The sequence below is a fragment of the Nostoc sp. ChiSLP03a genome (assembly GCF_034531215.2).
Taxonomy (GTDB): Bacteria; Cyanobacteriota; Cyanobacteriia; order Cyanobacteriales; family Nostocaceae; genus Nostoc.
The window spans coordinates 1-51,629 of record NZ_JAVRBQ020000016.1 but is presented as its reverse complement, the minus strand read 5'-3'; the positions used below and the strand labels follow the sequence as shown (position 1 = coordinate 51,629).

45 protein-coding genes and 1 pseudogene are annotated in these 51,629 nt (G+C 40.1%); 22 read left to right on the top strand and 24 right to left on the bottom strand.

Annotation, left to right across the window (positions count from 1 at the left end; all coding sequences use genetic code 11):
* Positions 1-444 precede the first annotated feature (444 nt).
* The 3 genes from RMY32_RS02370 to RMY32_RS02360 all read left to right on the top strand — a co-directional run bounded on the left by RMY32_RS02370 (position 445) and on the right by RMY32_RS02360 (position 2,614).
* A complete protein-coding gene (locus RMY32_RS02370; RefSeq protein ID WP_322670819.1) occupies positions 445-822 on the top strand; it encodes a hypothetical protein in 378 nt (125 codons plus the stop codon).
* 296 nt (positions 823-1,118) lie between these two features.
* Positions 1,119-1,628: a hypothetical protein gene (locus RMY32_RS02365; protein WP_322713843.1), complete on the top strand. Its 510-nt coding sequence runs from the start codon at positions 1,119-1,121 to the stop codon at positions 1,626-1,628.
* Positions 1,629-1,834: 206 nt separating this feature from the next.
* Positions 1,835-2,614: a photosystem II S4 domain protein gene (locus RMY32_RS02360; RefSeq protein WP_322692679.1), complete on the top strand. Its 780-nt coding sequence runs from the start codon at positions 1,835-1,837 to the stop codon at positions 2,612-2,614.
* 157 nt (positions 2,615-2,771) lie between these two features.
* On the opposite strand, the gene RMY32_RS02355 is transcribed toward RMY32_RS02360, so the two are convergent.
* The 8 genes from RMY32_RS02355 to RMY32_RS02320 form a co-directional block, all read right to left on the bottom strand.
* Positions 2,772-3,548 carry an SDR family oxidoreductase gene (locus RMY32_RS02355; protein ID WP_322713842.1) on the bottom strand — a complete coding sequence of 259 codons (777 nt, stop codon included), beginning with the start codon at positions 3,546-3,548 and terminating at the stop codon, positions 2,772-2,774.
* Positions 3,549-3,667: 119 nt separating this feature from the next.
* Positions 3,668-4,576, bottom strand: a complete 909-nt coding sequence (locus RMY32_RS02350) for a hypothetical protein (protein ID WP_322713841.1) — start codon at positions 4,574-4,576, stop codon at positions 3,668-3,670.
* A gap of 304 nt (positions 4,577-4,880) precedes the next feature.
* Positions 4,881-5,438, bottom strand: coding sequence for a hypothetical protein (locus RMY32_RS02345; RefSeq protein ID WP_322713840.1), 558 nt, complete (start codon positions 5,436-5,438; stop codon positions 4,881-4,883).
* Between the two features lie 488 nt (positions 5,439-5,926).
* Entirely contained in the window at positions 5,927-6,532 is a 606-nt protein-coding gene (locus tag RMY32_RS02340) for an exopolysaccharide biosynthesis protein (RefSeq protein ID WP_322713839.1), read from the bottom strand.
* Positions 6,533-6,656: 124 nt separating this feature from the next.
* On the bottom strand, positions 6,657-7,541 hold the full coding sequence (locus RMY32_RS02335) for a lipid kinase (protein ID WP_322713838.1): 885 nt from the start codon (positions 7,539-7,541) through the stop codon (positions 6,657-6,659).
* A gap of 792 nt (positions 7,542-8,333) precedes the next feature.
* Entirely contained in the window at positions 8,334-8,510 is a 177-nt protein-coding gene (locus tag RMY32_RS02330; RefSeq protein WP_322683420.1) for a hypothetical protein, read from the bottom strand.
* A gap of 49 nt (positions 8,511-8,559) precedes the next feature.
* Positions 8,560-8,976, bottom strand: coding sequence for an alternative ribosome rescue aminoacyl-tRNA hydrolase ArfB (gene arfB / locus RMY32_RS02325; protein ID WP_289797303.1), 417 nt, complete (start codon positions 8,974-8,976; stop codon positions 8,560-8,562).
* Positions 8,977-9,023: 47 nt separating this feature from the next.
* Positions 9,024-9,278, bottom strand: a complete 255-nt coding sequence (locus RMY32_RS02320) for an RNA-binding S4 domain-containing protein (RefSeq protein ID WP_322692671.1) — start codon at positions 9,276-9,278, stop codon at positions 9,024-9,026.
* A 559-nt stretch (positions 9,279-9,837) separates the two neighbouring features.
* Between RMY32_RS02320 and dpdE the strand changes: the two genes are divergently transcribed.
* On the top strand, positions 9,838-13,146 hold the full coding sequence (dpdE, locus tag RMY32_RS02315; RefSeq protein ID WP_322713837.1) for a protein DpdE: 3,309 nt from the start codon (positions 9,838-9,840) through the stop codon (positions 13,144-13,146).
* 270 nt (positions 13,147-13,416) lie between these two features.
* Positions 13,417-14,220 carry an SDR family NAD(P)-dependent oxidoreductase gene (locus RMY32_RS02310; protein WP_322713836.1) on the top strand — a complete coding sequence of 268 codons (804 nt, stop codon included), beginning with the start codon at positions 13,417-13,419 and terminating at the stop codon, positions 14,218-14,220.
* 28 nt (positions 14,221-14,248) lie between these two features.
* Here the strand turns inward: RMY32_RS02310 and RMY32_RS02305 are convergent, their stop codons facing one another.
* On the bottom strand, positions 14,249-15,268 hold the full coding sequence (locus tag RMY32_RS02305; RefSeq protein WP_322713835.1) for a tRNA-dihydrouridine synthase family protein: 1,020 nt from the start codon (positions 15,266-15,268) through the stop codon (positions 14,249-14,251).
* A gap of 174 nt (positions 15,269-15,442) precedes the next feature.
* Positions 15,443-16,795 (bottom strand): serine/threonine-protein kinase, encoded by a 1,353-nt coding sequence (locus tag RMY32_RS02300; protein ID WP_322713834.1) that lies wholly within the window; start codon positions 16,793-16,795, stop codon positions 15,443-15,445.
* A gap of 355 nt (positions 16,796-17,150) precedes the next feature.
* On the opposite strand from RMY32_RS02300, the gene RMY32_RS02295 reads away from it, so the two are divergent.
* Positions 17,151-17,648 carry a GNAT family N-acetyltransferase gene (locus tag RMY32_RS02295; protein ID WP_322713833.1) on the top strand — a complete coding sequence of 166 codons (498 nt, stop codon included), beginning with the start codon at positions 17,151-17,153 and terminating at the stop codon, positions 17,646-17,648.
* A 257-nt stretch (positions 17,649-17,905) separates the two neighbouring features.
* On the opposite strand, the gene RMY32_RS02290 is transcribed toward RMY32_RS02295, so the two are convergent.
* The 3 genes from RMY32_RS02290 to RMY32_RS02280 all read right to left on the bottom strand — a co-directional run bounded on the left by RMY32_RS02290 (position 17,906) and on the right by RMY32_RS02280 (position 22,565).
* Positions 17,906-18,460, bottom strand: coding sequence for a hypothetical protein (locus RMY32_RS02290; protein WP_322670833.1), 555 nt, complete (start codon positions 18,458-18,460; stop codon positions 17,906-17,908).
* 792 nt (positions 18,461-19,252) lie between these two features.
* Positions 19,253-20,602, bottom strand: coding sequence for a cytochrome P450 (locus RMY32_RS02285; protein ID WP_322713832.1), 1,350 nt, complete (start codon positions 20,600-20,602; stop codon positions 19,253-19,255).
* A 70-nt stretch (positions 20,603-20,672) separates the two neighbouring features.
* On the bottom strand, positions 20,673-22,565 hold the full coding sequence (locus tag RMY32_RS02280) for a lipoxygenase family protein (protein ID WP_322713831.1): 1,893 nt from the start codon (positions 22,563-22,565) through the stop codon (positions 20,673-20,675).
* A gap of 492 nt (positions 22,566-23,057) precedes the next feature.
* Here RMY32_RS02280 and RMY32_RS02275 point away from each other — a divergent pair, with 492 nt between their 5' ends.
* The 5 genes from RMY32_RS02275 (at position 23,058) to recR (ending at position 27,746) form a co-directional block, all read left to right on the top strand.
* On the top strand, positions 23,058-24,095 hold the full coding sequence (locus RMY32_RS02275) for an aldo/keto reductase (protein ID WP_322713830.1): 1,038 nt from the start codon (positions 23,058-23,060) through the stop codon (positions 24,093-24,095).
* A gap of 397 nt (positions 24,096-24,492) precedes the next feature.
* Complete coding sequence (locus RMY32_RS02270; RefSeq protein ID WP_322713829.1) at positions 24,493-24,882, top strand: type II toxin-antitoxin system RelE/ParE family toxin; 390 nt, start codon at positions 24,493-24,495, stop codon at positions 24,880-24,882.
* Positions 24,872-25,396 carry a helix-turn-helix domain-containing protein gene (locus RMY32_RS02265; protein ID WP_322713827.1) on the top strand — a complete coding sequence of 175 codons (525 nt, stop codon included), beginning with the start codon at positions 24,872-24,874 and terminating at the stop codon, positions 25,394-25,396. The genes RMY32_RS02270 and RMY32_RS02265 overlap by 11 nt, the downstream gene beginning before the upstream one ends.
* Positions 25,393-27,084, top strand: a complete 1,692-nt coding sequence (locus tag RMY32_RS02260) for a KGGVGR-motif variant AAA ATPase (RefSeq protein WP_322713826.1) — start codon at positions 25,393-25,395, stop codon at positions 27,082-27,084. The genes RMY32_RS02265 and RMY32_RS02260 overlap by 4 nt, the downstream gene beginning before the upstream one ends.
* A gap of 104 nt (positions 27,085-27,188) precedes the next feature.
* Positions 27,189-27,746: a recombination mediator RecR gene (gene recR, locus RMY32_RS02255; protein WP_322692659.1), complete on the top strand. Its 558-nt coding sequence runs from the start codon at positions 27,189-27,191 to the stop codon at positions 27,744-27,746.
* Between the two features lie 100 nt (positions 27,747-27,846).
* On the opposite strand, the gene RMY32_RS02250 is transcribed toward recR, so the two are convergent.
* Both RMY32_RS02250 and ada read right to left on the bottom strand, forming a co-directional pair.
* Positions 27,847-28,524, bottom strand: a complete 678-nt coding sequence (locus RMY32_RS02250) for a DNA-3-methyladenine glycosylase 2 family protein (RefSeq protein ID WP_322713824.1) — start codon at positions 28,522-28,524, stop codon at positions 27,847-27,849.
* Positions 28,525-28,576: 52 nt separating this feature from the next.
* Entirely contained in the window at positions 28,577-29,662 is a 1,086-nt protein-coding gene (gene ada / locus RMY32_RS02245) for a bifunctional DNA-binding transcriptional regulator/O6-methylguanine-DNA methyltransferase Ada (RefSeq protein WP_322713823.1), read from the bottom strand.
* A 129-nt stretch (positions 29,663-29,791) separates the two neighbouring features.
* On the opposite strand from ada, the gene RMY32_RS02240 reads away from it, so the two are divergent.
* From RMY32_RS02240 to RMY32_RS02230, 3 genes are all read left to right on the top strand, one after another.
* Positions 29,792-29,920 (top strand): hypothetical protein, encoded by a 129-nt coding sequence (locus RMY32_RS02240; protein WP_322706555.1) that lies wholly within the window; start codon positions 29,792-29,794, stop codon positions 29,918-29,920.
* A 31-nt stretch (positions 29,921-29,951) separates the two neighbouring features.
* Complete coding sequence (locus RMY32_RS02235) at positions 29,952-32,597, top strand: PAS domain S-box protein (protein WP_322713822.1); 2,646 nt, start codon at positions 29,952-29,954, stop codon at positions 32,595-32,597.
* 190 nt (positions 32,598-32,787) lie between these two features.
* On the top strand, positions 32,788-34,575 hold the full coding sequence (locus tag RMY32_RS02230) for an ATP-binding protein (RefSeq protein WP_322713821.1): 1,788 nt from the start codon (positions 32,788-32,790) through the stop codon (positions 34,573-34,575).
* A gap of 38 nt (positions 34,576-34,613) precedes the next feature.
* On the opposite strand, the gene RMY32_RS02225 is transcribed toward RMY32_RS02230, so the two are convergent.
* The gene (locus tag RMY32_RS02225; RefSeq protein WP_322713820.1) at positions 34,614-35,183 is read right to left on the bottom strand and encodes a Uma2 family endonuclease; all 570 of its coding nucleotides are present in this window, start codon (positions 35,181-35,183) and stop codon (positions 34,614-34,616) included.
* A gap of 116 nt (positions 35,184-35,299) precedes the next feature.
* Here RMY32_RS02225 and ureE point away from each other — a divergent pair, with 116 nt between their 5' ends.
* From ureE to ureG, 3 genes are all read left to right on the top strand, one after another.
* Positions 35,300-35,746 carry an urease accessory protein UreE gene (gene ureE, locus RMY32_RS02220; protein WP_322713819.1) on the top strand — a complete coding sequence of 149 codons (447 nt, stop codon included), beginning with the start codon at positions 35,300-35,302 and terminating at the stop codon, positions 35,744-35,746.
* Positions 35,721-36,413 (top strand): urease accessory protein UreF, encoded by a 693-nt coding sequence (locus RMY32_RS02215; RefSeq protein ID WP_322713818.1) that lies wholly within the window; start codon positions 35,721-35,723, stop codon positions 36,411-36,413. The genes ureE and RMY32_RS02215 overlap by 26 nt, the downstream gene beginning before the upstream one ends.
* 100 nt (positions 36,414-36,513) lie before the next feature.
* On the top strand, positions 36,514-37,110 hold the full coding sequence (gene ureG, locus RMY32_RS02210) for an urease accessory protein UreG (protein ID WP_322713846.1): 597 nt from the start codon (positions 36,514-36,516) through the stop codon (positions 37,108-37,110).
* 638 nt (positions 37,111-37,748) lie between these two features.
* On the opposite strand, the gene RMY32_RS02205 is transcribed toward ureG, so the two are convergent.
* Positions 37,749-39,635 (bottom strand): ABC transporter ATP-binding protein, encoded by a 1,887-nt coding sequence (locus RMY32_RS02205; RefSeq protein ID WP_322713817.1) that lies wholly within the window; start codon positions 39,633-39,635, stop codon positions 37,749-37,751.
* 522 nt (positions 39,636-40,157) lie between these two features.
* On the bottom strand, positions 40,158-40,385 hold the full coding sequence (locus RMY32_RS02200; protein WP_322713816.1) for a hypothetical protein: 228 nt from the start codon (positions 40,383-40,385) through the stop codon (positions 40,158-40,160).
* 142 nt (positions 40,386-40,527) lie between these two features.
* Here RMY32_RS02200 and RMY32_RS02195 point away from each other — a divergent pair, with 142 nt between their 5' ends.
* The 4 genes from RMY32_RS02195 to RMY32_RS02180 all read left to right on the top strand — a co-directional run bounded on the left by RMY32_RS02195 (position 40,528) and on the right by RMY32_RS02180 (position 44,354).
* The gene (locus RMY32_RS02195; protein WP_409882173.1) at positions 40,528-41,451 is read left to right on the top strand and encodes an NACHT domain-containing protein; all 924 of its coding nucleotides are present in this window, start codon (positions 40,528-40,530) and stop codon (positions 41,449-41,451) included.
* A complete protein-coding gene (locus RMY32_RS02190; protein ID WP_322713814.1) occupies positions 41,426-43,474 on the top strand; it encodes an NACHT C-terminal helical domain 2-containing protein in 2,049 nt (682 codons plus the stop codon). Before RMY32_RS02195 ends, RMY32_RS02190 begins: the two co-directional genes overlap by 26 nt.
* 387 nt (positions 43,475-43,861) lie before the next feature.
* The gene (locus tag RMY32_RS02185) at positions 43,862-44,092 is read left to right on the top strand and encodes a hypothetical protein (RefSeq protein WP_322713813.1); all 231 of its coding nucleotides are present in this window, start codon (positions 43,862-43,864) and stop codon (positions 44,090-44,092) included.
* Positions 44,073-44,354, top strand: coding sequence for a type II toxin-antitoxin system YafQ family toxin (locus tag RMY32_RS02180; protein WP_322713845.1), 282 nt, complete (start codon positions 44,073-44,075; stop codon positions 44,352-44,354). Before RMY32_RS02185 ends, RMY32_RS02180 begins: the two co-directional genes overlap by 20 nt.
* A 35-nt stretch (positions 44,355-44,389) precedes the next feature.
* Here the strand turns inward: RMY32_RS02180 and RMY32_RS02175 are convergent.
* The 5 genes and pseudogenes from RMY32_RS02175 to RMY32_RS02155 form a co-directional block, all read right to left on the bottom strand.
* Positions 44,390-44,746 (bottom strand): annotated as a pseudogene (locus RMY32_RS02175) (transposase); the annotation flags it as partial.
* Between the two features lie 10 nt (positions 44,747-44,756).
* A complete protein-coding gene (locus RMY32_RS02170; protein WP_322713812.1) occupies positions 44,757-44,942 on the bottom strand; it encodes a hypothetical protein in 186 nt (61 codons plus the stop codon).
* Between the two features lie 11 nt (positions 44,943-44,953).
* Entirely contained in the window at positions 44,954-45,442 is a 489-nt protein-coding gene (locus RMY32_RS02165; RefSeq protein ID WP_322713811.1) for a helix-turn-helix domain-containing protein, read from the bottom strand.
* Between the two features lie 252 nt (positions 45,443-45,694).
* Positions 45,695-46,264: a single-stranded DNA-binding protein gene (locus RMY32_RS02160; protein WP_322713810.1), complete on the bottom strand. Its 570-nt coding sequence runs from the start codon at positions 46,262-46,264 to the stop codon at positions 45,695-45,697.
* Between the two features lie 275 nt (positions 46,265-46,539).
* Positions 46,540-47,796, bottom strand: coding sequence for an FAD-dependent oxidoreductase (locus RMY32_RS02155; protein ID WP_322713809.1), 1,257 nt, complete (start codon positions 47,794-47,796; stop codon positions 46,540-46,542).
* 196 nt (positions 47,797-47,992) lie between these two features.
* Here RMY32_RS02155 and RMY32_RS02150 point away from each other — a divergent pair, with 196 nt between their 5' ends.
* On the top strand, positions 47,993-49,357 hold the full coding sequence (locus RMY32_RS02150) for an ABC transporter ATP-binding protein (protein ID WP_322713807.1): 1,365 nt from the start codon (positions 47,993-47,995) through the stop codon (positions 49,355-49,357).
* A gap of 146 nt (positions 49,358-49,503) precedes the next feature.
* Here RMY32_RS02150 and RMY32_RS02145 read toward each other — a convergent pair whose 3' ends face one another.
* On the bottom strand, positions 49,504-51,327 hold the full coding sequence (locus RMY32_RS02145) for a reverse transcriptase domain-containing protein (RefSeq protein WP_322713806.1): 1,824 nt from the start codon (positions 51,325-51,327) through the stop codon (positions 49,504-49,506).
* Between the last annotated feature and the right edge of the window lie 302 nt (positions 51,328-51,629).

Genomic DNA, 51,629 nt, shown 5'->3' with positions numbered 1-51,629 from the left:
TTACACTTGCACATACCCAAACGTTATATTTTTCTCCAAAATACTCGCAGTATTCTGATAAAGTTGCGTCTGGATGGCTTTTAACCATTTCGGCTAATTCGCTACCGTACTCATCCAATTTACCCTTTATTGTCCCACCTTACTTTTTAGGTTCTAGATGACCTTCGGTTTTCTGTAACTGGAGGAGCTTTTGTACATAGCTTTTTGCTACACCAAATTGAACAGCAACTTTTCTGATTGACGTGCCACCTCCTTCGTATGCATTTACTATTTTCTTTCGTAGGTCAACTGAGTAAGGTTTCATTGTAATTCTTGATGCACTAATATTTAGTGTGCCTCATTAACCTCAAATCTGCTGTATGTATTGGACTTAACAGATAAGCGCTATAGTCAAATTTGGACTAACATAACTGAGTGTTCGCTCGCTTGCCTTGTCAAAGACTCATGACTAAAGTAACATCTCAAGAAATTGCACAGTTTCGCTCTCAATTGGCAGACGATCCTAGCGATATGGAAGCGCTGGATTTAATTGAAGACTGTGATGGAGATTTGGAAGATGCAGCGATGACGCTAGCTATCCGAGCAGGACAACAACCAGAAAGAGCAAATTCCGAGTGGTTAGATGCCTTGGCTAGAAAATGGCGTGTGGTCGTTTGCGAACCAGAATATCGAGAAGATTTGCTTAATACTTCTCTTGTGAAGATGATGGAACATCTAAAAACAACGCCAACATTTCCTAAGATTTTGGCAACGCCAGTTTTGCTATATGTCCTCAAGCAAGGCGTAAACAATTTTTGTGAGCCACTAGATTTGCTAAAATAATCGTCCCATATTTTAATCGTGAGATTAAAATCGCGGCTACGCAAACATAGATGCAAAGCGGCTTCAAAGCCCTTAATCTAACCTTAGTCCGTGCAGACAGACTAGCCTGTAGGAAGACTTTCACTGCATTTGTGTAGTCCTTCTAGTGCTTTGGTGCAAGATGTGAGCCTCCTAACTTCTGATGTAAGTCTTAGAGTAATTCAGGTGTATGACTTCTAGTCATGCGAGGTTCAATCCACCAGGACTGATACGCTGTTAATTAAGGCAAAACTTCTATTAGACAAATTGTAAAATCAATGAATTATCTTGTTGCCGTATTACCAGACCGCATTCAAGCCGAAGCTGCTTACTTAGCTTTAGAAAAAGAAGGCATTAATAGCACTATTTTGGGAAGGGGGTATAAAACGGCTGACGAGTTTGGCTTAATTGACCCCCAAGATCAAGCTAAAAAGCAAGCAAAACAGATGGCAACCTGGCTGATACCATTTGGCTTTTTTGCAGGTTTTACATTCAGCCTGATTACTGGTTTAGATACATTTGCTTGGGCGGGTGAAGTTGGCAATCACATTGTTGGCGGACTGCTGGGTGCTGCTAGTGGTGCAATGGGTGGTGTCTTTGTCGGTGGCGGAGTCGGTTTACTTGTAGGTGGTGGTGATGCTTTACCTTATCGCAACCGCTTAGATGCAGGTAAATATTTAGTCGTCGTTCAAGGTTCTGAAACTCTGACTCGCCAAGCAACCAAAATATTACGTCAATTCGATCCAGAAAATATGCAAGGTTATGCCGATACAAATACTGTGTATTGAATAAATCATAGTTTACAGATCGCGGCACAGCGGCTTGAGTTAGTTTCCTGTTCTTTGGAGATAGCGTCAGCCGCTGCGATCGCCAACAAATCTCAAGTAGAAAGGCTAACCTAATCTGGACAGAAACTGTAGAAATGGGAATTAAAGCTAGAATCAAGATAGTTATAGCAAATTAATTCTCAATTAATAACTGATAATTTTTAAGAATGTTGCCACGAGAAGAACTTTTAAAAGGTGTTGAAAATCGAGATAGTGTAGCTCGTGCAATCGATCAAGCAGAGCAAGCGATCAAAACTTGGGAAGTGGTTTTGACAGATTTTCTATCTCCCCCAGAATTGGCAGAAATTCAAAGGGTGTTTAACCGATTAACAGAAGTGCAATTGGTGGCGTGGGGCGGATATCCGCAAGCTGAACGCCAAAGAATAGCGATCGCTCGTTCGGAACTTCCCTTAGATCGATCTCAAGTCAGCCTTGTAGCTGTAGAAATTGCCGGAAATTTCCTATTTGATACCGCCTCTCACCGCGACTTTTTAGGCGCAATGTTAGGGACGGGAATTGTTCGTGAAAAGACGGGAGATGTGATTGTCTTAGGAGAACGAGGGGCGCAGGCAATTGTTACACCAGAGTTGGTAGAATTTTTGTCAATGAGCCTGAAACAGGTGCGATCGGTTCCTGTGAAAACTCAGCAGATTGAGCTAACAGAATTAAAGGTTCGGGAACCCAAGAAAAAAGAATTAACTACTGTGGAGGCTTCTTTAAGATTAGATGCGATCGCATCTGCTGGTTTTGGTATGTCCCGCAGCAAAATGGTTGATTTCATTGATGCTGGTGATGTCCGCGTCAATTGGAAGGAAGTTACTCAAGCTAGTTCTCAAGTCAAATCAGGCGACTTAATCGCCATTCGCTCTAAAGGGCGTTTAGAGGTTGGAGAAATAGCCGTTACCAAAAAAGAGCGTTACCGAGTTCAATTAACAAGATATATGTAATAAGTTAGGAGTGAAAAGTTAGGAGTGAGGAGTTTTAAATACATCAGTTTATTTAACTTCAAACTCTTGTACAGACGCGATTCATCGCGTCTCTGAACTTCAAACTCTTGTACAGACGCGATTCATTAAGTATCTACTCCTAATAGATACTTAATACTTAGGCTTTAAAGCGTTTCGCTAACATATTCAGTAGAAGTTTGCGCGGTACAAGCCGAGATAATTTGCTTCTAATTTGAGTAGTACTATCAGAGCTAATAACAGTTGGATAGCCTTTTTCTAAAGCCTCTAAAGATTCCCAAACCACTTTTTCGCAAGAATAAACTTTATCTGTACTGCCAGCCAGCGCTGGAGGAAAATTAGCTTCTGCAAAAAAGTTTGTTTCTATTGGCCCTGGACAAGTGACTAAAATACGCACACCATACTGATAATTTTCTGCCCATAATGCTTCACTAAAGCTGAGAATAAAAGCTTTACTAGCAGCATAAACAGAAAGGTATGGTATTGGTTGAAATGCGGTAATCGAAGATACGTTAATAATACTTCCAGAACGACGTTGCCGCATCAAGGGTAAAAATTTGTGGGTTAAATCTACCAATGCCAAAATGTTTAATTGTACGATTTTGACTTGTTTTTCTCCATCTCCTTCAGCAAAATCGCCATAGTAACCAAAACCAGCATTGTTGATTAATAAGTCAATGGTTAATCCCTTTGATTTGGTGGCATCAAATACACTAGCTGCTGCATTAGGTTCTGTGAGGTCTTTTACTATAACATCTATTTGAACGTTGTGTTGTTCTTGTAGTTGTTTAGCTAATTGGTTTAGTTTCTCTTCAGAACGAGCAACGAGTACAAGATTTGTCTTGCGTGCAGCTAGTTCTTGAGCAAAGGCTTTACCAATACCACTAGAAGCACCAGTAATTAAAGCAGTTGACATTCTACATATTCAGATAGTTTTTAAGCACTTATAAATCTTAGCTATGTTGACTATAAGTTTTAACTACCCAAAGTGATATATCCAAAAGGGTAAAAGCAACACTTAGTGACTTTTAGAAACTAAATTAATTCTCCAAATATACCGAGATGGGAGATTCTTAAATCTTCTTCATCTGTATATTGAATAGAGGAGTCGATTTTTTCTGGTAATTCTGCGTTCTGGCGCGACCATTCAAATACAAATTTAGAGTCCAAATGCTTAAGATTAGAAAATATCTGCTTCCATTGGCTTCGTCGAATTCGATTTCCCCACCTTGATTGTAATTCTCTCGAATAGGCTTCCTGTTGATAAATCAAGAACTCAAATGGTCTTTGTTTTCTATCTCTGTGATCTATTAAATCAATGAGATGAAACATAAATCCATCGTTTGATAGGCTACTTACAACATTTTCTAAAAGCGGCACAACATCATCAATTGGGACATGTTCTAACACAGACTTGGAGAAGATAAAATCTATTTTTTCTTGAATCGGCACTTTTTCAGATAAATTAATTGGAGCAATGTATTCTATGCCCAAGTCTTGTAAGGCTTCTACAGATATTTTTTTTAATGAAAGCAGTTTTTTTAAACGTAAGTCGATAATATCCCGATCATCAAATGTAGATAGACTATCTAAGATACTCCAATCTACAGAATTACATATGGCTTTGAAAATATTGTCCGGTTGTAATAACGGGCAAACATCTGTTGCATAAACCTTTTTTGCTCCAATCAGGTAAAATACTAACGAATGAGTAAGTAACCATCCACTTCCAATTTCAAGACAAACTTTATCACGTAATACATATTTTCCTTTACCAGACTGAAGCAGATAGATAGCAACTTCATTAGCACAAATATCAAGCCTTTTGCCTGTAAGAGCTAGCTTACTGGAATGCGTTCTATTATATATACCTTGATACAGTTCGGACGATCTAACCATCGATTTGATTCGTTCATCAAGGATATTTCTGAGTAGATTTTTCATTTGGCACACCTCTATTACTGAATTTAGTGCGAATAGAATATAACATTATTAACTGTACCAGTAAGATAAATTTTTGTATGAAACATAAGTATTTTTTATCAGACTCTTACATAAAGGCAAAATTTGCCTGCGGTATCTTGCTACATCCCCTAACCCCTTTTCTGAATTTTGGGTAGATCCTCACCCAAGATTGGGATACTCCCTTTAGTATGAGGGCTTTTGATTTATGTAAGAAGTTTATTAAGTACGATGTCATAAATAATCATTTTTATTATGGCGATTCAAATTAAAAATTAATTGTCAATTACCATTTTTCAGACCAATAGATAATTTCTGAAGTGGAACTATTAATAGCAACGCCGTAGCTGTCTCCATGATTCCACTTAAAGCCAGGTCTACCTTTGTCATCTGTATTTAATACTAATATTTCATAAGTAGCTGGAAAAGATTCTGTAGGAGAATCACTAGTATAGAAGAAAGTTGTCGGCACACCGTTAGGTTGGTTTATGTGGTCGTTTGTATCACCACCTATATATTTGTGCTTGGCACTATTTCTATATTGTGAAAGTAATTTTTCTATCTTCTTTGGTGGCTCTTTTAACCTAATTTGAAAAAAACTACTTCCTTGTAAAACTTTGGGAGAGTAAGCAATACGAACGTCTTTAGCATCAAGAGGAATCTCATTAGGAAAATGTTTTACTTGGTCATTTTCAGACGATAGTTGATTACGGATTTCTTTGTAGCGTGATGCATCAGTTATGATTTTAGGCTCGCTAGTACTGCTAAAAGTTGTTCTCAGAAAAAAGCTTCCCCCGACAATACTAAGACTAGCAAGGGCTAATAGAAATTGCGATCGCTTCATCAAGTTGGGTGTATCTAACTTTCATAGTCATATACCCAACTAATAAACTAAATTCGTACTATTGCGGATATCGAATCAGAGATATTAACAGAAACTTTGTGTATTTAGAGGAAAATTGCGATAATTGTAAAATTAATGTGAAGTTAGTCAATGATTACCTAGTCAAATACCGTAGGTAATCCTCATTGAGGCCAGTACTACCGTTTTAGCTAACGAAATCAATTCCACGGCCATCCATTTTTTTTCAATTCTTCCTGATGCACCAATAACTAAAGCGGATATATAAATAGTAGATGCACCTTAATTAAATCACAGCCTTCAGCTTTTAGTTGAGGGCTTTTTTTTATGGCTGATATTTTTTATTCTGAAAACAATAAATTCACTCAAAAGTCTAATTTTCCCGGATATGGCAATAAATAAAGCGGATTAATGAATGGTAGATGCACCCTAAGAATTTACAGCCCTCAGCCAAAAGCTGGAGGCTTTTATTATTTCAATATTGATGGCAGCAAACTGGGAGCTAACCACACTGCATAACCAATAAATCCAAACAGTAAGGTAATTAGGGCAGTAATACCGTAACTGATGCAAATTAATAAACCATCAGATTCGATGGTGGCAACAGTTAAAAGTAAAATACCGATAGTCGGGATAGGATTTGTAAGCGGAATTGGTAATATTAGTAATACTGTTAATAAAGAGATACAAAACCCATTAATTCTCCAAATTAAAGGATTATGAGCTATTTTTGCTAATCGAGGACGAGCGATTTTCTGGAAAACTTTGGTAAGCCGTCCCAAGTTTTGCAAAAGTAACTGGGCGAAGGAACGAGGAAATTTATAGTTAGCGATTCTTTTCGGTAGCCAAGGCGATCGCCTTCCTAAAACCATTTGCACTGACAACAGTAGACAAGCACCACCAAATGGGCCAGTTAATCCCGGTGGCATAGGAAGCAAAAAAGGCAAAACTAATAATGTAATTACCAGACTAAAGCCCCGTTCTGAGGTTTCTGTCAGAATATCGCCTAGAGTCAGCGGTTGTTCAGCTAGGCGTTGCAACAGGGATTTTATATCTTGAGAAAATCTCAGATGCATTTGGCGTGAGTTGATGCGAGTTCCCACTTTGTAGTAGAGGAAGATGAGAGAGAATAACTTCTAAACTTTGCTAATTTTAGATTTTGAATTTAAGGAAAATCTAAAATCTAAAATTGAATGACTCCTAACTCTTGCTTTCTGGGGGTACAAAAACAGCTATAGCTTTAGGTATAACCCGAAAATGAGCAGGTGTGTAGGTAGTAATTTCACCATCTGTATTGATAGGGCGAGGTTTGCGAGTATGTATCTCTATTTCTTGACCTTGATGGGAGCGTACACTTTGCCAATGTATATGTCGCCCTCCTCGCATTGCGGGTAGTAATAATATAACTTGCCACCAGTGTTCAATCTCCAAACTATAAAGGTCTAGCCTTTGATCGTCTATTGTGGCATCGTCAGCTACTGCCATACCACCACCGTAATAGCGGCCGTTACCGACTGCAATTTGAACTGTTTTGACGCGAACCAATTCACCGTTGATTGCAATCTCTGCTGTAAAAGGTCTAGCTTCCAAAAGCACTTGCAATGCAGTGGCAGCATAAGCAAATACTCCCCAGCGGCGCTTAACTTCTTTGGTAAGTCGTTGGGTAATTTTTACACTCAATCCCATACTGGCAACGTTAAAAAAGTGCTTGCCATTCACACAACCCAAGTCGATACGCTGTAAATGTCCATCTCCAATAATTTTGCAAGCTTCGTTGAGGGTATTTGGGATTCCCAAAGTTCTCGCTAGATCGTTGGCAGTTCCCAGAGGCAAGATTCCCAAAGGTAACTGAGTTTCAATTAAAGCATCTACGGCAGCATTTAGAGTACCATCTCCTCCGCCAATAATTACCAAGTCAACTCGATCCTTATGGCGAAGTATAACTTCAGCAAGATGTTTGGAATCTTCTGTAGACTCCTCAATTAAATCAAAGCCTAATGTTTTCAGACTTTGAATCGCTTCCGATAGACCCTTTTGCCCTTGGCGAGCATGACGATTTACTAACAGCAGTGCGCGGGAACTCATGGGTAGTACCTTTTGTTGTTGATATGTCCAATTATCCGCATGTATGTATTCTGTTTGATGTTGACTTTAAAAAAGTGTTTAGGCTGTGATGAAAGTTATTAAAAATTCATTTTCATAACATTTATTATATTGTGACTATTAATTTTTAATTTTTCTTTTTCTTTAGTTTAGCTCTACTAGCCCTCAGTATGTCTATCTTCAGCAAATATAATTATTACTCCTCAGTTAAATGAATTTTAGGTGTTTTTATTTATCAAATAGCGAGTTGTTCAAATATTATTATGCCAAACGCAAGAGATATTTTTAATTAAAATAGATACATTTACAGCAGATTGCAACTTTGTGAGGTACAGATTATTTTAGGACTTACGCAAGTGTCACAAAAAAATCGGATTTGTAGTTTGTAGTAAGGGTTTTAGCCCTTATTTTTAGGACTAAAGTCCTCTCTGTGAGACGCTACGCGTAGCTTGCTTCCCCGGAGAGGTACACTACGAACTGAAAATAATATGCCAGTTGCGTAAGTCCTGTATTTGTAAGGGCACAACAATGTTCATAGGTGTCAACTTAAGCTAAAAGCTTTGTCAAACTCTTGTTTCTAGCCTCTTGGCTGGAAATGCACTTCAATTGGGCTGCTGGCGCGAGTTCGGGAGGCGGAGCCTCTAGAACAGCATTTCCAGTCTGAGACTGGGAACGAGACGAACGCTGTTTATAGCGCTTCTGTGTTGAATCCAATACGGCGCTAGTTGGTTGCTTAACGGCGATAAATCCCTATCTTGATTTGGAATTTTGGTTTTATGACTTTTTCGGGTCGGTGTTGCGACCAATAATTGCTTGAAACACGTCCCCTAGTAAAAAGAAAAATGCCGCAACTAACACTACAAGCATTAAACCTGTAAGGGCCGCAAAGGGAGAGATGATAAACAAGATTAAAAGCGCAAACATCAAAATCTTTAGTAATGTCTTATTCATCTTTTTTCATATTGAATAATATGTGTGTTCTCTACAAATAATCAATGAATTAACAATCTGTCACCTGTCTTCTGTTAGATTTAATCTGTGCGCGCTTACTTTTGTGGTCAAGGCGTTTTCTTTGAGAACTGCGAGTTGGTTTAGTGGGTTTGCGTTTGATTGTCACGACAACTGCGCTTTGAATGAGTTCTTGAAGTCGTTTCAAGGCTGACTCGCGATTGTTCTCTTGGCTTCGATGTTCCTGGGCTTTTATTACAACTACTCCTTCTTGGTTAATGCGGCGATCGTTGAGCTTTAAAAGCTGTTGTTTATAATAATCTGGTAATGATGAAGCCGCAATATCGAAGCGCAAGTGGATCGCGGTGGAAACTTTATTTACATTTTGTCCTCCTGCTCCTTGAGAGCGAATCGCAGTAATTTCAATCTCAGTCTGTGGGATAATAACATTATTGGAAATTTGCAGCATTACTCACAAGGCAAAAGAGAAACTTGTAACTTTGAGATAAACTTTCTTTACTCGGTTTGCTTGGCTAAATCTATCATTAAATCTGGGTCTTCATTGTTGTTCAAATTCACTTCTAAAGTCTGTCCTTGGATTGTCACTTTATCGCCCGGTACTAGTCGCCGTCCTCGTCGAGTTTCCAGCATCCCGTTTACTTGGACATCACCACCTTGAATCATCAACTTGGCTTGGCCTCCAGTTGGCACTATACCCATCAACTTTAAAAATTGATTTAACTTAATTGTGTTGTCTCTAATTTTCTTCATAGTAAATAAATCTACACGATCTTAATTGTACCGTTACCTTATCAAGCTAAAGCGTAAATCTGTTACACCAGATAATCAGCTAAGTACAGTATTTCATTAATTCGTAGCAAATTTAATTTGGCAATACCCTGCAATATCAATGCGTTGGCGAACAATGCCGTTGTGTCGCCCTGCGTTTAACAACGTGATGCTTTTAAGCAAAACTTTGCTGAGAAATGTGAATTTACAGCAGTTTTCATTTAATTGAACTGTATATGTTGTAGAAGCACAACAATGCTGTACCTCTACTGTGTGGTGTATTTACCTGAAAATTGCTAATTTTATTAATTGGCTGTGATGAAGCGACGCCGATAGCAAAGCGTTAGCGAGTCTACGTACCCCTATGGGGAAGCAAGCTACGCGTAGCGTCTCGTAGAGAGCGTCATTGCCCGTCGTAGATATCGCTCTAACAAAAACTGTAATACCAGTTATTATCTATAATGTTGATCGACAAAACTGCCAGATATGGGCTAAAAACTACTCTGGAAGGTTCTTTTAGTGTGTTCAGGGGACTGGATCTATGATTAAGCTTGGTTTATTGGTACAGTCCCAGAATAACTCTTTGGGTATTGGAAAAGTTACGGAAATATCTGATACTAATGCAAACGTTGAGTATTTCTGCTCTATAGGGCAACGTCTCCAAAAAACTTTACCTTTAAGTTCGCTCTCTCAAGTGAAGCTGGAACCCCAGGCTCGATGCTATATTAAGTCCCAAACTCAGGATAAATGGATAGTAGGCAGAGTTTTTATTTGGGATGATGATACAGAAATGTATCAAATTGATTTACCAGATAAGAAAACTGCGATCGCATCTGTTGAAGACATTTACGTTCGTTGTAATCTACCAAATACAGACCCCATCCAAACTCTAGCGATGAAGGGTCACGAAACGCCTTACTTCCACGACAAAAGATTGGCTTTCGTGAAATCCTTGACTCAGCAACGCGCTGTGAGTCGCGGGATGACGGGACTGATTTCGGCAAATATTAATCTTTATCCTCACCAAGTTGAAGTAGTCAGGCGGGTACTAGAAGACCCAATTCAACGCTACTTGTTAGCAGATGAGGTGGGACTGGGAAAAACCATCGAAGCGGGTGCGATTCTGCGTCAATTCCTTCTTGATGAACCGAAAAAAAATGCGGTGGTATTAGTTCCGCAATATTTGCTCAAACAATGGCGGACTGAGTTAGAAAACAAGTTTTACATCTCCCATTTTGGCAAACGGGTAGCGGTGCTGGCGGTTGAAGATATTCATAAAATCAACCTGAAAGCGAAGATAGGCTGCTTAATTTTAGATGAAGCTCATCATATTGCAGCAATGGCAACCTCTAAGGATGCAACAGTGCGCCAGCGTTTTCAGACTTGCAAAGAACTGGCTCATAAAAGCGATCGCTTACTTTTATTATCTGCCACTCCGGTTCTCAATCACGAGCAGGATTTTCTGGCTATGTTGCACTTGCTCGACCCGACAACCTATAAAATTGGCGATCTAGAAGGTTTTCGCGCCAAAGTTGAAAGCCGTCAACAAATTGGTAAACTTCTGCTTTCTTTTAAAGAAGGTGCAGAACCAAAGGTTCTCAAAAGCAACTTGCAGCAATTGCGAAAGCTCTTGGCTGAGGATAAGTATTTTCTGAAGCTGGCGGATGATTTGGAAAATTTACCAGTAAATTCTCCTGAACAAGAGCAAATTGTGCAAGCGATTCGCGTCCACGTTAGCGATATTTATCGACTACATCGGCGAATGCTTCGCAACCGTCGCGCTGCGGTGGAAGATGTGATATTTGACCGCAACTTTACGCCCAAAGAAGAGTATGATTTAGACGAGCGATCGCTTGATATCCACGAACTGCTCAATCAATGGCAAAGTGTTGCTCCTGATGAAAAGCAATATCAGCGAATTTTTCTGCTGTTATTTCTCGCTGCTGGTACTTGGTTAGGCATTTTAGAGCAGGTAATTACGGCGCGTTTAACTGCGAAACCTCATGCTAAACTCATCCAGGAGTTTAAAGAAGATGATGTTCGCCTGTTAACTACAACCCCCAAATTCTCAGGGGAAGAAGAGATTCTCCAATCCTTACTAAAAATTATTCGTCAACCTCAAGAGGACGGACAGCGGACGGAAAATTTGAAAACAGTGCTGCTGAATCAGCTAGGTACATATTTCAAAATTCCCGCAAACGTTCGGAAGAATCAAAAGGAATTCATTACCAGGATACAGCAGAGAATTAAAAGACCAATTACTGGCGATATTCTGCCCAAATTTGTTGTATTTACCAGTTTTGTGCAAACTTGTGGCGAAATTGTCCGGTATTTATCTGATACCTTTGGTGCAGAGACAATAGCCAGCCATCAATTTGGAGAATCACCAGACAAAGTTGAAGAAGGCTTAAATCGGTTCAAGAATAACCCCAACTGCTTTATTTTAGTATGCGATCGCTCTGGAGAAGAAGGGCGTAACCTCCAGTTTGCCGATTGGTTAATTCATTTTGACCTGCCTTGGTCGCCTAATCAATTAGAGCAGAGAATTGGCAGACTTGACCGCATTGGCAGCAAAATTGGCATCCAATCTAGTGCCTTGATTGGCCCCTATTTGGAAGATAGCCCTCACAATGCTTGGTATAAAGTATTAAAAGATGGGTTTGGCATTTTCCAACAATCAATTGCCAGTCTCCAGTTTTATGTTGATGAGAAACTTGCAGAATTAGAAACAGTTTTGTTTCAATCAGGTGCGGCTGGATTGTTAGAGATGGTTTCACCAATTCAAGAGCAAATTGAAGCAGAAATCGCCAAAATTAGCGAACAAAATGCTCTAGATGAAATTGATGCCAACGATGAAATTGCTACCGAGTATTTTCAAGAGCTAGATAATTACGATGCTCGTCATCTAGAAATGAAACGAGCAATTGAAGGCTGGATTTGCGACGCGCTGGGATTCAGAGGACTGAATAATCCCGATTCATCAGAGATGCGACGTTATCAACCAACAACGCGGACATTAGTGCCGATAAATGAGTTAAAAGACCGTTTTGCTGAGAGTTATCTAGACCAATTTGGTACTTATAATCGCAGAGTGGCAAACCAGAATCCTGGTGTTAAACTCTTTCGAGTTGGCGAAGGATTTATCGAAGCACTCTTGAATTATATCAACTGGGATGACCGAGGTGAAGCCTTTGCTCTGTGGCGCACTGATGCATCTTGGGATGCTAAAGAAGGGAAGGAGTGGTTCGGTTTCCAATGCAATTATGTAGTCGAGGCAAATTTAAAAATTGCCAAACAAGTTTTACTAGATAACAAACTAGATAATTCTCAATTCAAAAACTTGCAGCGCCGCGTTGATGCTCTATTTCCACCAATTATAGAAACTATCTATGTTGATGGTCGAAAGCAGCCAATCCGGGTTGTTGAAGATAAAGCACTCTTAAGTATTCTGCAACGTCCATATAAAGATAAAAACAATAATCAAGGACGAGATTACAATTTAGCAAAAGAGCGCTTAGGAATTATTGACGATTTTGTTGACCCTAGTAAATGGCAAAATTTTTGCTATCAAGTGCGTAACGCTTCTGCGGAATTACTTGCCAATCGTCCCGATTTTATTGATTTATGTCAAAGTTGTGCTAAAGTCGCCGAAAAAAAATTAGCCAATAGAGTAGAACAATTGCGACTACGTTTAAATCAGCAAAGTTGGGATAACGCATTAGCTGAAGAATTGAAGATAGAAACTGCTTTAAATGCAGCCATTCTAGAGGGAATTCGCCAGCCGCTTCTGAGAATTGATTCTGTGGGTTTTATTGTGGTATCGGGGCGATCGCTTGTGCAATTTGAGTGATATGGTGTGTGATTAAATAGCTTTGTAATCCTAATTGAGAGCTTGAGATCCCCGACTTTTTCAAGAAGTCGGGGATATTTTTGTTCTGGTGTTACTGATGAAATTGCTATAAAAACATATACAGCAGCTCTCAAGTAGATGAGGTACAAAGTATAGGACTGCTAAAATTATGTTTTTATTGAGAATGAATAAGATTTAGAAAAAACGTGACTATTAGTCAGGGTGTCATCCATCGCAGTACCAAAGAATTCACAAACAAAAGGAGAACCGATGACTGATAAAAAGGTTGTGTTAGTAACAGGAGCATCATCTGGATTTGAGCTGTTAACTGCTCAAAAGCTTGCTCAAGAAGGTTACTGGGTCTTCGGTACTAGTCGCAAGGAACATCCAACTGTACAAGATGTGGAAATGTTGACACTCAATGTTACCTCTGAGTCTTCAGTCCAATCATGTATCAAACAGTTGCTTGCACGGACTAATCGCATTGATTTACTGATTAACAATGCTGGACAAATTCATGCCAGTATGATTGAAGAAACTTCTTTAGAACAAGCCAAGGAGGTTTTTGAAACCAATTTTTGGGGTATTGTCCGAGTTAGCAATGCTGTTTTGCCAGTTATGAGACAGCAGCGTAGTGGGCATATTATTAATATCAGTTCAGTGGCGGGATTGATTGGCGCACCAGGCCAAGGTTTTTACAGTGCAAGTAAGTTTGCACTCGAAGGTTATAGCGAAGCATTGAGCGTGGAACTAGACCCTTTCAATATTAAAATATCTTTAATTGAGCCTGGTTACTTTAAGACCAACTTCAACCACGCCATGTTGTCATCCACATTGAATTACGCTGATTACGACAATGTACGCGATGTGATTCGCTCAACTGTTAGTCAAGCAATTGCACAAGGCGACGATCCTGAAAAAGTCGCACAGACGATTCTATTTGCTGCTCGTAGTCGGTCGCCACGATTACGCTATCGTGTTGGCAATGAGGCACAATGGTTGCCTCGCTTAAAAGCAATATTGCCAGATAACTTATTTCGATTTGGTGCGCGCAAGCGGTTGAATTTACCATAAATCACAACCAAATCGACAACGCCCGATATCACACGCTCAAAGAAGGTACTAAGGCTAAAGTTTTTGTCAGATCGGTAAGGAGAACGCGATCGCACAGGTTAAACAGTTCTGCCTCAGTAGAAGTATGTCGCATCAACCGTAAAAAATCACCTTCAGTGTCAACACTCAGGGCAATGTAGTTGAGAAACATTTTTAGATAGCCGACGCGCGATCGCTCTGGCATATTTGCTGCTGTGGGGGTTTGCCATAAACGATCGATATAGTTGCGTACCTCCGCCAAAGGAACGGGCGCGATCGACTCGCAGCGCAAAGCTTGCCGAATTTGATTAAAAATCCAAGGATTCCCGATCGCCCAGCGTCCCACCATCACACCCGCCGCGCCCGTTTGAGAAAGCACTTCAACAGCAGTTGTCGCCGAGTTGATATTGCCATTAGCAAGCACTGGACAATCGACTCGTCTAACTGCTTCAGCGATCAAATCATATTTTACTGCCCCGTGGTACATATCTTTGACGGTGCGACCATGTAAAGAGAGCAAATCAATGTTGTGGCGATTGATTATATCTAGAATTTTGTAAAAATTATCTGTATTTTCAAAGCCTACGCGCATCTTGACGGTCAAAGGGCGATCGCTAACTGCTTGCCGTAATTCTCCCAAAATCCGATCCACTTTTTCCGGTAAGAGCAGCAATCCACCTCCAACATTTTTGCGATAAATTCTAGGTGCTGGACAGCCCATGTTCAAGTCAACTCCAGCGATATTATAGTTGCAGAGTTCCTTTGCTGTTCTGACTAAATCTGGAATGCTTTCGCCAATCATTTGCGCAAAAACGGGACGACCTGTGTCGTTTTCGGTGATTGCTGCTAAAATGCCACGATTAAGCCGTGAAGTATCATTAACGCGGAAATATTCGGTGAAAAAGTAGTCAGGACTGCCATACTGGGCAATCACCTTCATAAACCAGAGGTTTGTCACATCCTGCATGGGCGCAAGAGCGGTGAGTGGTAGGTGTGGATAGAACGATTGGGGGAGCGATACCTGGGGCATAAAGACGAAGAGCGATCGACAAAGCTCACTGTTAAATTATAAGTAGCTAGACGTAAATCAATTAAAGTTTGTAGAGAGGACTTTAGTCCTAATTATCGTTGCTTTGAGCGATGAATCGCTCACTACAAACTAGGAGTTTATTAGTAATCTTATTCAACAATTTTTTTATCAAAACTAACTAATACCACAAGCTGCTAATTTTACAGTTAAAGCATTGGGGTAGCGCCACAGTTGAGAACCACCAATCCAAAGACGTGAGGGTAAATGACCGATTGGTGCTTTGAGACTAAAATTGAATTCCGAATTGGCAGAACTATAATTGTATATATGCCAACCAACTTGATTGCAAAAAATTCCATAGTCGCCATTGACGTTTTTGTAAATAAGTGTCTGTATGCTAAAACCAAAGCGTTTCTGACTGTAACTCACCCATAAAAGGTCAATAATTTGTAAATCTTGACAGGCGAGTTTCTCAAGATCGCTACTAAATATATAGCTACCTCTAGGTTTTGCTAGCGCTTGACATATAAGTTCCCAAGTTTCTCGATCTGCTGATTCCCATTTTCCCTTTGCTAATAAATCACGCAAATGTGTATAATCAATAGTATTTACTGTACGATAATTAGAAATATTTAGCAATTTCTTTGGTTGTTGTTCCAGTATGTGTAAAACTTCTGTTGCCGATTGGAAGCGTTGCGAAACGGCATTTTGCAAAAGTTTATCTAAGATTTCACAGAGGTGAACGCTAACAGTATTATTTGCTGGTAAATGTTCTTGCCATACCCAGCGATCGCTAGCAATATCGAACAAATCAAAGGGAGAAACATTGGTAAGTAAGTAAATACATGTTACACCCAAGCTGTAAAGGTCACTGGCTGGCAATGTTTTTCCTCGCATTTGTTCGGGAGCGATATATTCTGGGCTACCTACTATCGTACCTGTACGAAGCTGCTTCATATTATTGGCGAATTTGGCAACTCCGAAATCGATTAAAACCAGGTCTCCTCGACTTGAACGGCGCATAATATTTTCCGGTTTTATATCTCGGTGGATTACTTGTCGGGAATGGATAAATTGCAATGTGAGCAATAAACTTTTTAATATCTCCCAAATTTGCGGTTCTTGAAAAACGCCCTGTTTTTGTAATTCCTGGGCGAGTGTTTGTCCATCTACTAATTCTTCAACGATATAAAATTTTTGATTTTGTTCAAAGTGCGCTAGTAATTTGGGTATTTGAGGGTGTTCTAGTTCATTGAGACTAAGGGCTTCTTGATGAAATAAATTGACAGCCTTGTGCCAAATCTCAGTATTTTCCTTTTGAAAACATAGTTGTTTGATTGCACATTTGGGTCGATCTGGAAGATGTTCATCAATAGCTAAAAACGTTCTCCCAAAGCCACCGCTTCCAATGACCGCGAGTGGACGATATCGCTGTTTAAGTAATAATTCCTGACCACAACTATTGCAAAAACGAGAACTGTCAGAATTTTGTGGACGTAGGCAATCAATATTAGTACAGTAGCTCATACTACAGGAGTTCTATTTGTTGGAATTACTATATATAAAGTATTCCCATTAGAAAAGCACTCTTACTAGTAGAAAAAACAGCGATGCTTAGGTTGGGCTACGCCTACGCACTTTAGAAGTTTTAGCATAGTAGCAGTGTAGTGCCTGTTGCAAGCGATCGCTACTTTGGTGCAACTTTGACTCTTTGAATTTTTGTCAGATACAAGAGTGCTACAAACTAATAAAAGTATCAAAAGCTACTTCACCTAACGTTTAGTTGCCTCTGCAATGCGTTCCCCAAAGCGTTATTCTCTGTTATTCTTCTAAAAGAAAATTCTTTTGCTCCAAGTCTTTCTCCTATTTATATTAACCAGGTATGTGTCTCAATGATGTAGCGATCGACCGTGCCAGCCCCAGTGATGTTAGTGGAATCGTCAAGTTGGCCCAAGCCAATGACGCAGAACATGGTGGTATGTTGTTAGGTCATCTTGAGCCAGAGGCTGTGATCATGACTATCTCTCAAATGCCAAGCGTTGTAGCCCGAAAAAATGGTCAAGTTGTAGGATTCTTACTCAGTTGGTCAAAGACAACTGCTAATCTACCAATTATAAAGGTGATGTTACAAACCTATCCTGGTACAAAAGATGCTTACTTGTATGGCCCTATTTGTGTTGATGAAACTATGCGTGGGCAAGGTATTGCTGCGGAAATGTTTGCTAAGTTGAAAGATTTGCTACCAAAGCGGGAAGGAATACTGTTCATCAAGGCAAACAACAAAGCATCACTTCAAGCACATCAAAAGATGGGTATGTGCAAAATAGCAGAGTTCATCTATGAAGGCACTGAGTTTTTGATATTCGCGTATAATAGCTAATACCATTTTAGATTTTGGATTTGAGATTTTGGATTGGGAATTGCCTTGGTGCGTCTGGCTTGGTGTGAATCCATGTGTCGCAATCATTTTTCAAAATGGTATAACTAATTGATAGGTTCTCTTTGAAATTAAATTGAGTAGCTAATCTGGATCGTTTAGTTATTTACTACTTGCTTAATCTGGAACGTGACAAAAGTTAGTGATGGGAGAGCGACAAGGCTCTAAGCCTTAGCTGACTAACATGAGTCGGCTCAATTTTAGTGGCGTTCAATAACTAAACATTCATTTTGGACTCTGGTAAGCATATCGTTAAAAGCAGGAGTATAACAACCATCTTTATCAACAACCTTACGAAGAGTATACTCACCAGCCCGAGAAAGTCCGCCGAACCAAACATTCTTTCTGTGCCAAATATCTCCATTGAGAGAATTTTTGTCTTGGGACATAGTGAAACTCACAATCGATTTTGGAACTGATATTCCTAGAAAAATAGGTGTGACTTGAGCTTGTTGCAAAGTTTCATCTTCAAACTGAATTTTGTAACTTACTTTAAACCATTGAATTGAACGTAGTAATATCCAGCCAGCAATCGAGTCATGAAAAGTCCACTGTAGCGGGGCAAATATCGGTAAAAGCAAAGTCATCTTCTGTATATCCCATTCTAAATTGTACATAGTAATGCAAGTATCTGGCAGTGGATTGCCATCCATAAAAAACACACCTTTAAGGATAGATGGTAAGTTTGTTTCTTTGATTGGAATCATCCAGGTTGCAATATTATTAAGTTGCTTTTTTTCAATTAATTCAGCCATATAATTTGTAATTACTTCCTTTCGGCTAAAAGAATACCTAAATTTTTAACAAACCGAGTCAGAGAAAAGATGAGTAATCTGGCGCTAGAAAAAGAGTAAAATCAACTCAAAAATCCAGAACAATTACCAAATTATAATTCCGCATGAGAAGTAGGGTTTCACTAGATGTGCATTGGTGTCAACTTAACGTGAAAGCCAGCCTAAAACAAGCTTCTAGATATTGTCTCGTTGTCTCGTTCCCAGTCTGAGACTGGGAATGCCGTCCTAGAGGCTCCGCCTCCCTTGCTGGCGGCAGCAGCCCCATTGAAGTGCATTTCCAGCCCAGAGGCTGGAAACGAGATTTGAAAAGGTTTTCAGCTTAAGTTGACACTAATGACATCTGTGTGTCCCTACTGTAAGAGGATGTTTGAAAAGTTTTCTTCTCGGTAACAAAACGTTCTAGATCCCCCTAAATCCCCCTTAAAAAGGGGGACTTTGATTCCGGTTGCCCCCTTTTTAAGGCAACAGGGCTGTTTCATTCGATCTCTTAAAGATTTTGTCAAGAGTATGAGTCAGAAATTTGCTTGAGTGGGAAAAACAAAAACTACCAATTCAATCGGGAAATTTAAGTGCTAACACCATTTTATTGGACAATCAGATTTTTTATTCACCTGATTTTTTTACTTGAAACGCTTGTAACTCAACGCTTTTTCGGGAACGAAACAGTCCTGCTTTTTAAGGGGGGCTAGGGGGGATCGGTTAGTGCCTAAAATCACAGCCAACCACTTTTCAAACAACCTCTAAGTCTCTTACTCACAGTCGTTGAGCAAAACCTTGTAGTACTAAATTATTAGGAGTAACGGCAGTCACTTTTTCAAAATCCCATTTGACTTCTGTAATTGAGTCCCATTGATAGTTGTGAAACAGATGTAAACAGAAAATTTTGATAAAGCCAATTGATAAAGATTTACCAGGACAGGCTCGTTCATGCTCTTCGCCATTCCAAGATAAGATATCTGAAAAATTCCGTGTTAGGTCAAAATTATCTGGATTTTGGTATCTATTGGCATCCCGATTAGCTGTAAGAATAGAGCCAAGCAAGCGAGTACCTTTTTGGAATGGACATTTTTGTTTTCCAATATCAACTTCACCGGCTTCAGTGGTGAGTTGGCTAACAAATCGCACAGGTGGATAGAGACGAGCCGTTTCTAAAATCACTTGATTGAGAAGTGTTGATTTTTCTAGAGCGTCTGAGTCTAAAGTTTTCTTGCCATTCCAGACTGCATTCACCTCTGACACTACATCATTTCTGAGAGTATTATCTAAGCAAAGAACACCAATCACAGATCCTAAAAGCGCACTCGTGCCGGCAGTTCCGGCGATATGAATCATATCGAAAAGTGTATTAGCAATTTGGTGTTCGTTCAACTGATACTGAGCGCCTGTTTCAAAGTAAGATGCCCATTTAGGTGATTGTTTATATCGGTTAATTAAATATTGACGATGCCGAATTCTTGGCGCTGTTAATATTGCCAGCAGATACTTGCTGATAAAATTAGGCAAGGATGCAAGAGCCAAATTTTTAATGTAACTATCGGATGCTGTGATTTCTTCCTCAGATAAAGATATCTGAAAAACTAGTTGATGCAAACTCGACAGCATGATCTTTGGCAAATCATTGCCGATGTGTAATTTGCCTTGTTTAGCAGCCTCTAACAGGCTTTGCTCAACTAAATCCCCTAAAAAGTCTATCTGCCCTGACGGTTCCGGTAAAGCTTGTAAGATTACAGTACGTAGTCCTGTGTGTTCGTTACCGTTTGTTCCCAAGCTCAGAGGATTATCCAGCAAGTAGCTTGGAGCTAATATTCTGATGATACCTAAATCATTTCCTCGTAGTTGTGGTTGGGTTTGCATTAGTTCTCTCACCTGCGAGTGAGAGGAATGCATAATTGCTTGATCGACTGCAAAATACTTGTCTCCAATATTATCCTTACGGATGTAAAGAAAGTCTCGCCATGCATTGAGCATGATTGACGCATCCATGTAATAAAAAATCAAGCGGAGAAACTTACCGATCGCAGTATCGTAACCTACTTTAGCTAGTATAGGTGCAAGCCAAAGCTGGCGATCGTGATTTTTGAGGACTTTATCTTTAAGTGTCATAGTATTTATTTTGAGTCATTGGTCATTGGTCATTGGTTATTGGTCATTTGTACCTAATTCAGATTCAGATTCAGATATTGATGCTTTGAGGAATTTTAGAAGGAAGTAGATACTCATAGGGTGGACGGTGTAAATTACGTTGCTTGATGGTATCTTCTACCTGCTGAAGATTGCTCTGGAATGCTTGTAGCAATGGTTTTACTTTTTGGTCTGTAAAGTATCCTTGCTGATAATCGCCCAGCTTGTTATAGTACACAGACCCTAACAAGCTGAGTAGGTTGTATTGCCGTTGCGCCTGATCTAAGGGTGGGAGCAAATTAAGGTAGTCTTGCTCAGTAACTTCTCTTTTGAGAGTTGAGGCTGGTAAATAACCTGCCAATGGTATGGCTGCGGCGTAGCCCATAAAATCTTTTTGCGGAAAGTTAACCGCAGCGTGTTGGGCGCTGGCAGTGAAAATAATCAGCGTAGTGGCATCAATCAGGTAATTGAGCGTTTTGATGCCTCCATCTTCGCCAAAATCGGGGATGCGACCACCATCGTAAGCTGGGATTTCGGCTGCCCACGCTTGCAATTCTTTATCTTTTTGAATGTCTTCATCCGTGGTGTAGTAAAGGTTCAGGTAGTCTGCAACCCATTGATGAATCGCATTCCAGACTAGTAGGGCATCATCTCGGTAAGGATAAACGGGCAAGAGGTTGGGATCGTCTACACCACGCTGTTGGAATTGCTTAGGTAAGATGGCGCTGTTAAAACCATAGCTTTGCAAGGCTAGTACTGCTAAAACGCGAGAGTTATCGATTGATGATGAGAGTAATCTATCGACACCACCGCCTGGAGCTATGAGAATACGTTGAGCGGCATCGTTAATTGCCAAAGTGCTGTCAAAATGCGGGCGCAACAAAATTCTTAAGGGATGGGTAAGTGGCAGTTGTCGAGCGGTGGCGATCGCAAAAGCACCAATTAACAAGTGAGTTCTTGCTAGATGAGTAACAGCTTCGTGGTAGTTGGCATCTGCTATTTGGACTATTGTTTTGGCAAAAAGCCAAGCGTATCTACCGGAGTTAGGGGTAACAATTGGATAATCTGGGCCTGGGGTTTGACCGCATTGAATGGCTATCGGCCGCAATAAACGAGTGGGGTCTGAGCCTTTGGGTAAGGCAAACAGTGCTAAAGGAGCATAGAGATATTTTTGCTCGTGTGGGAATGTACCGTTGACCGCACCATCTAAAATTTTATAGTCAGCTAAGTAGAGTCTGCCTTCAAGTCCGGCTGCTGTTAATGAATCGTCAGTTCCCATCACTGCTTGGTAATGTTCGTCTGTGACTGGGAAGCGATCGCCTGGAGTCGTGACTCGCGCGATCGTAACGGGATTGTAGCCAGCCACTCGCATATAGGCAAATACTTCATCTGATTGGTAGGTTTTAGCGATCGCTGGCACACCAATCACTTGAAACAAATTTTCGTAGTCCTTGAGACTGGTTGCATGTCCTGTCGGCTGTCCTTCGTATAGAAGGTTAATTATCCTATTTAGAGCATCTCTGAGGATCACAAGTCCGTTTTCTTTCAGAATAGAATAAAAAAGATCGTCGAGTTCTCTAACATCCTTAGATATACCTTTGAGTAAAAACTGAGGGATAATTTGCAGAATTCTTGCCAGAATACTGATTTTTACTGGTACTGCTCCCTTGAGCAAGGCTTCTAAAATAAATTTTTCGACATCATCACGAATCGATTTAGAACCTTGATTGCCTCTGTTGACAATTAAGGTATTGATAAACACAACTCGTAACTGCTGGGCTAATAAAAAATACCAGTTAGTGGTGAACTCTTCGGCAATAGAAAGCCGATCTAGCATTGCAATTGATGGAATATGGATGTAGTTATATTGATACTCTTGCCTAGCTATGTCTAAAGTATGAGTACTTGATGAACTGATTAAATTTTCTGGTGATGAAGCAGTCATTGACTCTACTCATGTTTAGTACGGGGAACTTTAATAGTTTAAGATAAACAGGTTTGATTTACCTAAACGTATTATCGCAATCAAGTTTAAAATTACGATTTTTCTCAAGTAATTTTCTCGATTTTATCAATTTTGAACCACGCACTAACTGTTGAAAAATCTTGCAAGAAATATTTAGCAATACAAATAATATTTGCCAAGATTTAGAAACAATTCTCAAAGAAAACTTTCGGACTAAAGTATTGTGTTGGAGTTGACATTTGAACTACTGAAACAAGATCTGGAATATAAATATCAGATTCTTCCTCTGCTGCCGATGTCTCCAATGCTTCCTCTACTTACACAAGATAAAATATTTTTCTATTACCTTCCCTCTATCAAAAATCTATCTCTACCTCACTGCCTTTATCCTTCAACAGTTAGAAGCAACGAATTTTGCTCCATGCAAAGCTATGAAGGCAAGTTCTCATACTGTGGCAAAAGGATAAATTTGTGGATATTAGCAGACGAAATTTACTGAAGGTAGTTTCTGCTTCTGGTTTAGGTGGAGCTGGGGTATTTGCTTTACAAGGTTTAACCAAACAGGTTTTAGCGCAAAATCAGTCTACCCCACTCCAGAGTAAAAAAGGGGAAATGCTCTACAGGCAACTAGGACGCACCAAAGAACAAATATCTGTAATTGGTCTAGGTGGTCATCATATTGGTAGACCAAAAGATGAACAAGAGGGTATTAATCTAGTCCGTACTGCTCTCGATCGCGGAATTAATTTTATGGACAATAGCTGGGACTACCATAATGGAGGTAGCGAAATTCGCATGGGTAAAGCCCTGCAAAATGGCTATCGTCAAAAAGCTTTTCTGATGACTAAAATCGACGGGCGCACAAAAGCAGCGGCGGCCAAACAAATTGATGAATCTTTAAAACGTTTGCAAACAGACCACATTGATTTGTTGCAACATCATGAAGTTATTCGTATGGAAGACCCAGACCGGATTTTTGCCCCTGGTGGTGCGATGGAAGCAGTTGTGGAAGCACAAAAAGCTGGTAAGATTCGCTACATAGGCTTTACTGGACACAAAGATCCTTTAGTACACCTGAGAATGTTGGAAGTTGCCAATCAAAACAACTTCCGTTTTGATGCAGTGCAAATGCCATTAAATGTTATGGATGCCCATTTCCGCAGTTTTGAGAGGCAAGTTTTACCCAGACTGGTTGAAGACGGAATTGCTGTACTGGGGATGAAATCAATGGGCGACCAAAATATCCTCAAAAGCAATGTGGTCAAACCGATCGAATGTCTGCATTACGCGATGAATTTACCAACTTCAACGGTGATTACAGGTATTGAAAGTATGCCCATCTTAAACCAGGCTTTCGAGGCAGTACGTACTTTTAAACCGATGAGTCAGGAGCAAGTTAGAGCATTACTGAATCGGACTCGCCAAGCTGCTCTCAAAGGTCAGTATGAATTGTTTAAAACCACTAATCAATTTGATAGTACAGCCAAAAATCCTGAGTGGTTAGGATAAGTTTTAGCTAGGGCGTGTTTAAAAACTAAAGTTCACAGCAAACAAGCGTATATCCTGCTGTGGACACAAAACTGGTAGAGCGGCTGCAAAGTCCAGAACTAAGTGCAGTTTTGCGTAAAAGCGTAGCGTTTTTAATGCAGGGGGATAAATTATAATACCCGGAAAGTGACAGAAGAAGGATATCTCAAAGAGGCGATGCTGGCGGCGGGCTGCGCTTACGCTCCTCACAGTTCACCTCGCCAACCCAATAGGCTTAAAACTACACCACTCATAACCTAACTGTATAACGACTGAACTCACCGATAATCAAGCCAACCGAATTTTTAAGTTGATAATATTGTAATATCGATTAATATTCCAAATATGGCATATTAATTCAGGGTGCGAGGAGCCTGTGGTGAGTGAAGAATGGCAGATTATTTACTACCAGGAGGTAGACGGGACTAAACCAGTTGAGGAGTTCTTCAATGATCCTTCGCTCACTCAGGGCGAATTAAAGCAGTTTAAACTGCGCCTGTACTATTTAAAGAACAAAGGATTAGCCTTACAGCGCGAACGCTCGGACATCTTAAACAAAATAAAGATAGAAGATAATCTTTATGAATTACGTTTGGATAACACTCCTAACAATATCCGTATCTTTCTCTGTGCTCTAACAGGTAAGCGTTTAATTTTGCTGCACGCTTTTAAGAAGAAAGGGCGTAAAACTCCACCAAATGAAATTAACATTGCAGCTCAAAGGCGAGATTTGGTAGTAGCGAAGGAGGATAAAACTGATGAGCAATAATCCCCATTTAGGCGGCGATGCTTTGGATTCCTTAAATGAAATTGTCCAAGACACACCAGAGAATCGTCTCGTCGAACGTCAGGAGATTTTTCGGCTTGCCTTAACTCAAGCGATGCGAAATGTGCGTAAGCGGCTTGGACTTACTCAACAAGAAATGGGTGAACGGTTTGGTGTAGGACAAAGTTGGGTATCCAAGCTGGAAGACATCAATAACGATCACACCTTTAACTCCGTACTGAAATACTTAAATGCTTTAGGGGCAGATTTTGAGGCAGCTATTATTATAGAAAAGCAGCGGGTTGAAATAATTGCAGCAAACCTGACTGTGGATAAGATAGACGTAGAGGCAGCCATCAACGCAATATTTGAAGATGCTGACGACACAGAGCCAGTGAACAAAGTACCAACTCCAGATTTTAACTTAATCTCACCCAAAGAGAGAGAGACATATTCTGAGGCACAAAATGTTAGGCATCGACAAGGAGGTTCTTGGGGGAGGGATAGTGTTGCATGAAGACAATTACTTTTTATTCGTACAAGGGTGGTGTTGGTAGAACACTTGCCGCCGCAAATTTTGCACTTTATCTAGCTAAACTGGGTCGAAAAACTGTTTTAGTAGATTTTGACCTTGAAGCACCAGGTTTAGACGCCAAGTTTGCCCAATTTTCTGGATTTGAATTACCAGTTGCTCAAAAAGGACTTCTTGACTACATCCTAAATTATCAGCAACAAAATACTGATCCAGGAAGCATTGAGCAAATAAGCCTTCAAGTACCAATTCCTTCAAAAACAACTTCACCCTTGTGGCTCATTCCAGCAGGGCAGTATCTCTCCGATAAATATTACAGAAACCTAAGTAAGCTTGACTGGAATCTTTTGTTCTCTAAAGAACGCGATGGAGTTGCGTTTTTTCAACAGTTTCTTGCCAGGATTGAAAAAGAATTACAGGCAGAATTTGTAATTATAGACTCCCGCACAGGTATAACTGAAATAGCAGGTCTTTGTACACAGCAGCTACCTGATGAAGTTGTGATGCTATCTTCTTTGAGTTCAGAGAGTATTAAAGTAAGTAAGCATATTAAGCAGCTGATTGAGCAGAGTGCAGTAGCTAAAGCATTGGGAAAGTCAATCGATGTTAAAGTTGTGGTATCACGCGTACCAACACCTGAAGATTTAGACAGTTTTAAGCAAAAATGTTGTAATATTTTTGAGATAGATGAGACTAAACTGTTCTTTTTGTTTTCCTGTTCTAATCTGGAAGAAGAAGAATTCTTAGCAATTGCTTTTACTGAGAGTAATAAAGAACTAGTAAACAATTATGTACGACTATTCAATGGATTAAATTTAGAACTTTTTAGTGAAAATCTTCGTACTGAGATTGAGCAAATAGGTAGTAGATTACTCTTTTCATCTTCAATTGAAAAGTCTGAGAAAAACCTTTTAGAATTAGTTGCACTCTATCCGCATCCAGATGTATATCGTGCTGCTATGCGGTTTTTCCGATTAAGGGAGAACACAGAAGAGTTAAGGTCTTTTGGTTGGCAACTCCTTGATTTATTACCAACTGACGAGGAAGCACAACAAATTCTTGCGGAAAGCTATTTATCTGAGCGTAAGCTTGATAAACAAGATAAGAAAAAAGCTGTGCGTGTCATAGATACTCTATGGCAAAGAGAAGAACTTAGCTTAGAACAATGTGTACGCTATGCAGATATATTGGAAGATTTAGAAGAATATTCTAAAAGTTTTGATGTTGTTTTTCCTTTGTGCAATGATGAAGAACTCGATGATATTAAAATCCAAGCAAAATTGATTGCAGCTAGAACAGCTTTGAAGCTAGGGCAACCTGAGATTGCAGCCCAATTAATTCCAGGTATTCCTGCAAAGCAGCTAGGAGGTTCGCTCATCTTTTTAGCAATAGAAACTTTGAAAGATAAGGGAGATTTTAAAGAAGCGTTTGAGTCAGCTCAACAGTTTATACGCCGAGAGTATAATCCTACTGTTATAGAGCAAGCAGCTAGTTTGGCTCACAAGTTAAATCGTGTCAAAGAGCTAGAAGATGCAATACGTTCACTTACAAAACTCCGTATATCAAAGGACGAGAGTTTTTACCAAAATTTAAAGGACTGCGGATTGTCTGAACTAGCACGTGAATTACAAAAATCGTCCTATAAGTATTCATCGGATCACAATATTAAATAGCTAATCCAAAAAATCTTGTAAAAGTGTCATCATAGTGATGGTAAAGATATTCTGGAGACAAGACAACGGTTTACGCACGCCCTTTAGCACGGTTAATTGAACAATTGCAACGCCTACCGGGAGTTGGCCCCAAAAGTGCCCAACGACTGGCTTTGCATATTTTGAAGCGACCAGAAGCAGAAGTAGAAGCTTTGGCACAAGCTTTAGTTGAGGCAAAAAAACAGATAGGCTTGTGTTCTGTTTGCTTTCACTTATCTGCTGAACCTGTTTGTGAAATTTGCCGCAATGCCAACCGTGAAAACGACACTATCTGTGTTGTTGCAGATCCTCGCGATGTGATTGCATTAGAAAAAACCCGCGAATACAAAGGCAAGTATCACGTTTTAGGCGGGGTGATTTCGCCAATTGATGGAATTGGCCCAGACCAGCTGAATATACTCGCTTTGCAGCGCCGGGTAAGTCAGCAAAAACCTCAAGAAGTAATTCTGGCAATTAGTCCGAGTGTAGAAGGGGAGACAACAACCCTGTATATCGGTCAGCTATTGAAACCATTTACTAAGGTGACGCGGATTGCTTTTGGTTTACCTGTAGGTGGCGATTTGGAGTACGCAGATGAAATTACTTTGGCGAGGGCGTTGGAAGGACGCCGGGAGTTAGACTAAATTTTGAGGCGTTGCTGAATCAAGGGATGATTCTTGTAGGGTGGGCGACACGAGAGGCCTAAAATACAAGGGACGGGCTTTTCGGCCCACCCCATAGGAGTTAATTGGATATTTTTTTATTTGTCAGTCCCTTATTTAGGTAATAATGCCATAGAAGTCTTGCCGCAACTGCTCGCCACGGTCGCCAGTGCTGTGTCATGGCTTCTAGTTGTGCTGGTGTTGGACGCGTCGCCAAGTTTTTGAGTTTTTGTAGAGCGATCGCGATCGCTAAATCGCCTTTAGGAAAGACATCAGGACGTTGCAGCGCCATGAGCAAATAAATATCAACTGTCCAGTCTCCGATACCTTTGAGGCGCTTTAACTCAGTTCTGATAGTAGTTTCGTCCATTGTTTGGAGCTTGGTTAAGTCAAGCTGACCAGTTGCAATAGCATTCGCCAACCCACGACAGTATAAAATCTTTTGCCGACTAAATCCAATCGCTTTTAATTGAGCATCATCTAAGATCAGAAAATTTTCTGGCGTTAAAGTTACAACAACCGCACAAAGTCTTGTAAATACTGCCCTTGCAGCCGCTACAGAAACTTGCTGTTCCAGAATTATACACAACAGCGTTGCAAAACCCGCTTCTCTTGACCATATAGGTGGAGGCCCCAGTGTTTCTAAAATCCCAGCCAAATCGCTATCAAGTTTGGCAAGCACCATTAAACCACGGGTTAAACTTTCTTCAGTCAGCGATTCTAGTTTAAGTGTTTGTGCAGCTGTTTCTTCCACTGTCATCTTTAAGAAATTTCAACCTAAAAAGAATAGGATACAGAGCAAGTGAATTGATTTATGGGGATTGTAATTTTGAATTCCCCTTTGGGGTTGATTCTTGTGTAAGCAGTTTTTGTTTGCGCTCAATCCCCCAGTGATAACCACCAAGACTGCCATCAGTCCGCAGCACCCGATGACATGGTACAATCAGCGCGATCGGATTAGCGCCACAAGCATTACCTACAGCGCGGACTGCCTGGGGTTTGGCAATATTACGGGCGATATCAGCGTAAGTGCGGGTTTCGCCATAAGGAATTTTTTGTAATGCTTCCCACACTTGTTTCTGAAATGCTGTCCCACGGACATCAAGTGGTAAATCGAGATTTGTTTCGCCTCCTGTTATAAAGTCAAGAATTGCTTGTATCCATTCCTTGTGTGTGTGGTCATCACGTCTGATGTGCGCTTGGTGAAATTCCTGGTTTAAGATATGTTCAAGCTTGTCTGCTTCATCACCTAGTTTAACGGCACAGATACCCTTCTCTGTTGTTGCCACCAGCAAATATCCTAGCGAACATGGAGCGATCGCATAAATAATGTTAATTGTTTTTCCAGCTTGTTGGTAAATTTTTGGTGTCATTCCTAATTGTTTAGGTGCTTTCTCATACAATTGGCTACTTGAACCATACCCCGTGTTGTAAACTGCATCAGCAATTTCTTCCCCCGACTGAAGACGCTGTTTCAATCGCTGGCTACGCAGCGCATCTGCATATTGAAAAGGCGATACACCAATTATCTGCTTGAATATTCTTTGTAGGTAACTAGGACTCATTTCTACCTGAGAGGATAATTCCGATAGGGTTGGTATGTGGTCAACTTGTGCTTCAATATATCGACATACTGCTAAGATTTTGGCTGTATTTGGAACTATTTCAGATTGTGGCTGACAGCGCTTACAAGGTCGAAAACCTGCAATTTCAGCATCTTGTACCGACTGGAAAAAACAAACTTGATTCCGATTCGGTCTGCGACTAGGGCAAATAGGTCGGCAATAAATGCCTGTAGAGCGAACACCGTAGAAAAACTTACCTTCAAAAGCAAAGTCTCGATTGAGAACTGCTTCCCATAGTGTTTCTTCTAAAATTTGTGTCTGTTGTAATTGCATTCATCCCTCCTCAAATCTATTGCAAAATACCCCACTTTGGATTGCCCATGATTAGTTTTTGCCTTTAGGTAAAACTAGATTAAATGTATCGTTCAACAACTTTCTATCTGATTGTTGCGATCGAAGTTGATGATCTCAGGGTATTCTGTCAGCACTCCTGAAGTCATTCGCTCTTTGACAAATGGTTCACCCGATTGGGTGAATGCGATCGCAGCATCCAGAACTACGCTGAAAGTAGAGCCACTTTTTTGCTCTTAGCGATCGTGCTGACAGCTAAAAAACTTTTACAATGGCTATGATTACCTTGAATATTATGCCAATTGCTTATATATCAAAGGGTCTAAGAGTGGATGAAATTGTAAAATCATCGCAGAAACCAGATTTTCTACCAGAGAAGATCCCCCTGCTGGAAACAATTGCTGCCAATTTACCGGGAATGATTTTCCAAATTCTGCAACGGCAGGATGGTTCTGTATTTATTCCTTATATTAGTTCTGGTTGTAAATATTTGTATGAATTAGAACCAGAGGCTATACAGCCAGACTTTCAGATGTTATGCAAACTGATTTATCCACAAGATATAAAAGCTTTTACAGAATCTATTGCTGTTTGTCGTACTACTCTTACACCTTGGCATTGGGAAAGTCGGATTATTACGCCTAGTGGCAAACTTAAATGGATTCAAGGTACTTTGCAGCCAGAATTACAAGCAACAGGTGATTTTCTTTGGCATGGTTTGGTTATAGATATTACAGACCGAAAACAAGCCCAAGAAAAATTGCTTGAGAGTGAGGCACGATATAAAGCAATTTTGGATGCTATCCCCGATTTGATGTTTCGCATCAGCCGCGATGGCGAGTATCTAGATTTGAAAAGTGAGGGTGCAAATATCACTCTTTCGAGAGAAGAAATAGTTGGAAAAAATTTGCAAGAGTTATTGCCGAGTGATGTTGCAGCCATTAGCCAAGTAGCGATCGCTAAAACTTTAGATTCGGGAATTTTGCAAACTTGTGAATATCAACTACCAACATCTTTGGGAATCAGAGATTATGAGGCGCGATTGGTAGTTAGTGGTACAGATGAGGTACTAGCAATTGTCCGAGACATCACAGATCGCAAACAAGGGGAAGTCGCCTTACAAAATCTTGCCCAAAAATTTGCGAAAGCTTTTAGTTGCAGCCCCGATTCAATTACCATTAGCACGCTGCAAGAAGGACGCTTTATCGAAGTTAACGACAGTTTTGTGAATCTTTCCGGTTATGGGCGAGATCAGGCAATTGGTAAAACTTCTTTTGAATTAAATCTTTGGGTAAACGATCGCGATCGGCTAAACTTAGTGCAAGAGTTGCAAAGCACCGGAGTTGCTCGTAACTTAGAAATTGATTTTCGGCAAAAATCTGGCGAGATTATTACAACGCTGCTGTCAGCCGAAGTCATTGATTTGAATGGTATTCCTGCCATTTTAGCAGTGCATCACGACATTACAGAACGCAAACAAGTAGAAGCACAATTACGCTTTTGTGCCCAACGCGATCGCTTGTTGGCAGAAACCCTAGTAAGAATTCGGTCTTCACTGAAATTAGAGGAAATTCTTCAAACCACCGTGACGGAAGTCAGGCAATTTCTGCAAGCAGATCGAGTTTTCATTGGTTTAAATAATGCTAATTTAGGAGTCAAAACTCTTGCCGAATCAGTAGATCCTAAGTATCCATCAGTTTCAGGTTGGTCTACTAAAGATGAAGCTTATCTACAAGAATTAAGAAACTTATTAAAAGATAATCTTGTGCGTGTGGTTGAAGACGTAACGCAAATATCAGCATCTCCCAAAGTAAAAGCACACTGTCAAAAATTCCAAACAAAGGCTAGCTTGGCTGTACCAATTATGCTAGGTGATGAATTATTTGGGGCGTTAATTGCCAATCAATGTTCAGGGCCGCGTCATTGGCAGCCCATAGAAATTGATTTGTTACAGCAGATGTCAGAACAGCTAGCAATCGCGATTCAACAAAGTCAAATATGCCAAAAGCTAGCAGAACTCAACACGAATTTAGAATACCAAGTCCAAGAACGGACAGCACAGTTGCAGCAGAAAATGCAAGAAGTTGAAAATTTGCATCGTGTCAAAGATGTTGTTTTGCACACAGTTGCTCACGATTTACGAACTTCCGTGATGGGTAACTTGATGGTGTTAAAGAATTTATTAAATCAGGGGCAGGGGAGCAGGGGAGCAGGGGAGCAAGGGGGCAGGGGGCAGGGAGACAAGGGGACAAAGGGACAAGGAGGACAAGGGGACAATGAAAATAACCTTGCCCCATGCCCAATGCCCAATGCCCAATCTGCAATTCCAATATCTCGCTCAATCATCGAGCGAATGATTCAGGGCAACGATCGCCAACTAACAATGATTAACTCATTGCTAGAAATTAATTCTTGTGAAAAACAGGGTATTGAAATCAAACTCGAACCTCTACAACTTAGCACCCTAGTGGGCGAATGTTCCTCTCAGTTGGAACCTATGCTGACACAAAATCAAGCGACTCTGAAGAACTTGGTTCGGGCAGACTTACCGTTAGTAATGGCAGATGAGATTCGATTGCAGAAAGTTTTGGTCAATTTGATCGCACATGGCTTGCAAAATAATCCGCCAGGATTAAATTTTACCCTGAGCGCCACCGTTGAAGGGGGAATGATTCGCACTCAGATTCAAGATGACGGTGTGGGAATGAGTAAAGTAGAATGCGATCGCCTCTTCGATCTCCATGTCCGCGATCCTCAAGATTGCTGCTCTACAAGCATTGGCTTAAAAATGTATCTTTGTCGGAAAGTTATTAAGGCGCATGGCGGCGAAATCGGGGTTATGAGTAACCGCAAACGTGGGTTAACTTTCTGGTTTACACTACCTTTGGCAACTTCATCCGCAACAAATCGCCCATAAATCACCAAAAAATGAGAGGGTGTTATTTATAGCAATATTAAACTCTTGCAAAGGTGCTTTTTGCACTCTTGTGGGAAAAGGGACTCATGTTAAAGGGGAAGGGTTAAATACAAAACCTTTACCTTTGCCCCTTTCTCTTTTCCCGACAAATGCCAAGAAGTCTATTAAGTAAGGGAAACACCCTCAAGGTATGGGCAAAGTTGCTCGGATGCTAATGGCTACTCCATTGACAACAGTGCAAAGGTGGTGGAGAAAAACCTTTTCTGCACCAACAACAGATGAAATCATTACTCTTTACAGAGTTTGGCGTAATCGTTTTTTGTGGCAAAGATTACGTTTATGGTTATGGCTGGCGCTGATCTGTCTATTGTCTTTTACTTTGCGAGACATTTACGGACTGTTTTTTCCTTTTGCAGAGTTGCAGCCGCTGCCAGAAGTACTTAGAACTCAACGCCTGGTAATTAATGTTGCAATGCTTGCAACTATAATTATTTGCCTTGCTTTACATAAAACTAAATTAGGTCGTCATCGTCCAGATTTATTATTTTTGGGGTCTTCTTGGTCACTTAGTTTAGCGTCGCAGTTGTTTGCAACCATCAGAGGTTTCGCACTACCCGATACCATCGGTTGGTCGCTGTTGTTCTTGAGCCAAGCTGTGTTGATGCCTGTTTGCTGGATTCTTCACTTGCTAACTCAAGTGAGTGTGCTGATTTACTATTTTGGTGTGAATACAGTACTTGGGCTAAAAACACCAATCCCCGACCACCCAGGAATATATAATGTAACGTTCATTTTATATATTTTCTGGTTTTGTACTATATGTGACATCGGTGTTTATCTGTATGATCGCCTGCAACGTTCTGAATTTTTCGCCCGCCAAGAACTAGAATCTGCCTACCAAAAACTCAAGGTTGCTGAAGCTAAATATCGCAGCATTTTTGAAAATGCCGTTGAAGGAATTTTTCAAAGCAGTCCCGATGGACGTTACATTACGGCAAATCCCGCTTTAGCGAAGATTTATGGCTACTCTTTAGTAGACGACGTGACAGCAAATTTTACTGATATTGAACAATTGTACGTTGACCCAAACCGTCGGGCAGAATTTGTGCGCCTGATGGAAAAGTATGGCAGCGTTTCCGATTTCGAGTCCCAAATTTATCGTCAAGACGGAAGTATTGTCTGGATTTCCGAAAAAGCCTATACAGTCCGTGACGAACAAGGAAAACTGCTTTACTACGAAGGTTTGATTGAAGACATTACCCAGCGCAAGCAAACTGAAGAAGAACTCCGAGTGTTTTTCCATGCAGTTTCCCACGACTTACGCAACCCAGTACTGGGTACTTTAATGGTACTGAAGAATTTGCTGGCCCGTTCAGAGGAAAATATTACGATTTCCCGCTCAATTTTAGAGCGGATGATTCAAAGTAGCGATCGCCAACTGAACTTAATTAATTCGTTGATGGAAACTCATATCAGTGAGGTGCGAGGTGTTGTTTTACAACTTCAAACCGTACAATTACTGACAGTCGTCGAAGCTGCGATCGCAGATTTAGAGCCATTGCTAGAGCAAAATCAAGCCAAGCTGACAAATCTGGTGTCCGCAGATTTGCCATTAGTGAATGCCGATCCTACGCAACTATGGCGAGTTTTTTCTAACTTAATTGTCAATGCTTTGAAACATAATCCCCCAGAATTGCTTTTGACAATCAATGCTACCCGTCAGGATGGCATGATTTATTGTACTGTTAGTGATAACGGCGTGGGCATTAGTCAACAACAAAGCGATCGGCTTTTTGACCTTTACTTTCGGGGTGCAAGTATCGGTAATTCTGTAAGTTTGGGATTAGGGTTGTATCTGTGTAAGCAAATTATCCATGCTCACGGCGGCGAAATTGGGGTGAACAGTGAATTGGATGCAGGGGCGACATTTTGGTTTACCTTACCAATTAGTAGCCCACAGGATGAAGTTGCTAATTAAACCTTTTTGTTACTATAAATATTTTTTTAAATTTACAATTATTCAGGAAAAAATAAACGGATAGAACAACAAAATCCGGGTAAAATTGGCGATGTGATTTCATCATCGCCTAACAAAGTAGCAACTAAAACCAACTGTGCTTTTTCTCGCCGATAAACTTTAACTTGTTTAGTAAAACGATCGACAATCCAATACTCACGCACGCCTTGAACTGAATATAGTTTCAGTTTTGCTTCTTTATCTCGAAATTCGTTTTGTTTACCAGGGGATAAAACCTCTACTACTAACTCTGGTGCGCCTGTCAAATGTCCCGCTTCATCTTCAATTTGCGCCAGTCGTTCTCGACTTACCCAAACTACATCTGGTATAACACTATCTGCTTGCGAAAAAATTACTCCCGGAGCCACAATTGTTTCCCCTAAACCACTCGAATCTGACCAAACATCGAGTTGTCGGGCAATTTTAACACAAACTTGTTGATGACGGCGGTGAGGAGTGCGAGTCACAAAAAGTTCTCCATTAATAATTTCATAGCGCGTCCACTCGTTTTCGGGTAGAACCTCTAAATCGTGAATTGTCCAGCGTACTCCCTCAATAGCTTGGTTCATGATTGTCCCCGTTTGGCTCGTTGCCTTTGTTTAATTTTATCTTTTCTTCCAGCAAGGCAGATATTGTATTTAAATTAGAACCATAATGAAAAGCAAAAGTTCAGGCTAAACTCTGTATGCTGACATTTATTCAACTTAAACCACCTAATTACGATGCTGCGGTTACTTTTACTCTGGCGCTGACAGCAGAAGAACGCACCCGCAGCCGTCATCGTTTTGAAACTGAAGATGGTAAGGTTGTGTTTTTACATTTACCCAGAGGAACTGTTTTACACAATGGCGATATTCTACAAGAAGAAACCCATAGCAGTTTAATCAGAATTACTGCTAAACCAGAACTAGTAATGACTGCTTTTGCCCAAACATCACTTTTGTTATTACGGGCGGCATATCATTTGGGAAATCGCCATGTACCAGTAGAAATTACTCCAACTTATTTACGCTTATCTTCAGATTCAGTTTTACGTACTATGTTGGAACAATTGGGGTTAGAAGTTAAAGAGGAAATTTTACCGTTTCAGCCAGAATTAGGAGCTTATGGACAACACCATCATGCTCACTGATAGTCATCTTTTGAGTATTTTACAGTTGGCTAGCCCCGCTTTGCCTGTGGGAGCATATAGTTATTCTGAAGGTTTGGAAATGCTGGTAGAAAATGGTACGATCGCTAACCACACACATCTCAAAGATTGGTTAAAAGCAGAGTTACTCTACGGGGCAATTCGGTTAGAGGCGGCGGTGATGGTACGATCGCAGCAAGCTGTAAAAATAGGTGATATTGAGTCGCTATGCCGTTGGAATCTGTGGTTATCTGCCGTTAGGGAAACAGAAGAATTACGTACCTCTAGTTGGCAGATGGGGCGATCGCTCATCCAATTACTTGGTAAACTAGAACCGCAGATTATGCCTATTGCCAATGTTGTAGGTAATCCTTGCAATTATGCGATCGCTTTTGGTATTGCCGTTGCCCATTGGCAAATCAGCATCCAAGCCGCATTACTGGGATATTTGCACAGTTGGGCAAGTAATTTGATTACTGTTGGTGTAAAACTTATCCCCCTTGGGCAAACAACAGGACAGCAGTTATTGCTAGATTTGCAACCATTACTCAGTGCTGCGGCATTAGAAATTCTCGCGTTGAAGGACGATGAACTCGCCTGTTGTAGTTGGGGTTTATCGCTGGCGAGTATGCAGCATGAAACGCAGTATACAAGGTTGTTTAGGAGTTAGTCATTGGTCATTGGTCAAAAACTAAGTCCCAATAACCATGTACCAAGCAACAGTGACGAAGAAAAAATGACAAATGACAAATGACAAAGGACAAATAAAAATGAATGCATTTCGAGTGGGGGTTGCTGGGCCCGTGGGTTCGGGGAAAACGGCTTTGGTGGATGCTTTGTGCAAGGGGTTGCGCGAGCAGTATCAGGTTGCGGTGGTGACAAATGATATTTATACTCAAGAGGATGCTCAGTTTTTAGTGCGTTCTCAGGCGTTGGCTAGCGATCGCATTTTGGGTGTAGAGACTGGTGGTTGTCCTCACACTGCTATTCGCGAAGATGCTTCGATGAATTTGGCGGCAATTGAACAATTAGAAGAACGTTTTCTCGATTTGGATTTGGTATTTTTGGAAAGTGGCGGCGATAATTTGGCTGCTACTTTTAGTCCAGAATTGGTGGATTTAACAATTTACGTCATCGATGTTGCAGCTGGTGATAAAATTCCCCGCAAGGGTGGCCCCGGTATTACCAAGTCTGATTTATTGGTGATTAACAAAACTGACTTAGCACCTTATGTTGGTGCAGATTTAAGTGTGATGGAACGAGATGCTAAAAAAATGCGCGGCGATAAACCTTTTATTTTTACTAATTTAAAAACTCACTCTGGACTTGCAGATGTAATTAACTTTGTTTGCACCAATATCTGTTGAAAATGAATTCAGAAGTCAGAAGTCAGAATTCAGGAGTCACCATAATATCATGTCCGGTTAAAGACTTATCATTAAGGCAGCAGAGGGGCAGGGGGGCAGAGGGGAAGGGTTTTTGGGTTTTTGCATAGATTCGGTAATCATAACTAATTAGCCGGACTTGATATAATTCGTAATTAGTACCCCACGGATAAATCCGAGGGCTTGAAATATTGATGCTACGCTTTTTTTTAGTTCTTCATAAATAAATTTAGGGGCTTGTACCCTCTTTAATTACGAATTACGTAGCTTGCTTCTCGCCTTTGGCGAGTATTACGAATTACGAATTAGTAATTATTTGGTCAGAATCAAGACAACTAAATCTGCATATTTAGTGGGTGTGCAAAAACGCCGTTTATTCAGATGTTTGCAGACTCGCTACCCCCCAATACGGTTCGGATAAGCATTTTTCACAATCGAGTGTGGTCTGGGGAAAGGATAAAGGATGTATTCAAAACCAATACCTTTTCCCTTTCCCCTTTCCCCTTTAACCGAACCGTATTGCGCTACCCCCTGGCTATGCGCCACTTGTACAGAATTCATGCTGTTAGCGGATAGCTAAGGTTTAGCCCATTCTGACTCCTGACTCTTGAATTCTGTTTCTATAAAGCCTTCTGATGACGACTTCGCACCCGTTCAGCACTACCGGTAGGAATCGCAGCAATTAATTTTTGCGTGTATTCCTCTTTAGGTTCTTGGTAGATGCTTTCGGCTGTCCCTTCTTCAACAATTTGACCGCGATTCATGACTAAAATGCGATCGCTCATAAATTTCACTACACTTAAATCGTGAGAAATAAAGATATAAGTAAGCTGAAAGTCTGACTGTAATTCTTTGAGAAGATTTAATACCTGCGCCTGTACTGAAACATCTAGCGCTGAAACTGACTCATCGCAGATGATAAACTTAGGATTTAACGCCAAAGAACGAGCTATGCAAATCCGTTGGCGTTGACCGCCAGAAAACTGATGAGGATAGCGGTTAATCGCATCTGCACTCAACCCCACCCGTTCTAAAAGTTCGACTACTCGCACTCGTCGTTGTTGTTTTGTCTTCCCAACAGTGTGAATTAACAAAGGTTCCATTACCGCGTCCCCAATCTTCATCCGGGGATCGAGGGAACTAAAAGGATTTTGGAAGACTATTTGCATTTCCCGCCGCAGTTTTTGCAACCGTTCTCCTTTGAGGCTAGTAATATCTTGTTTCTCAAAGATAATCTGACCACTCATCGGTTCAATTAAGCGCAGCAAGGTTCTGCCAAGGGTCGTTTTACCGCAACCAGATTCTCCCACCAAACCTAGTGTTTCTCCTGGTTTAACATCAAAAGAAACGCCATTAACTGCCATATTATAACTTTTTATACTACCGAACACCCCACGCACTGGAAAACTAACTTTCAGGTTGCGGATTTGCAGCAGGGGTTCTTTCTCATTAAAGTTTGCCAATCTTGCAGCAATCTCTTCTTTGGTAACTTCTGTGGGTTGTGCGGGTTCTTTCGGCTGAATTACTACTTGTCCCGTTGGCGTCTCTTCTGCACTCATGTAGTCGGAAACAGTGAGTAATTTTTGGGGACGGCGGTTGAGTGTGGGGCGACAAGCTATCAAACCTTTAGTATATGGATGCTTGGGACTACTGAAAATTTGCCCAGAAGTACCAGATTCGACAACTTTACCTCTATACATTACCGCTACTTGGTCAGCAATTTCTGAAATTAGCCCCAAATCGTGGGTGATGAAAATCATTGCCATGTCACGGCTTTGCTGCAATTCTCGCATTAACTCCAAAATAGTCGCTTGCACCGTCACATCCAAAGCTGTGGTTGGTTCATCGGCGATTAAAATTAATGGGTTGCAAGAAATTGCCATTGCAATCATCACCCGTTGCAACTGACCTCCAGAAAGTTCATGAGGATAGCGTTCCAGCATGGCTTCTTTGTGTTCTTTAACCAACTGTGCCAACTTTGATGGTTCTGGTTTAGATAATTTGGCGTTGGTTTGATGCCAAGTTTCGATATACTGCTGCTGGATCTCCTCATCGCTAGGTAGAAGTTTAACCTCTTGCAGACCTGCGATCGCAATTTGTCGTGCTTGAGCTGCTGACACATTTTGATGCCGCATAATCGCTTCTGTTAGCTGAAACCCGATGTTATAAACCGGATTAAGCGAACTCATCGGTTCTTGAAAAATCATGGCGATGTCGCCACCCCGGTGTAACTGCATTTGCTCAGGAGGCAATGTTACCAAATCGATGGGGTTGCCATTTTCCTGCGGACGAAACCAGATTTCACCGCCACTCACTATGCCAGGAGTTTGCAACAAACCCATCACAGCTAAGGCTGTCACCGATTTACCACTCCCCGATTCTCCTACTATTCCTAGAGTTTCACCTCGATGCAGCGCAAAGGAAATACCATCCAATGCTCTGACAGTGTTGCCATCACCGGGAAATTCAACTTGGAGATTGCGAACCTCTAGGACAGTTTCTCTCATAGGAGTTGGGTAGGAATTCTAACTTAAAATTATCTGGATTTTAGCAAGAGTTTTGATGTATATGTAAGTAAATTATGGTATTTACACTTTTTGGCAGTTTTATCACATACTTCCACAATATACAAGCATTTGTGATATAGAACTGCTTGTGACTTTGGCAAATTGCGATCGGGTCATGGTATCCTCTTTTTTCAGAGTTCCAGTCTTTACATAACAGCATTAACTACAGAAAGTTGCTACCACGAACAAAACAGCAAGGAGAGCAAATCCGTAAATTGGTTAAGGAGCGTTGCCAGTCTGCAATGTTAAGTTATGCTTTTGCAGTGCTTGTTCTCGTTTTCCTGATTTGACATCTCCAGTGAGCATTGCCATAGAACAGCAGTATTTTATAAATCGTCATTACTTTTATCTTGCACCACCATCTTCTTGCCAAAATCAAAGTCTAAAAACATGATTATTGTATAGGGTGGGCAATGCCCACTCTACCTTATCAACAATAGTGCAAGATGTTAGTTATTCGAGCTAATTTTCTGAGTCGGATTTGTTGGTCTTAGTGGAGTCGGAACGCCCACCTAACAAACCGAAAATAGCTCCACTTCCCATCAGCCAAGTGTTTTGTGTAGTTTCAAACATTCCTTTTTGGGGTTTAGTAGGCGTGGGTTGGCTGGCAAGCCAGAGAGATATACCACCTGACAGGAGAGTAATACCAACAACTGTTAGAAAGATAAGCTTGAAGCTAGTAGGTTTCATAATTACAATTACTTCGTTAAACTTTGACTATCTTCAGTTTCCTACTCAGATGTCCGTTACTCTGACTGAGGTTGTCCGCGCATCTGTCCGACTTTGCAACTGAGTTCGTATTTCGTGTCTGACTTGTAAAAGATATTTTAGAATGAGCAATGATGACAACAAGAAGCATATAAATATACGGGTAAGTCTAATGAATCGAGGAACACTCAGGGCTTCAGAAGCAGGAATCGACAGGGCAAAAGCAGCATTGAACCAGGAGTGTTTAACCCAGAAGGCACTGGCTGAAGATATTGGTATTGCTAGATCAACTGTTAGCAAATTCTTTAAGGGAGAAACTATTGATCGCTCCAAATTTATTGATGATATTTGCCGCAGACTAGACTTGGACTGGAATGAGATCGTTCAGCGACCAGAAAATATCGATCCCGATAAGACTAAACTACAGCCAGGTTACAACAATCGTGATAAAAATTCTGACATTGATGATTTAGTTACAAAAGTCAGAAGGAAAAGACGAAGTAGCGTCCAAAAGTTGTACGGCACTATGCGCGTGCTGGACATGGATCAACCTATTGGGTTAGAAGAGGTATATACAAATGTTAATATCCTTGAAAGAATTATTAGCCGTCGTCGTCTAGGTCTTTCGGACTTGCAACAGAATTGTAATCAAGTTAATTTTGATCGATTTGGTCTTGGAAGGATATCTGAAAAACGGGTAATTGGCACTAAAGCTGTAGAAAAATATTCAAAATTAGTAGTTTTAGGTAAGCCAGGAGCAGGCAAAACAACTTTTTCGAAATATTTAATAATTCGATGCAATTTAGGTGATTTCCAAGCTGATAAAGTTCCTATTTTTATTACTTTAAAAGATTTTGCTGAAACAGATCAACTATTAGGAAAAATTGGTACTAAAAATTCTAAAGAGTACCCAAGTTTATTAGATTATATTTTTTTACAATTTGCTAAACATAATGTTACCCCTGATCAAGTAGAAAACATATTAACCCAAGGTAGAGGATTGATATTACTTGATGGATTAGATGAAGTTAGAGAGGATAGATTCTAGTAGAATTATCAAACAGATTAAAGATTTTTCCGATAAATTCAATACTAATTGGTTTGTTATAACTTGTCGAATTGGAGCAAAAGAGTATGTATTTGAACATTTTACAGAAGTAGAAGTTGCAGATTTTGACATCAATCAAATATGTACTTTTGCAAAAAAATGGTTCCAAATTAAAGATGTAATTAAAGTTGATAAGTTTATTCAAAAAGTGAAAGAAAATGAACCAATACAGGAATTAGCAACTAGTCCTCTATTGCTGACATTACTATGTTTAGTTTTTGGGGAAAAAGCAGATTTTCCTTCTAATCGTTCAGAACTTTATAAAGAGGGTTTAGATATTCTTTTGAAAAAATGGGATGCAAAACGTAATATTGAACGGGATAAAATATATGAACAATTATCCTTGCAGCGTAAAGAAGACCTACTCAGCCAAATTGCAAGGCTCACTTTTGAGAGAGGTGACTATTTCTTTAAACAAAAAGAACTAGAACAATATATTGCTGACTATATTCAGAATTTGCCCGAAGCAAAACTTGATCCAGAAGCTCTTAGACTAGATAGCGAAGCAATACTAAAATCCATTGAAGCTCAACATGGATTGTTAACTGAACGCGCACGCGGAATTTACTCGTTTTCCCATTTAACATTTCATGAGTATTTCACCGCACGAGAGATAGTTTTTGGGTTAGAACCTTTAGAAAAAGCTTTAAAGGATTTAAGTAGCCACTTCATCGAACCTCGTTGGCGTGAAGTTTTTTTGTTAACTGTAGGGATGCTTCGTAATGCAGATTATTTGTTGAGTTTAATGAAACGAAATATTGATAGTCTTATAGAGAATGATGAAGATTTACAAAACTTTTTAAACTGGATAAGCCAAAAGTCTCATAAAATAGGCTCTTTCTATAAACCATCAGCTGTTCGAGCCTTTTATCTCGCATTTGATCTTGCGCGTGCATTGTCTCTTGAACGAGTAACTAATCAAATTATAGATTTTGCTAAACAGCTTGCTACAGACTTAATTTTTGAAGAAACAATAACAATTAGCCTTGAAAACATTCGAGAACTTATTGTAGAACTAGATTTTGATTTTGGTTCTACTATTAATCCAGATCGAACACTTGCCTTTGCAATCGATAATGATCTCACTATTAACAGAAATGGGGAACTTGTTCTTCAAGAATTTAATGAAATTAATGATTTGGATACTTTGACTTCTATTGAGGCAGTTGAAGATGAATTGAGTTTACTTCAAGAGATTAATTTAAGTATTTCAGAAATCGAGGCTGAAAATACTGGATATATGGCTGATATAGAAGAACTTGAAGCAAAACGTGCAATCATAAAAAAACAAGTTAAAGACATTGAAAAAGAACAATTAAAAGCCGAAGAAAATGAAATTGATGAAATTAAAGATACATTAGAAGAAATTAATGATGAACTTGAAGAAATAAATGAGGAGATAGATTCTTACAAAGAAGGGATTGAGGAATTAATGGGGCAGTTACAATTTTCACTAGATGAAGCCAATATTGATATAGAACAAGTTGAAGATGAAATAATTTTTGAAAAGATACACTCAGAACTTGGATTGAAGATCCAAACTCTTGAGCAGCGGCTTAGTGAACTCAGAAAACAAGAATCTCAACAGGAGTTCGATTCTAACTTATCTCTTAATAGTTTACTGTCTAACTTATTATTAAAGGTTAAAGCACAATTGCCTGATCCAGGTATTTTTGGAATATCGTTTGAAAACTGGTGGTTGGAGAACGGGACAGATTGGGCTAAAAAATTAAGAAATCGGGTATGTAAATTAATAATTGATTTCCGTAACTTGGGATATGATTGGCAATTCAATAATCAACAAATGAAACTATTAAATCAATATTATGATGGTAATGAGTTATTAGTCGATTGTCTTAATAGCGATTGTTATATGAGTCGCCTAATTCGTGAGAAAATTGAGGGAACCTTACTATTGCCTATTGCTGAAATTGAGCAAAGCCCCTCTTATAAAAAAGTTTAGTTTATAAATGAGAAATGTAAACATAGGAGATTTTAAATGATTTATAATATAGTGATGTTTGATTTTAGACTGAAATCAAATGTACAATCCAAAATCAAAAATTCTCAGTTTAAGCTAACTTAAATAACCTGCTAATACTAAAAATTATTGGCAGTAAATCCTTAACTCAAGCCCCTCTCTTGATAGACATCTCCAAATCTAGCATCATAGTCAATGCCTTAGCTAATAGCGATAGCTAATCGCTGCTTCTAGCCTCCAAAAATATTTGCCGCCGCTGTGCCACATCATATTTTTGCCAAAATTGACAAAATGTAAGAAGCTGAGGCAATGGAAATAGAGATTAAAATAGAATTAGTAAAGGTAGGATTTACTTGATTAGAAGGTTCTATGATGACTTTACAAGAAATTATTAATTCTATTGAAAGTTTGCCCACAGAAGATCGAGAGTATTTATTTGAGTTTCTTCGCCAGCAACGAGTTGAGAATCGGCGGGTTGAAATTTTGGCTAATGCTCAGGAAGTAATGCAGGCTTTTAAGGATGGGACAGCTCATAGAGGAAGCGTTGATGATTTGATCGCTGATTTACTCGGAGATGATGATGGAAGTTGTCTGGAGTAGTGGATTTAAGCGCTCTTTTAGGAAGATTACAAAGAAAAACCCGCAATTAAAGAATCAAATTGTTAATGTATTAAGGCTTTTGGCAGATGATCCATTTACACCGTCTTTGAAGTCTCATAAATTAACAGGAAATTTAGCGGGTTTGTGGTCTTGTTCTGTTACTTATGATTGTAGAATTATCTTTAATTTCTCTGAGGATGATAAGTTGTTAGAAATGGTTATTTTATTGATTGATATTGGCAGCCATGATGAAGTTTATTAAATTATAAAATAGAGGCTGAAGCTTATACCAATTCTTTATGAAGCTGCGCTAAATAAGGCTTCAAGGATAAAGTCATAGGAAGTCACAGAAGCAATCATCTCAGGTGTAATTACTTTTAGGACATCAGTTAATTTCTGCTGTAATTGTGCAAGGGTTTTACAGTTTTCCCATTGGAGTTTCGATTTGAGAAATTCCCAAAACCGCTCAATCAGGTTAAGTTCGGGAGAGTGCGGAGGTTGAAAAATCGGGATAATGTTATCAGGGTAATCAAGAGTTTTGGCTTTGTGAAAGGAGCCTTGATCAAACTGGATAACCGCGATATCATCACCAAGTTCAGCAGACACTAGTTCTAAAAAGTGTTGGAAACAATCAGCATTGAGGTAAGGAAACTCATAGAAAAAGCTATAGCCACGCTTGCGGTTCTACGACACCATATAAATAAAAGTTCTCACGCCGCCACTGGCTGTGTCCTAAAGGTTTAATTCCTTTTGCAGTAATTAAACGTCCAGTAATTGTTTTGAGTCCTAAACGAGTTTCGTCTTCACACAGATACCTCACACGCTTGGCATCTCCAAATTCTGACTGCAAAAACTTCAGCGCTAGGGGAAGTTTTTTTTAAAGTGAGACTGACTTAGAGGGTCTTGTTTGGTGCTTTGAGGACGAGGAACTTTCAGTTTGGCTTGAAGTTGATAGCGAACTAACTGATACACCGTTTTATAACTTATGCTGAGTCCCAATTCGGTCTTGAGCCATTGTTGAATTTGACTATAGCTATGAAATCCTTGTGGCTCGGACAATCTTTGTTTTAAACGCTCCAAATTTTCTCCTTGAACAATCGGCTCTTTACCTGGCGCATGTTTCACTGACAGTAAGCCTTCTCGTCCTCCATCTTTATACTTTCTCATCCAACGAGTTATGGTTGCTTGGTCACGTCCTAGACGTTCTGCGATCGCCTGCCTACTTGTCACTTGTCCACTCTTTAACCAGTAGAGCATTTGTAGTCGTTCTTTACTACTTGCTTGTATGACATGTTTAAGGGCTTTTTCCAATTCTTCTTGGCTCTCTTTTATCTCAATAAGTAATCTCATACCCATAAAGTTTTAACCAAATGCACCTACCGCATATTTTGGCGCATCTTCATACAGAATTGGTATTAGGATTTAGAAATTAAAATTCTCTATCCATAACTGCTCGATAACTAAACTAAGCGATGTCTCATAACTAGATGCAAAGCGTCAACGCAGACAAAAAAATAGCACACCCTAAAGGATGGCTATTTGTAGAAATTGTCTAATCGTAATCATTAGTTAGCAAATTGAATACACGCTTAACTACCAACTTTAGAACGGAATATCATCTGGATCTGGTTCTTCCTCTTTCACTGCTGGATAAGTGGTTCGCTCATAATTTGTCGGTTGGGGTACGGGTTCGTAAGTTTTCGCTTGGGGAGCAACGCCAACAGGATTTGTCGCTGGAGTAGGCGCTGGACGTGGTGACTCGTAAGTGGGAACCTCTTTCTGTGCAGGACGAGATGCTGATGGTTGTCGTGGAGCGGTTTCAGTGAATGATGGAGTTGCGGTTGCTGAGGGCAATGGATCGGTATTAAAACTACCTCCAACAGATTGAATTTGTTGTACTGTCAATTCAGCGCGTTTTTCTTTAAAACCTTCCATCGCAACAGTATTCATAGTTAAACGCCCTACCAGGATGACGCGATCGCCTTGGTGGTAATTTTGCTGAATTTCTGTCGCTAAATTCCCCCAGCCGACAACTTTTAAGGTAGCTGGGGGATCTTCTGGTTTCTGGGAATTGGGAAACTGCACCAGCATTTCCGTGACTCCCAGATTATCTGCTGTATAACGGAGTTGCGGCTCGTTCATAATTTCCGCCATCAAAACGCAGCTGTTCATTAAAATTACTCCTGACTGCAAAAAGTACTGATTGAAAAAGAGGGGTTTTTCTATGTAGTGCCAATTAATATCTAAATATGTTTAATTGTTTGCATTTTTTAATAATGCGTGAGTTTTTAGTCCTTTCTAGCATAAAAGCCAAGCGATCGCTTTGAACAGCATTGAGTATACCGTTCGCCACCCTCGCTTGACTAAATTGAGCATTCAATTCTGCATAGAAGAGTAGTATAATTGTACCACTAAGTTAATTAAATAGAAAAAATTTTTGGCAAAAATTAAGCCTTGACGTGAACTGGAAAAACACCCAAGGCGATCAACTTGGCTGGAAGATCGCGCAAGATGGGTAAGCGCAAAAATGCAGGTGGTGCAAAGGTGCGATTTGAGGTGATAACCGGGGCCAATACCCGCTTTTGGATCAAAGTTTGAAACGCCTGAATAATGCGTGTAGGCAACTCGCGTTGACGTTGTACTTTTGCTAGGTCACTCAGTTGTACTTGTCGGTTTTTGAGCGGTTTGCTAAGTACATTCGCCGCGACTACAGCATCCTGAATCGCGTAATTAATGCCGACTCCACCAACAGGGGACATTATATGAGCTGCATCACCAATCAGTAATAGTCCCGGATGATACCAGCGTTTGACGCGGCTGGACTCGACTGAGAGAAAAGCTACTTGTGACCAGTCATGTAAATTTTGAATGCGTTGCTGGAATTCTGGCACCACTTCCACAACCGATTTTTTTAATTCCTCCAAACCCGCAGCCCGCAGTTGTTGATAGCCTCCTTTAGGAATAACATCGGCAATTTGCCACTCATCACCACGGTCAAGCATGGCGATTAGCTTACCTTGACCAAAGCGCCCCATTCCCCCTTCAGGGTCTTCTGGCTGACGCGGTAGGCGAAACCAGAGGACATCCATTGGCGGCGAAGTTTCGATTGATTCAAACTCACCCAAGTGGCGTAAACGTGAGTGGCGACCGTCTGCACCAACTGTCAGTATTGCGCGAATTTCGTGCCAACCACCGCCTCCTCGATAGCGGACACCTTGAATCACGCCATTTTCACTAATTAATTCCTGCACATTCGCACCCATTACTAGATGGAAACTAGGATATTTTTGTGCTTCTTGGGTGATGAACTCCAAGAATTTTACCTGGGGAAGCATTGTAATGTAGGGATAATGGGTTTTCAGATGGCTAAAATCTGCGAATGTGAGAGTATCTTGAGGAGTTTGAATACTAATTTGGCGCATTTTGGTATGGGGAAGTTCTAACAAGCGATCGCTTAATCCCAATTCCTCTATAATTTCCATCACCGATGGATGAATTGTATCGCCGCGAAAATCGCGATCGAAGTCTTTGTGTGCTTCCAGCAGCATCACCGAAATGCCTTGACGCGCTAACAACAGCCCCAATACTGCTCCTGCTGGTCCCCCACCCACAATGCAACAATCTGTAGTTTGTACATCTACAATGTCATGGACAGGATTAATACTTGGGTCTTGGGAAAGATTTTTAGGTACATCGGTAGTCATCACAACACCTCTTGATAGCCCTAAAATTTAGAATAGTTTGCTTTTGATACTGCAAGCTGTTTTTTTAACTTTTCGTATTTACCCCGAAGGTGTATTATGATGGGCGCTAAACTGTCATTGGTCATTAGTCCAAATCCAATGCCCAATGCCCCATGCCCCATGCCCAATGCCCAATCCCCAACGACAATAATTAGTTGTGTCCCAAGTTATTTTAGAAAACGTTTATAAAAGTTTTTCCTCGCGTAAAGGGGAAAGTGTTACCTCACAAACCCAATCTCCCCTCACGCCTGGGGAAAAAATCGATGTAGCCCAAGAACGGGCGGAAAGTGTCAATGTTTTGCGGCGGATTAATCTAACGATCGCAGACGGTGAATTTATGGTGCTGGTAGGCCCTTCTGGATGTGGTAAAAGTACCTTGCTGCGGTTAATCGCCGGGTTAGAAGTGATGACTGGCGGTAATATCTGGATAGGCGATCGCTTAATCAATGACCTACCACCCAAGGAACGCGACATCGCAATGGTGTTTCAAAATTACGCCCTCTATCCTCACATGACGGTGTATGACAACATCGCTTTTGGGTTGCGCCGCAGGGAAAGCAGAGGAGCAGAGGAGCAGGGGAGGCAGTGCGGTCTTGGGGGTTTCCCCCAGGAGCAACTGCCGTCGAGCAGAGGAGATACTTCCTCGTCTCTTTATTTTCGGACGTGGGCGGAAAATCTTTTTGTAGGAGCGACCAGAAAGTTACCTAAAAGATTGCGCTACACTTCTGACAAAGAACGGGCGGTGGATGAACAGGTGCGTAGTGTTGCTCAACTGTTACAAATCGAAACATTGCTGAATCGCTTACCCAAACAACTATCTGGGGGACAAAGACAACGGGTTGCATTGGGAAGAGCGATCGCACGTGACCCGCAAGTATTCTTAATGGATGAACCGCTTTCTAACTTAGATGCCAAACTACGAGCGGAAACCCGCGCCCAAATTGTCAAATTGCAGCGCCAACTGGGGACAACGACGATTTACGTTACCCATGACCAAACAGAAGCGATGACAATGGGCGATCGTATTGCGATTATGTCTGAGGGTAAAATTCAGCAAGTTGCATCTCCCTTAGAACTTTATAATCGTCCTGCCAACCTTTTTGTAGCAGAGTTCATTGGTTCGCCACCGATGAATTTTATTCCTGTAGAATTTCATGCTCCGCAGTTGATTACTCATTCGCAATTGCGTTTCACTCTGCCAGAAGTTTGGGGAAAAGCTTTACAAAAATATGATGGAAAAACTTTAATTTTAGGCATTCGCCCAGAACACTTGAATTTGAGTATGCCTGCCACCAAAAATCTACCAGTGCAAGTAGATTTGGTAGAAAATCTCGGTAACGATTCCTTTCTTGCTGTTAAGATTGCCGAACCAGGATCTCAAAGAGCCACTACAGCTAAATCCTTGCAAGTGCGAATCCCACCAGACCGATTTGTAAAAGCTGGTGAGCAACTATGGTTATCGCTAACTCCAGAGAAAATTCACTTTTTTGATCCGGAAACTGAGTTAGCGATATTTCCCTAAAAAACACGCTAAAAAACAATCGCCAAATTTACCTTTTTAAAACTAGGTAATTAAATTATAGGTAATTGTAATTTTTGCCAGCCAATGCCGCATAAAAATTATTTTACGGGACATTGGCTTTAAAATATTAATTTAGGGTAGTTATCTTATTTATTTGTCATGGATTCGTCTGTTTTTTTACTTTCCTTTAACTCTAATTGCTGAGAGTAATGTAGAACAATCTTTTCTATAATTAGAAATACGTCTTCAAATGCTCCAAAATCAAAATCATTGAAACTTTCTTTTTTATTAAATATATTCTCGGCAAATTGATTTTTAGATAGCGCAACATTTTCATGCTTTTCATTAAAGATATCATTATCTATAATTTTTAATTCTTTAGATTGAAATTTATTCTTATCATTGCAGTGTAAATTTTGTTCAATATGTCTACCACTTCTAGAATTGAATTCGTTGTTGAGGAACAATCTTCGACCATCAGCATCTTGCCTTTGAATTTCTTTATCCTGATAGTAAAGTTCAATACAAATACTGCTATCATTTTTACGATGTCGAGGTATTGGTAAGGCAAATGAGTACACTCCATTTCCCCAGTGCTTAAATCCTACAGTCTCATTATGTACATTTTTTATTATTCCTGGTTCGTCTCTATCAAAAATTGCAATTATAGGTTGAGACTGTTTTGTTTTACAGTATTGATTGCACATTTGCTGCAAGTCACTACTGCCTTGCTTTTGTGGATCTAAGTCGTCTTTAAAATCAATTTTAAAATCAAATAATCTTCCTTGGCTTTCTAAGCATTCTAGAGCAGATTTTAGATGCTTTATATCAGTTTTACCTTCAGTCCATATAGTAGCTTGAATAGATAATTTTTTAGTTTCTAGCGAATTATCAATATTATTAATATTTAATTTTTTATCACTTACTAATTCAGGAGCAAGTCGTTTTAACCATATTAAAAAATTTAAGTATATTTGGTCGTCTTTACCTCTAACTGCGCCAACAAACTCAATCTTACTCTTAACAATATATTGAAATGATTTTTGATTATTATGAAAATAATACTTTTTATCAAACTTATTCCAGAATTCCGCTTGAGCATTATCAAGTCCATACTTTTCCCACGCATGAAGCATTGCACGAATTTGACGAATATACTTACGTTTAACATTAAGTTTATTGTTAACTGTAATTCCAGTAACTTCTTGATGTTTATATCTACTGTATAGTCTCGATTTAGATTCATTAACTATAAAACCATTACCCTCAATGATTTGTTTGAGGTCATCACTTAAAATTAACTTTTCTTGTTCTTCTGAAAACCAAGCTAAATGTCCAGGAAATTTTGATCTAGAAGTTGAAAATGTGATGTCATCAGCATACCTTGTATACATACACTGATACTTTTGTGCCAGACGTTGTAGCTGGGAGTCTAACCTAGCTGCAATCATATTTGAGACAATTGGTGATGTCGGTGCGCCCTGCGGGAGCTTATTTTCATGACAACATATTTGAGCTAATACTGTAGCGGTTTCCTCTGTACAATTATATGGAGATGCCATGAGAAGACCGCGAACTCTACCAAAATTAATAGAAGAGAAAAAATCTTTAATATCTAAATTTAGAACATAACGCTGCCGAAGATGTTCTCTAGCATTTGTCACGATACTCTTACCAACAACAAAGCCATGTGTAGAAGGTTTAGGTTGATATACACATTTTAGAACTTGATTCAGTTTTCGCTGAATAATTTTTAAGCATGATTGCGGAACTGAAATAGTTCTATATCCACCCGTTTTTTTCGGAATTTGAAATGTTGTGTATGCCTTATCGCGAGGATAAATATATAAGTGGTATCTCAGCCGATAATCGCTAATTTCCAACAACTTAGCAATATCTTTACGTGTTTTTAGTTGATAAAAACTTTCTTTTAATTCTTCTTCTGTCAAACTTAAACTAGTAGTACCCATGCTCATCAAAATTACATAGGAAGGTTAGATACTTGCAATATATTTCAACTTACTGCCCACAATCTAACCGTGGGACAAACCAAAGATGAGTAAAGGCACATACGTTGTCCTTTAAAATATGCCGCCGCAGGATCAACAGCGGAAATTAATAGTTTTTGCAAATATCTAATACCAATTTAATGTGAAGTTGCACATATCTTGATCCCCCTAAATCCCCCTTGAAAAGGGGGACTTTGATAGATGTTTTTCCGGTTCCCCCCTTTTTAAGGGGGGTTAGGGGGGATCGAATTCTATGCAGCTTT

Bases quoted from the DNA above. Each gene is read 5' to 3' on its own strand.
- RMY32_RS02370 (WP_322670819.1), top strand. From the start codon at position 445: ATGACTAAAGTAACATCTCAAGAAATTGCACAGTTTCGCTCTCAATTG.
- RMY32_RS02365 (WP_322713843.1), top strand. From the start codon at position 1,119: ATGAATTATCTTGTTGCCGTATTACCAGACCGCATTCAAGCCGAAGCT.
- RMY32_RS02360 (WP_322692679.1), top strand. From the start codon at position 1,835: ATGTTGCCACGAGAAGAACTTTTAAAAGGTGTTGAAAATCGAGATAGT.
- RMY32_RS02355 (WP_322713842.1), bottom strand. From the start codon at position 3,548: ATGTCAACTGCTTTAATTACTGGTGCTTCTAGTGGTATTGGTAAAGCC.
- RMY32_RS02350 (WP_322713841.1), bottom strand. From the start codon at position 4,576: ATGAAAAATCTACTCAGAAATATCCTTGATGAACGAATCAAATCGATG.
- RMY32_RS02345 (WP_322713840.1), bottom strand. From the start codon at position 5,438: ATGAAGCGATCGCAATTTCTATTAGCCCTTGCTAGTCTTAGTATTGTC.
- RMY32_RS02340 (WP_322713839.1), bottom strand. From the start codon at position 6,532: ATGCATCTGAGATTTTCTCAAGATATAAAATCCCTGTTGCAACGCCTA.
- RMY32_RS02335 (WP_322713838.1), bottom strand. From the start codon at position 7,541: ATGAGTTCCCGCGCACTGCTGTTAGTAAATCGTCATGCTCGCCAAGGG.
- RMY32_RS02330 (WP_322683420.1), bottom strand. From the start codon at position 8,510: ATGAATAAGACATTACTAAAGATTTTGATGTTTGCGCTTTTAATCTTG.
- arfB (WP_289797303.1), bottom strand. From the start codon at position 8,976: ATGCTGCAAATTTCCAATAATGTTATTATCCCACAGACTGAGATTGAA.
- RMY32_RS02320 (WP_322692671.1), bottom strand. From the start codon at position 9,278: ATGAAGAAAATTAGAGACAACACAATTAAGTTAAATCAATTTTTAAAG.
- dpdE (WP_322713837.1), top strand. From the start codon at position 9,838: ATGATTAAGCTTGGTTTATTGGTACAGTCCCAGAATAACTCTTTGGGT.
- RMY32_RS02310 (WP_322713836.1), top strand. From the start codon at position 13,417: ATGACTGATAAAAAGGTTGTGTTAGTAACAGGAGCATCATCTGGATTT.
- RMY32_RS02305 (WP_322713835.1), bottom strand. From the start codon at position 15,268: ATGCCCCAGGTATCGCTCCCCCAATCGTTCTATCCACACCTACCACTC.
- RMY32_RS02300 (WP_322713834.1), bottom strand. From the start codon at position 16,795: ATGAGCTACTGTACTAATATTGATTGCCTACGTCCACAAAATTCTGAC.
- RMY32_RS02295 (WP_322713833.1), top strand. From the start codon at position 17,151: ATGTGTCTCAATGATGTAGCGATCGACCGTGCCAGCCCCAGTGATGTT.
- RMY32_RS02290 (WP_322670833.1), bottom strand. From the start codon at position 18,460: ATGGCTGAATTAATTGAAAAAAAGCAACTTAATAATATTGCAACCTGG.
- RMY32_RS02285 (WP_322713832.1), bottom strand. From the start codon at position 20,602: ATGACACTTAAAGATAAAGTCCTCAAAAATCACGATCGCCAGCTTTGG.
- RMY32_RS02280 (WP_322713831.1), bottom strand. From the start codon at position 22,565: ATGACTGCTTCATCACCAGAAAATTTAATCAGTTCATCAAGTACTCAT.
- RMY32_RS02265 (WP_322713827.1), top strand. From the start codon at position 24,872: ATGAGCAATAATCCCCATTTAGGCGGCGATGCTTTGGATTCCTTAAAT.
- RMY32_RS02260 (WP_322713826.1), top strand. From the start codon at position 25,393: ATGAAGACAATTACTTTTTATTCGTACAAGGGTGGTGTTGGTAGAACA.
- RMY32_RS02250 (WP_322713824.1), bottom strand. From the start codon at position 28,524: ATGACAGTGGAAGAAACAGCTGCACAAACACTTAAACTAGAATCGCTG.
- ada (WP_322713823.1), bottom strand. From the start codon at position 29,662: ATGCAATTACAACAGACACAAATTTTAGAAGAAACACTATGGGAAGCA.
- RMY32_RS02240 (WP_322706555.1), top strand. From the start codon at position 29,792: ATGATCTCAGGGTATTCTGTCAGCACTCCTGAAGTCATTCGCTCTTTG.
- RMY32_RS02235 (WP_322713822.1), top strand. From the start codon at position 29,952: ATGGCTATGATTACCTTGAATATTATGCCAATTGCTTATATATCAAAG.
- RMY32_RS02230 (WP_322713821.1), top strand. From the start codon at position 32,788: ATGGGCAAAGTTGCTCGGATGCTAATGGCTACTCCATTGACAACAGTG.
- RMY32_RS02225 (WP_322713820.1), bottom strand. From the start codon at position 35,183: ATGAACCAAGCTATTGAGGGAGTACGCTGGACAATTCACGATTTAGAG.
- ureE (WP_322713819.1), top strand. From the start codon at position 35,300: ATGCTGACATTTATTCAACTTAAACCACCTAATTACGATGCTGCGGTT.
- RMY32_RS02215 (WP_322713818.1), top strand. From the start codon at position 35,721: ATGGACAACACCATCATGCTCACTGATAGTCATCTTTTGAGTATTTTA.
- ureG (WP_322713846.1), top strand. From the start codon at position 36,514: ATGAATGCATTTCGAGTGGGGGTTGCTGGGCCCGTGGGTTCGGGGAAA.
- RMY32_RS02205 (WP_322713817.1), bottom strand. From the start codon at position 39,635: ATGAGAGAAACTGTCCTAGAGGTTCGCAATCTCCAAGTTGAATTTCCC.
- RMY32_RS02200 (WP_322713816.1), bottom strand. From the start codon at position 40,385: ATGAAACCTACTAGCTTCAAGCTTATCTTTCTAACAGTTGTTGGTATT.
- RMY32_RS02195 (WP_409882173.1), top strand. From the start codon at position 40,528: ATGAGCAATGATGACAACAAGAAGCATATAAATATACGGGTAAGTCTA.
- RMY32_RS02190 (WP_322713814.1), top strand. From the start codon at position 41,426: ATGAAGTTAGAGAGGATAGATTCTAGTAGAATTATCAAACAGATTAAA.
- RMY32_RS02185 (WP_322713813.1), top strand. From the start codon at position 43,862: ATGATGACTTTACAAGAAATTATTAATTCTATTGAAAGTTTGCCCACA.
- RMY32_RS02180 (WP_322713845.1), top strand. From the start codon at position 44,073: ATGGAAGTTGTCTGGAGTAGTGGATTTAAGCGCTCTTTTAGGAAGATT.
- RMY32_RS02165 (WP_322713811.1), bottom strand. From the start codon at position 45,442: ATGAGATTACTTATTGAGATAAAAGAGAGCCAAGAAGAATTGGAAAAA.
- RMY32_RS02160 (WP_322713810.1), bottom strand. From the start codon at position 46,264: ATGAACAGCTGCGTTTTGATGGCGGAAATTATGAACGAGCCGCAACTC.
- RMY32_RS02155 (WP_322713809.1), bottom strand. From the start codon at position 47,796: ATGACTACCGATGTACCTAAAAATCTTTCCCAAGACCCAAGTATTAAT.
- RMY32_RS02145 (WP_322713806.1), bottom strand. From the start codon at position 51,327: ATGGGTACTACTAGTTTAAGTTTGACAGAAGAAGAATTAAAAGAAAGT.